The organism is Tardiphaga sp. 839_C3_N1_4, assembly GCF_051811045.1.
GTDB lineage: Bacteria > Pseudomonadota > Alphaproteobacteria > Rhizobiales > Xanthobacteraceae > Tardiphaga.
On sequence record NZ_JBPWQD010000001.1, the window covers coordinates 1,802,732 to 1,860,402 of the forward strand.

General features: G+C 61.3%; 39 protein-coding genes and 1 pseudogene (2 of these 40 running past the window's edge). 16 read left to right on the forward strand and 24 right to left on the reverse strand.

Features of this window, described 5'->3' with window-relative positions:
* From AB8A38_RS08895 to AB8A38_RS08930, 8 genes are all read right to left on the reverse strand, one after another.
* A protein-coding gene (locus AB8A38_RS08895) for a VCBS domain-containing protein (protein ID WP_439085736.1) crosses the window boundary here: on the reverse strand, positions 1–7,289 show its start. It extends 10,774 nt beyond the left edge of the window; only the first 7,289 of its 18,063 coding nucleotides appear in the window; its start codon is at positions 7,287–7,289; its stop codon lies beyond the left edge, outside the window.
* A gap of 637 nt (positions 7,290–7,926) precedes the next feature.
* Positions 7,927–8,304, reverse strand: coding sequence for a hypothetical protein (locus AB8A38_RS08900; RefSeq protein ID WP_439066368.1), 378 nt, complete (start codon positions 8,302–8,304; stop codon positions 7,927–7,929).
* Between the two features lie 91 nt (positions 8,305–8,395).
* Entirely contained in the window at positions 8,396–9,433 is a 1,038-nt protein-coding gene (locus AB8A38_RS08905; protein ID WP_439085737.1) for a transglutaminase-like cysteine peptidase, read from the reverse strand.
* Between the two features lie 224 nt (positions 9,434–9,657).
* A complete protein-coding gene (locus tag AB8A38_RS08910) occupies positions 9,658–10,992 on the reverse strand; it encodes an HlyD family type I secretion periplasmic adaptor subunit (RefSeq protein ID WP_315841487.1) in 1,335 nt (444 codons plus the stop codon).
* Positions 10,979–13,165 carry a type I secretion system permease/ATPase gene (locus AB8A38_RS08915; protein ID WP_439085738.1) on the reverse strand — a complete coding sequence of 729 codons (2,187 nt, stop codon included), beginning with the start codon at positions 13,163–13,165 and terminating at the stop codon, positions 10,979–10,981. Before AB8A38_RS08915 ends, AB8A38_RS08910 begins: the two co-directional genes overlap by 14 nt.
* Before the next feature lie 216 nt (positions 13,166–13,381).
* Positions 13,382–14,965: a TolC family outer membrane protein gene (locus AB8A38_RS08920; protein ID WP_315841485.1), complete on the reverse strand. Its 1,584-nt coding sequence runs from the start codon at positions 14,963–14,965 to the stop codon at positions 13,382–13,384.
* 392 nt (positions 14,966–15,357) lie between these two features.
* Positions 15,358–16,770 (reverse strand): mannose-1-phosphate guanylyltransferase/mannose-6-phosphate isomerase, encoded by a 1,413-nt coding sequence (locus tag AB8A38_RS08925; protein WP_315841484.1) that lies wholly within the window; start codon positions 16,768–16,770, stop codon positions 15,358–15,360.
* A gap of 9 nt (positions 16,771–16,779) precedes the next feature.
* A complete protein-coding gene (locus tag AB8A38_RS08930) occupies positions 16,780–17,778 on the reverse strand; it encodes an NAD-dependent epimerase (RefSeq protein ID WP_315841483.1) in 999 nt (332 codons plus the stop codon).
* Positions 17,779–18,034: 256 nt separating this feature from the next.
* Between AB8A38_RS08930 and AB8A38_RS08935 the strand changes: the two genes are divergently transcribed.
* Positions 18,035–19,048, forward strand: coding sequence for an MraY family glycosyltransferase (locus AB8A38_RS08935; RefSeq protein ID WP_439085739.1), 1,014 nt, complete (start codon positions 18,035–18,037; stop codon positions 19,046–19,048).
* A gap of 7 nt (positions 19,049–19,055) precedes the next feature.
* Here AB8A38_RS08935 and AB8A38_RS08940 read toward each other — a convergent pair whose 3' ends face one another.
* The 3 genes from AB8A38_RS08940 to rfaD are packed head-to-tail and all read right to left on the reverse strand — an operon-like array spanning position 19,056 to position 23,435.
* Entirely contained in the window at positions 19,056–20,966 is a 1,911-nt protein-coding gene (locus AB8A38_RS08940; RefSeq protein ID WP_439085740.1) for an SDR family NAD(P)-dependent oxidoreductase, read from the reverse strand.
* Positions 20,963–22,432, reverse strand: coding sequence for a D-glycero-beta-D-manno-heptose-7-phosphate kinase (gene rfaE1, locus AB8A38_RS08945; protein ID WP_439085741.1), 1,470 nt, complete (start codon positions 22,430–22,432; stop codon positions 20,963–20,965). The genes AB8A38_RS08940 and rfaE1 overlap by 4 nt, the downstream gene beginning before the upstream one ends.
* A gap of 22 nt (positions 22,433–22,454) precedes the next feature.
* Positions 22,455–23,435, reverse strand: a complete 981-nt coding sequence (gene rfaD, locus AB8A38_RS08950; RefSeq protein ID WP_439085742.1) for an ADP-glyceromanno-heptose 6-epimerase — start codon at positions 23,433–23,435, stop codon at positions 22,455–22,457.
* A 191-nt stretch (positions 23,436–23,626) separates the two neighbouring features.
* Between rfaD and waaF the strand changes: the two genes are divergently transcribed.
* Together waaF and AB8A38_RS08960 are read left to right on the forward strand one after the other, a co-directional pair.
* Complete coding sequence (gene waaF / locus AB8A38_RS08955) at positions 23,627–24,700, forward strand: lipopolysaccharide heptosyltransferase II (protein WP_439085743.1); 1,074 nt, start codon at positions 23,627–23,629, stop codon at positions 24,698–24,700.
* Entirely contained in the window at positions 24,697–25,227 is a 531-nt protein-coding gene (locus tag AB8A38_RS08960) for an HAD family hydrolase (protein WP_439085744.1), read from the forward strand. The genes waaF and AB8A38_RS08960 overlap by 4 nt, the downstream gene beginning before the upstream one ends.
* On the opposite strand, the gene AB8A38_RS08965 is transcribed toward AB8A38_RS08960, so the two are convergent.
* The gene (locus tag AB8A38_RS08965; RefSeq protein WP_439085745.1) at positions 25,209–26,267 is read right to left on the reverse strand and encodes a glycosyltransferase family 4 protein; all 1,059 of its coding nucleotides are present in this window, start codon (positions 26,265–26,267) and stop codon (positions 25,209–25,211) included. The genes AB8A38_RS08960 and AB8A38_RS08965 overlap by 19 nt on opposite strands.
* A gap of 115 nt (positions 26,268–26,382) precedes the next feature.
* Between AB8A38_RS08965 and galE the strand changes: the two genes are divergently transcribed.
* Positions 26,383–27,396, forward strand: a complete 1,014-nt coding sequence (gene galE / locus AB8A38_RS08970; RefSeq protein ID WP_175366707.1) for a UDP-glucose 4-epimerase GalE — start codon at positions 26,383–26,385, stop codon at positions 27,394–27,396.
* Positions 27,397–27,405: 9 nt separating this feature from the next.
* Here the strand turns inward: galE and AB8A38_RS08975 are convergent, their stop codons facing one another.
* Positions 27,406–28,371: an AraC family transcriptional regulator gene (locus AB8A38_RS08975; RefSeq protein WP_439085746.1), complete on the reverse strand. Its 966-nt coding sequence runs from the start codon at positions 28,369–28,371 to the stop codon at positions 27,406–27,408.
* 342 nt (positions 28,372–28,713) lie between these two features.
* Between AB8A38_RS08975 and AB8A38_RS08980 the strand changes: the two genes are divergently transcribed.
* The 5 genes and pseudogenes from AB8A38_RS08980 to AB8A38_RS09000 all read left to right on the forward strand — a co-directional run bounded on the left by AB8A38_RS08980 (position 28,714) and on the right by AB8A38_RS09000 (position 34,529).
* Positions 28,714–29,523: an outer membrane protein gene (locus tag AB8A38_RS08980; protein WP_315841473.1), complete on the forward strand. Its 810-nt coding sequence runs from the start codon at positions 28,714–28,716 to the stop codon at positions 29,521–29,523.
* 245 nt (positions 29,524–29,768) lie between these two features.
* Positions 29,769–31,571 carry an ABC transporter ATP-binding protein gene (locus AB8A38_RS08985; protein WP_315841472.1) on the forward strand — a complete coding sequence of 601 codons (1,803 nt, stop codon included), beginning with the start codon at positions 29,769–29,771 and terminating at the stop codon, positions 31,569–31,571.
* A 78-nt stretch (positions 31,572–31,649) separates the two neighbouring features.
* A complete protein-coding gene (locus AB8A38_RS08990; RefSeq protein ID WP_439085747.1) occupies positions 31,650–32,348 on the forward strand; it encodes a fumarylacetoacetate hydrolase family protein in 699 nt (232 codons plus the stop codon).
* A 78-nt stretch (positions 32,349–32,426) separates the two neighbouring features.
* Positions 32,427–33,450 (forward strand): annotated as a pseudogene (locus AB8A38_RS08995) (LLM class flavin-dependent oxidoreductase).
* Positions 33,451–33,632: 182 nt separating this feature from the next.
* Positions 33,633–34,529: a hypothetical protein gene (locus AB8A38_RS09000; protein ID WP_439085748.1), complete on the forward strand. Its 897-nt coding sequence runs from the start codon at positions 33,633–33,635 to the stop codon at positions 34,527–34,529.
* A gap of 66 nt (positions 34,530–34,595) precedes the next feature.
* On the opposite strand, the gene ahcY is transcribed toward AB8A38_RS09000, so the two are convergent.
* The 3 genes from ahcY to AB8A38_RS09015 all read right to left on the reverse strand — a co-directional run bounded on the left by ahcY (position 34,596) and on the right by AB8A38_RS09015 (position 38,831).
* Positions 34,596–36,017, reverse strand: coding sequence for an adenosylhomocysteinase (ahcY, locus tag AB8A38_RS09005; protein WP_315841468.1), 1,422 nt, complete (start codon positions 36,015–36,017; stop codon positions 34,596–34,598).
* A gap of 204 nt (positions 36,018–36,221) precedes the next feature.
* Positions 36,222–37,415: a methionine adenosyltransferase gene (gene metK / locus AB8A38_RS09010; protein ID WP_089268239.1), complete on the reverse strand. Its 1,194-nt coding sequence runs from the start codon at positions 37,413–37,415 to the stop codon at positions 36,222–36,224.
* Positions 37,416–37,475: 60 nt separating this feature from the next.
* On the reverse strand, positions 37,476–38,831 hold the full coding sequence (locus tag AB8A38_RS09015; protein WP_068738171.1) for a hypothetical protein: 1,356 nt from the start codon (positions 38,829–38,831) through the stop codon (positions 37,476–37,478).
* Positions 38,832–39,008: 177 nt separating this feature from the next.
* On the opposite strand from AB8A38_RS09015, the gene AB8A38_RS09020 reads away from it, so the two are divergent.
* Positions 39,009–40,319, forward strand: a complete 1,311-nt coding sequence (locus AB8A38_RS09020; protein ID WP_439085749.1) for a UDP-glucose dehydrogenase family protein — start codon at positions 39,009–39,011, stop codon at positions 40,317–40,319.
* An 87-nt stretch (positions 40,320–40,406) separates the two neighbouring features.
* Here the strand turns inward: AB8A38_RS09020 and AB8A38_RS09025 are convergent, their stop codons facing one another.
* The 6 genes from AB8A38_RS09025 to AB8A38_RS09050 all read right to left on the reverse strand — a co-directional run bounded on the left by AB8A38_RS09025 (position 40,407) and on the right by AB8A38_RS09050 (position 46,328).
* Positions 40,407–41,525, reverse strand: a complete 1,119-nt coding sequence (locus AB8A38_RS09025; protein WP_068738177.1) for a cobalamin-independent methionine synthase II family protein — start codon at positions 41,523–41,525, stop codon at positions 40,407–40,409.
* A gap of 31 nt (positions 41,526–41,556) precedes the next feature.
* Positions 41,557–42,303 carry an ABC transporter ATP-binding protein gene (locus AB8A38_RS09030; protein ID WP_439085750.1) on the reverse strand — a complete coding sequence of 249 codons (747 nt, stop codon included), beginning with the start codon at positions 42,301–42,303 and terminating at the stop codon, positions 41,557–41,559.
* The gene (locus tag AB8A38_RS09035) at positions 42,296–43,048 is read right to left on the reverse strand and encodes an ABC transporter ATP-binding protein (RefSeq protein WP_439085751.1); all 753 of its coding nucleotides are present in this window, start codon (positions 43,046–43,048) and stop codon (positions 42,296–42,298) included. Before AB8A38_RS09035 ends, AB8A38_RS09030 begins: the two co-directional genes overlap by 8 nt.
* Entirely contained in the window at positions 43,045–44,088 is a 1,044-nt protein-coding gene (locus tag AB8A38_RS09040) for a branched-chain amino acid ABC transporter permease (RefSeq protein WP_439085752.1), read from the reverse strand. The genes AB8A38_RS09035 and AB8A38_RS09040 overlap by 4 nt, the downstream gene beginning before the upstream one ends.
* A gap of 7 nt (positions 44,089–44,095) precedes the next feature.
* Complete coding sequence (locus tag AB8A38_RS09045) at positions 44,096–44,962, reverse strand: branched-chain amino acid ABC transporter permease (protein ID WP_068738185.1); 867 nt, start codon at positions 44,960–44,962, stop codon at positions 44,096–44,098.
* A 196-nt stretch (positions 44,963–45,158) separates the two neighbouring features.
* Positions 45,159–46,328: an ABC transporter substrate-binding protein gene (locus AB8A38_RS09050; protein WP_315841463.1), complete on the reverse strand. Its 1,170-nt coding sequence runs from the start codon at positions 46,326–46,328 to the stop codon at positions 45,159–45,161.
* A 248-nt stretch (positions 46,329–46,576) separates the two neighbouring features.
* On the opposite strand from AB8A38_RS09050, the gene AB8A38_RS09055 reads away from it, so the two are divergent.
* On the forward strand, positions 46,577–47,068 hold the full coding sequence (locus tag AB8A38_RS09055) for a MarR family winged helix-turn-helix transcriptional regulator (protein ID WP_068738189.1): 492 nt from the start codon (positions 46,577–46,579) through the stop codon (positions 47,066–47,068).
* Positions 47,069–47,609: 541 nt separating this feature from the next.
* Here AB8A38_RS09055 and AB8A38_RS09060 read toward each other — a convergent pair.
* Complete coding sequence (locus AB8A38_RS09060; RefSeq protein WP_439085753.1) at positions 47,610–50,735, reverse strand: autotransporter outer membrane beta-barrel domain-containing protein; 3,126 nt, start codon at positions 50,733–50,735, stop codon at positions 47,610–47,612.
* Between the two features lie 283 nt (positions 50,736–51,018).
* Here AB8A38_RS09060 and AB8A38_RS09065 point away from each other — a divergent pair, with 283 nt between their 5' ends.
* On the forward strand, positions 51,019–51,285 hold the full coding sequence (locus AB8A38_RS09065) for a hypothetical protein (protein WP_139212653.1): 267 nt from the start codon (positions 51,019–51,021) through the stop codon (positions 51,283–51,285).
* A 33-nt stretch (positions 51,286–51,318) separates the two neighbouring features.
* On the opposite strand, the gene purU is transcribed toward AB8A38_RS09065, so the two are convergent.
* On the reverse strand, positions 51,319–52,179 hold the full coding sequence (gene purU / locus AB8A38_RS09070) for a formyltetrahydrofolate deformylase (RefSeq protein WP_439068159.1): 861 nt from the start codon (positions 52,177–52,179) through the stop codon (positions 51,319–51,321).
* Between the two features lie 159 nt (positions 52,180–52,338).
* On the opposite strand from purU, the gene AB8A38_RS09075 reads away from it, so the two are divergent.
* From AB8A38_RS09075 to AB8A38_RS09090, 4 genes are all read left to right on the forward strand, one after another.
* Positions 52,339–53,175, forward strand: a complete 837-nt coding sequence (locus tag AB8A38_RS09075; protein WP_439085754.1) for a uroporphyrinogen-III synthase — start codon at positions 52,339–52,341, stop codon at positions 53,173–53,175.
* Between the two features lie 61 nt (positions 53,176–53,236).
* Positions 53,237–55,681 carry a CoA transferase gene (locus AB8A38_RS09080; RefSeq protein WP_439085755.1) on the forward strand — a complete coding sequence of 815 codons (2,445 nt, stop codon included), beginning with the start codon at positions 53,237–53,239 and terminating at the stop codon, positions 55,679–55,681.
* A 128-nt stretch (positions 55,682–55,809) separates the two neighbouring features.
* Positions 55,810–57,042 carry a branched-chain amino acid ABC transporter substrate-binding protein gene (locus AB8A38_RS09085; protein ID WP_439085756.1) on the forward strand — a complete coding sequence of 411 codons (1,233 nt, stop codon included), beginning with the start codon at positions 55,810–55,812 and terminating at the stop codon, positions 57,040–57,042.
* Between the two features lie 186 nt (positions 57,043–57,228).
* On the forward strand, positions 57,229–57,671 hold the start of the coding sequence (locus AB8A38_RS09090; RefSeq protein ID WP_068738207.1) for a branched-chain amino acid ABC transporter permease. It continues 505 nt past the right edge of the window; 443 of the gene's 948 nt are visible here — the first part of the coding sequence; its start codon is at positions 57,229–57,231; its stop codon lies off the right edge, out of view.

The window sequence follows — 57,671 nt, forward strand, 5'->3', positions numbered from 1 at the left end:
GTGCCTGTGACGGTTACATTGCCCGTGCCATTTCCGGTCACGGTGAGACCGCTCAGACCCGACAACGTCAGATTGCCGTGCAGCACCGACAGCGTGACGGTTTCGTTGCCACCGTTGTGATCGGCATCCGCGATCGAGATCGCGTTGTTATTGCCGGAGCTGAAAACGATCGCCGTGTCTTCATTCACAACGCGCGCGGTCGGAACGGTGTTGGTCGGCGCGTCGTTCACCGCGGTGACGCTGATGACCAGATTGGCGCCGGCGGTGTCCTTATCGCCATCGATCAATGTGTAGGAGAACGTTTCGGTCGTGTTGGTCACGAGCTGGGACGGCGCGTTGTAGCTCCAGGCGCCGGTCGAGAAGTTGAAGTTCAGGTGACCGTTGATGCCTGTGTCGATCGACAACGCATTGCCGGAGATCGTACCGGTTTCCCCCCCACTCTTGGTGATGGTCGACGAGCCGTTCCAGGTATAGGTGACGCTGCCGATCATGATGGACAGAATCCGCCCGCCATCGGCGCCGAAGTGGTCATTGCTGAGAATATTGCCGGCAACCGAGGTCGGCAGCGTCGGCGTGATGGTTCCGAGCAGCGCCGGATCGTTGGCCGTTGTGATGATCAGCGGTGAGCCGGGATAGGCGACATCGTTGAGGTCGGGATCGTTGGCGCCGATGCTGTTACCCACGCCGACGGCGTAGGACGTCATGCTCTTGCTTTGCAGGAAGCTTTCCCATGCAGCACGTTCCGTGCTGTTGAGACCGCCGCTACCTGTCGGCTGGCCATCGGTGAAGAAGTAGACCGAGGTACCGCCAGACGGAATCGTGGCGCCCTGGATTGCGGCCGTGGCGTTGTCGTAGTCCGTGCCACCGTTCGTTCCCGGGAACGAGTTGCTGTTGATATACGCGATCGCCTGCGCCTTGGTCATCCAGGACGAGGACGTGGCGTTGTCCGAGAATGTCACAATCAGAACCTGATCGGCATTACTCGTATTCAAGAGATTAATGGCTGCAGCCTTCGCCAGCGCAAGGCGCGACGAGAAACCACCCGAGCCATCCGGATCGTCACTCATGCTTCCCGAGCGATCGAAAGCCAGAATGATATTGCCGGTGCCCACAGCCGGCGACGCTTCCGCCACCGTGGCGGTTTCGCCAGCGGCAGTCGGAGCATCGTCGTTGACGGTGACCTTGAAGGATGACGTGGCCGTATCGCCATCGCTGTCCGTCGCGGTGAAATTGAAGGTCAGGTCGATATTGTCTTCGGTTGTCGTATCCGGATGGTCGAGCTTGCCCTTGAGCGTAAAGATGTACGAACCGTCGTTCTGGTCGGACAGCGTGACGCTGAACACTTCCGCCGTACCGGCCATGCCCTTCAGCACCGTGCCGTTGTTGCTGATGACATAGGTCAGCTCAACGCCGCCCTGAGAGAGATGCTGCGAGGTCAGCGCAGCCGTCGTCGCGCTATCGAAGGTGACGGCGCGATCGCCGTTCACCGACGCGCCGCTAACGCCGCCGTTGACGGAGCTGTTGCCGTCGTCGGCGCCCCACGAAATGCCGAGCTTGCCGCCCACGGTCAGTCGGCTGCTGTCGGTATCGACCGTCACATCAGTGATCGGCACAAGGCCATCATGATTTCCGGCGGAGAGATCGTCCTCATCGACTCGCGATGCAGCCGGGCTGCCGATGGTCGGAAGATCGTCGTTGACGGCGACCGCAAAGGTGGAGGTCGCCTTGTCGCCATCGCTGTCGGTGGCGATGAAACTGAAGGTCAGATTGAGATTATCTGCCGTGCCGTGGGTCGGATGATCGAAGCTGTCGACAAGCGTGAAGATGTATTTACCCGAACCGTCATCCGACAGCTGCACCGTGAACACGGTCGCGCCGTTGGCCTTCGCCGTCAGCAGCGAATTACCCGAGCTGTAGCTATAGACCAGAGACGTACCGTCATGGGTCAGATGAAGCGCGTTAAGTGCCGTATTGGTCGCGTTCACATCGAACGTCACGGCGCGATCGCCGTTGACCGAGGAAGCACCGGTAATGCCGACATTGCCGAGATTGTTGCCGTCGTCGGCACCCCAGGAGATATTGAGTTTGCCGCCGACCGTCTTGCTGTTGGTGTCGGTATCGACGCTCGAGTCCGTGATGATCGACAGACCTGACACATTGCCGAGCGCACTGTCATCGGCCTGGGTCGATGCCGGAGTGCCGATCACAGGGCTATCATCGTTGACGGCAACATCGAACGTCGCAGTCGTTGCATCGCCATCGGAATCCGTCGCGATGAACTTGAAGGTCAGGTTCAGATTGTCCTCACCCGAGTGGTCGGGATGGTCGAGGTTACGCGTCAGCGTGAAGATGTAGGAGCCGCTGTCGACGTCAAACAGCTTGACGTTGAAGATCTCTTCGCCATTCGCCTTCGCAGTCAGGGTCTGGCCGTCGGCACTGATCTGATAGCTCAGCGCCGCTCCGTTATGCGTCAGGTTCAGGCCAAGCAGCGTCGTGATATTCGACGCGTCGAATGTCACGGCGCGATCGCCGGCCACCGGAGCGCCGGTGATGCCGCCATTGACGACCGTATTGGAATCGTCGCTGCCCCAGGAAATGTTGAGCTTGCCGCCGACTGTGCGGTTGTTGTTATCGGTGTCGATGGCACTGTCCGTGATCAGGCTGAGCCCGGCCGGATTGCCGAATGCGTCCTCGTCCGCCTGAGCGGACGCAGGTGTCCCGATCGTCGCCTTGGTGTCTGCGACGGTGATCGTGAAGGTGCGATCAACCGTATCACCATCGCCATCGATCGCATGCGCCGTAAAGGTGAGCGTCAGGCTGTTGTCGTTACCAGCGCCTACATGGTCGAGATTCTGGAACAGCGTGGCAGCGAAGGCCGGATTGACCAGACCATTCAGCGCAACGATGAAGACCGGATGGTCCACAGTGTCGCCGACCTTGTAGGCGACGAGCTCTTCATCAACACCGTTGGCCGCGAGGCGCACAGTGTAGGCAAGCGCAACACCGTCCGAGGTCAGACCCTGCGGAACGATGGCCAGGCCATTGGAATCCTTTGCGAATTCAAGATGGGCCGAACCACGATCATCGGCATTCCAGTCGATGCCAAGGTTACCAAAGGTCGACGAGACTGTCGGCAGCCCCGCTTCCGTGAGCGCGCCGATGTCGGCATTACCGACCAGCAACGGCACGTTGTCGGTAACGACAATGTTGAAATTGGAAACCGGCGTGGTGTCGCCGTCGCTGTCGGTCGCGGTGAAACCGAACGAGAGATTGAGCGACGTCCCGTCGCCCGTCTTGTGATCGAGATTGTCGTAGAGCTTGAACGTGTAGCTGCCGTTGCCGAGATCCGACAGTTGCACGCTGAACACGCGTGCAGCATCCGATGGCGAGGTACCGAGATTGCCGCCACCGACTCCGATATAATTGGTGCCGTCGAAACGATAGGCCGTCAGCCCGGTGCCGTCAGCCGACAGCACATAGATCAAGGCAACGCCGTTCGAAGTCAGACCGCTCGGTGCCGTACCGGCGAGCGCGGCATCGAAGGCGACAGAGCGATTGAACGCGCCGGAATTGTTGTCGTCCGCGCCCCACGAGATATTCAACGAAACGTCAGACAGAGTCTGAGTCAGGAAGGTATTGGAGAACTCGGTGCTGGTGGTTTCTGCAATCGTCTGATCGCCGATCTTGCCGATCGACGGAGCGTCGTCGTTGACCAGAACCGCAAATGAAGTGGGAATGCTGTCACCATCGCTGTCAGTCGCACGAACCGCGAAGTTCAGCGTCACGTTGTCTTCGACCGAATGCAGCGGGTGATCGATGGTGCCGGTCAGCGTGAAAGTGTAGGAGCCGCTGTCCACGTCGGACAGCGCGACGTGGAAGATCTCTTGCTCTCCTGCCGAGGCGATCAGCTTGGTGCCGTCGGCAGAGATTTGATAGGTGATCACGGTGCCGTTGTGGGTCAGGCCCAAGGCCGACAGTGCGCTCACATTCGACGCATCGAAAGTAACGGCGCGGTCACCATTCACGGGCAAGCCCGTGATGCCGCCATCAACGACGCTGTTGCCGTTGTCTGAGCCCCACGAAATATTCAGCGCATGAGTGACCACGGTCGCCTGCCCGGCGACATCGCCGACACCGCCTGCCACGCCGTTGGCCAAACCGTCTTCATCGACGATGCCGACCGCCGCCGCCGTCAGGCTGACATTGGCGAGGAAGGTGCCGCTGTTATCGATGGCGCCCGTTTCCTTGAACGACAGCGTGTTGCTGGTGCCATCGGCAACGACAGTCAGATCAATGGTCTGCATCGCGCCGGTTTGTGGCGAATAACTGCCAACTAGGGTGCCGTTCCAATACACTTCCAGATGTGCACCATACGGCCCCGTCGCTTCGCCGATCGCGAAGGACAGATGATAGGTCTGGCCGGTGGTCATGTCGCCAATGGTCTGGGACAGAGTCAGGTCGCCGGGCGAGGCTTCCAGATCCACCATGTGACCGCCATTCGGCAAGGTCGCACCTAGATAGCCACTATTGACGCGCTCGAGACGGTCGCCGGTGATGGTCCAGCCGGTGACATTGGTGCTGTAGTTGCCCCAGCTCGCGACGCCCGACCAGTCGCCGGCGGAGAAGTCGCCATTGACAATCAGATTGACCGGCGTGGTGACTGGCACCACTGGCGCGTCGTCGTTGATCGTCACCGAAAAGCTCGAAGAGATCGCGTCGCCGTCGGCGTCGCGCGCCGTGAAATTGAATACCGGCGTCAGATCGTCTTCAACGCCCGAAATCGGGTGATCGAGATGACCCAGCATCGTGAAATTGTAGGAACCGTTGCCCTGATCGGACAGCGTGACGGTGAACACCTTGTCGCCATCGAGACGGCCTGAACCCTGATAGGCCGTCAGCGTCGTACCATCGGTCGACAGGATATACTGCAGCGCGACGCCATTCGACGTAAGGTTCTGCGCCTGAAGCGAACTGACGGCATTGCTCGCAAAGACCACCGAACGGTCGCCAGCACTACCAGTGAAGCCGCCATCGACCACGTTATTGGCGTCGTCCGCGCCCCACGCGATGTTCAGCGATGCAGTTGCGGTCTTGGCTTCGCCAGCGAGATCGCCGGACGCATAGGTGTCGCCGGCATTGCCCTCCTCATCGACAAACTGGGGCGCGACGCCTTCGGAGGTGAAGGACGGAGTTTCGTCGGTAATGTTGACCGTGAAATTCGCTGGGGCCGTCGAGTCACCATCGCTGTCGGTCGCAATGAAGCCAAATGTCAGCGCCTGGCTGCCTTCGGAGCTGCCCCGATGGTCCAGATTGTCCAGCAAGGCGAAGTCGTAGCTGCCATTTCCGCTGTCGGACAACTGCACGGTAAAGATGGTGCGCGCGCTATGGCCTTCGGTAGCAGCAGTCGTTGCCGTCAGCAAAGTGCCATCCGCGGAGATCGTGTAGATGATCGTCGCGCCGTCGGAAGTCAGGCCGAGGTTCTCGAGAGCGGTTTGCGTCGCAGCGGTGAATGTGACCGAGCGATCATGCGTAGCACCCGGGGTGTTCGGATTTTGATTATCCGAACGCCAATCGATGTGCAGTGATACGGCGCCGGTGTCCTTCGGCGTAAACGAACCGCCGACCACCAGCAAAGAGGGCATGTCCTCGCCACCTTCGCTCGGCGGCGTTTCGCCGTTGCCTTCGCTCAGTGTGCTTGCGTCGGCCGGACCGGTCACAACCGGCACCGTATCCGCGATCACCGCATGCAGCGTGCCGTTGACCGTATCGCCATCGCTGTCCGTCACGGTGAAGTTGAAGGCTAGATCGATGTTCTGGAACGTGGCTGAACCATTGTCGTGATCCAGCGAACGATACTGGGTGACGACATAGCTGCCGCTATTGCTGGCGTCGGACAGGGTCACGACGAAGACGACGTTGTTGGCAATCCCGCCTTCGCCACCCTCGCCTTCACCGCTCGGCGTGCCGCTCTGCTGCAGGCTGGCAAGACTCGTCGGTGCCGTGTCGCCGGTATAGGCGACCAGCACAGTCCCGTTTTCGAGCAGCACGTAGTGCACCGTCTCGCCATGCGACGTCAGCGTGCCGATCGCCGTCGTGCCGTCGCCAGCGGCCGTCACCTGCGTGTTGGCAAACACGACCGAGCGATCGCCCGTTGCGCCGGTGGTCGCGGATACGCCGCCATCGACATGATCGTTATAGCGGTCGGCGCCCCATGAGATGCCGAGTGAGCCCGTCTGCGTCGCTGGATTGCCGGACAGCGGATCCGTCAGCGCGGCATCGGCAGGCGTGCCGATCACCGGCGTATCGTCGTTGATGCCGATCGGAATCGCGACGGCCACAGTGTCGCCACTACCATCCGTCGCGATCACGTTGATCGAGAGATTGATCGTGTCTTCGGTGCCATGGATCGGATGATCGAGCGGACGCAACAGCGTGAAGGTGTAGCTGCCCTGCAGCGATGAAGCATCGAGGGATACCGTGAAGACCTGATTGGCAGCGACATTGAAATCGCCACCGACATAGCCGATCAGCACGGGCTGGCCGTTCACGGTGGTGAAAGCGAGCTGAACGGTCTGACCATCCGAGGTCAGGCCGGCCAGCGTCGGCTGATTGAGCGAGAACGCGAAGCTGCGATTCGAACCATCGGTACCGAAATCGACATTGAGCGAACCGGTCACGGACGTCGCGGTGCCGCCCGTGTCACCGGTGCCGCCGAGATTGCCTTCCGCAAAGCCGTCTTCATTCAGCGTCACAGCCGTCACGCCGCCCGGAATCGGCGACGGATTGGGCGTTCCATCTTCCAGCGGATCGAAGCCGCCGCCAGTGTCTTCGCCCGTCAACAGCGCGAGACGCGCGCCCGAGGCACCGAGCGCACCAACGGTCGCATCACCGAAATTCGCGCCGCCCGTCGGGCCCGTTGCACCGCCGGCTGCGGGCAGAACGGACTGATCAGTGGTGATCGGAAATGTTTGCGCGAACTGCTCGCCTGTCAGCGTGCGATCGGAGCCCATGTCGAATGCGAGATCGGTGAGCGGCTTGCCCATCGAGTCGAACACTGGATCGACAGTCACCGTCGACTGATTGTCGAAGAGGATGATGAGCTTTTCACCGACCCTGACGAAGGTCAGCTTCTCGCTCGCGATATCAGCAAAATCGAGCTTGGTGTTCCCGTCTAGATGAACCGAAATCGCCTGCCCATTTTGCGGCTTCTCGAGCTTCAGGTTCTTCGGAGACTGCGGGGTCTGCGTGGTGGAACCGGCGAGCTGCGCGAGCAATACGGGAGCGTTCATGACTACAACCTCAAGCTGATCGGACCGAAAAACGTCCAAGTCCTGCGAGGGTTAAAATATTCTTAAGAACGCAGAGACGTCAATGAATACCTGTAAAATTTGAAGCGTTTTCGTTGCATTGGTTAAGTTCAAAAATGAAACAGCGAATTAATAAAGATGAACCGCTCGACAGTAATACTTCTTCTAGACAGTCTATTTTTGGGAATGTCCGGAAAAATCCACAAATCACGGCGTATCTATTGTAAAAATAAGAAAGTATTCGAAAAAACGACTTATTTTATACTTTGCAAGATGACTTCTCATTTCGCACTGAACAACGAAATCAGCTCACAACCACAGGCACCTCCGCCAATATTGGACGGGCGGCTGAATTTGCTTTCGCGAGCCGATATCGACAGCCGCGCGAACCGTCGCGTAGTGGTCGCCCTTCGCGAGCAAATTTCGAAATGGGACAGTTGCTTAAAGCGCATTCGCATCACAGCCAGATGGCAAGGTCGCCATTTGCAGTGCGCATTCCGCGAATCTCTGGGATCGCGGACTTCTTCTCCGGGCACAGACGTGAATCAGCAAGCTGCGCAGATACGCAACTCGCTATCGCAGGACTGCTATCGCAGGAGATAATTGATAGGATAAAAGTCTAGATGCGGGTAACGACGCACGCGACCGGGCTATACTTGGCCCGATACAACAGCGCGTGCTCGCGAATGCCATCCAGCCATACGCCACGGCCTGCATAGCGATATCCTTCACCCATCGGGATCAGGCGAACAGGCATTGCACGGTGCGGTGTCAGGTACAGATGGCCGGTGACGATATCACCGGGAAAGGTCACACGGCCGGAGGTCAGCTTGTAGACCGCCCCATTCTGACAATCGACGGAGAAGGCAGCGCCTGGAAGCAGGCCTTCGGCATGCGAGACAGTTGCACCGGAAGCCATTCCAGCCGCCACCAACAAACCCAACAGCGTGTGCTTGAAGCGCATCTCAATCCCCTCGTCGACCTCACCCTGGCGCATTAAGAGCCCAAGATGCACGGAAGTACAAGATCGCGAAGCGCATAAAACGTCGATATCAGGCCGATTGTCGACGTTGTGTTGTCGAACTATCTCAGAGCGCCAGCGGCAAGGAAGAGCCGCCGCCGAAGCCGTCCACCTCGGCCGCGGGCAACATGTCGGTCTCGCTCTCATGATGCGGACGCGCGGCATAGGGCGCGGCGAACAGGCTGACGCCTTTGTGGTCGATAGCGAAAAGCGGCATGAAATGCGGCAGATCACGTGTTTCCGACAGTCGGGAGTAGCGATTGTCGAGAACCAGCCAGCGGCCATCGACACGGACGGTGAGCACCGCATGGTCCTGGCGCACCGCCATGTCACGCACCAGCATCATCTTGATATCGGCCTCCGGCACGCCCGTTGCGGCGAGCATGGCGAATTTGGCGATCGCATAGTCTTCGCAGTCGCCGATACCCGCGGACAGCGTCTCCAGCGGCGAACTCCACAGATCGGCGACGCCGTGCTGCTGATAGTCCCCGACATAGCGGATCGCATAGTTGACGTCGCGATTGATCGCCTCGACGCGTGTGCGCAGATCCAATTCGGCAGCGGAACGCGTGACGGCGACAAACTTGCGCGCACCGGCGACGCAGTTCTCGCTATCAGCCTTGCAATCCTCGATCGATTTCAAGTCGGCGCGCATACGCGCTTCCGCACCGCGCCATTTCGTCCATAGCAGCCCTTCAGGCGCGCGGAACGTGAACAGGCCGAACGGCTCCTCGCTCGTGGCAGGCAGGATCGCGGCCGGAGACGGCGCATCACTGATCACCTTGGCATCTGATCCCTGCGGCGCGTCCAAGGATGCGAGTTCGATATTGCCGGGCTTTGCACGGTTCTCGCTGTCCCGCTTGGCCAGCACCTGGTTGATCGTGAAGAACCGGACCGGCGGCGCGGTCATGCCCGCGATCGGCGTGTCCATCACGGAGCGCTCAAGCACCGTCTTCTTCGCGCGTGATTTTGCAAATGCTCCATCGCAAGCGCTGACGCTTACGACACCGGCGAGCACAAACCCCAGCGCACGCGGGAATGCCCGCGCCTGATCGATACGCAACATGACTGACGCCCCGTTGTCCGGAGCATCGGCCGACGTCATTGCGTCGATCCCCGTCCGGATCTTGTGGCATCAGGGATAAATCGGGGGCTGCTTCAGGCCGGTTAAAACACGTCAACCTGTGCGGGTATGTCGTTGAACGCGCTCAATCGGCTACCAACGCATTCGCTCGAATTTTAGCGAAACCTGCGTTTTAAGAGTTCGTTGACTCTGACGGGCTGGGAGCAAGGTAACATACGGAGCAGCGGAAATGCTCCGTAGCGCTATCAGCGTTCGCGAAACGCCTCATCACGCAGCATACGCGCAGGCTTCACGAGATAATCCAGCACCGACTTCTTGCCGGTCAGGACTTCCACTGTCGCCACCATGCCGGGAATGATCGGCAGCGGCTGCTCGGCAGTGCCGAGGTGGTTCTTTTCGGTGCGCACCATGACGCGGTAGAACGTCTCGCCGCGCTCGTTCTTGTCACCCTTCTCGTCGGTGATGGTATCGGCGCTGATACGTTCGACCCGGCCGTGAAGCGATCCATAGACCGAAGAGTCGTAGGCGCTGAGCTTCACCACCGCCTCATGGTCCGGACGGATGAAGGCGATGTCCTGCGGACGAATGCGCCCCTCGACCAGCAGCGTATCCTCAAGTGGCACGATCTCCATCACGCTGGCGCCAGGTGCAACGACCGCACCAATGGTGGTGACGTTAAGTCTGTTAACGATGCCGTAGACCGGCGACCGCAGTTCGGTGCGCCGAACGCGATCCTGCGCGGACTTGATGTTTTCGTCGAGGACCGCGAGATCACCGCGCGATTTCGCGAGATCATCTTCCGCCGTGGAACGAAATGCCGTGGTGATATTCAAAAGCCGCGACTGCGCTTCCTTCACGGCGGCCTCGGTCTTGACCATGGTTGCCTGCACCACCGCGAGCTGACCGCGCATGTCGGTGGCCTGCCGGTCGGACCGCAGCATCTCGATCTCGGGAACGACCTTCTGCTCATAGAGCCGGCGCGTCAGCAAGGTTTCGCGGGTCAGCAGCGTCAGCGTCTCGGAGAAGCGGGTTTCCGACGCACGGAGCTCGTCGATTTCCTTTTTCTTCTGCCATTCCTGCTGGGCAATCACGTCGATGTCCTGCGCAAGCTTGCGCATATGGGCGTCGAATACGCTGCGTTCGGTCTGAACCGCACGCGGTGCAAGCTTCGTGAGTTCTTCCGGAAACTCGACGTTGGTCTTGCCGAAGGTCTCTGCTTCCAGTCGGATCACGCGGGCAGCCATGGCACCGCGCCGCTCGCGGATTTCGCCGAACTGCGCCGCGAAGTTGGTATCTTCGATGCGCGCCAGCGGCTGATCTTTCCCGACGATGGCGCCTTCCTGAATCAGCAATTCGCTGATGATGCCGCCTTCGAGCGATTGCACCACCTGGGTCTGGCGCGACGGCACCACCTTGCCATTACCGCGCTTCACTTCATCCAGCACGGCGAAGTGTGCCCACAGCAGGAACACGACGAGCAGACCGGTGACGGTCATCAACAACATCCGCGCCGTACGCGGCGTACGCATTTCCATGGCCGCACGAACGTCGTTCGAAAATGCGAAATCAGACTGCGACATTGACCGGCCTCCCCGCGGCTTGAGGAGCCTGCGGCTGCGGGCGCAAGCGCGTCAGGATCTGATCGGCGGGACCGTCGGCGACGATCTTGCCGTTGTCGAACACGAGAATGCGATCGACTAGCGACAGGAGCGACGGGCGATGCGTCGAGACGATAATGGACATCTCACCCTTGGCGAGCGTCTTAAGGCGATCGAGGAATTCACCTTCACTGCGCACGTCGAAATGCGCAGTGGGTTCGTCGAGAAACAACACGCGCGGCTTGCGGATCAGCACACGCGCGAGGCCGATCGCCTGTTTCTGGCCGCCCGACAGGCTACGGCCGCCTTCGGCAACCATCATGTCGTAGCCCTGCGGATGACCGGCGATGAAGGTCTCGACGCCGGACAGCCGTGCAGCCGCGAGCACTTCCTCATCGGTCGCATCGGGACGGCCCAGCGTGATGTTGTCGCGCAGCTTGCCATAGAACAGATCGGTATCCTGCAGCACAAAACCGATGCCGGCGCGCAGGTCCGCCGGGTCGTATTGCCGGATATCGATGCCATCGATCAGGATGCTGCCTTCGCTCGGCGGATAGAACGCCGTCGCCAGACGGCCGACCGTGGTCTTGCCTGAGCCGACTCGGCCGATGATGCCGATCTTCTCGCCAGGCTTCACGTGGAAAGAGATGCCGTCGAGGGCTTTCGCCGGGCTGTCCGGATAGGAAAAGCTGACATTGCGGAATTCGATGCTGCCCTTCGTGATCTCGCGGGCCACGAAGATCTTTTCCGGCGGCCGCTCGCGCTCCGTCGCCATCAGGCGATCGATTGACCGCAGGGCCGACATGGTCTGTGTCGCGCGCGTCATCACGGCCGCGATGCCGGCGATGGGACCGAGAATGCGGCCCGACAACATATTGGCCGCAACCAGCGCACCGACCGACAGTTTGCCGTCGAGGATGAGGAACACACCGACCACGACCAGCAACAGGCTGCAGAGCTGCGTCGCCACGCTCGCACTGGTCATCGCCAGCGAGGACCAGAACTGCACGCCTTCGCTGGAACGTGCCGTCGCTGCGACGGAACGTTCCCACACTGTCTGGACCCGGCTCTCGCCAGCAACTGCGCGAACGGTCTCGATGCCATTCAGCGACTCGATGAGAATGCCGTGACGCGCAGCCGACTCTGCCTGCAGGCGCTTCATCGCACGATCGAGCGGCCGCTGGATCAAGAGACCGACGAGGATCATCACAGGCAGCATCGCGAGCGGGATCCAGGCCAGCGGGCCGGCAATCACGAACAGCACTGCGATGAAGATGATCGCGAATATCATATCGGTCGCCGACACAACCGTGCCTGACGTGAAGAATTCGCGGACCGAGTCGAAGTCGCGCATCTGATTGGCGAGAATGCCGACCGAGGGCGGACGCTTGTCCATCTTCAGCGCCATCACATGTTCAAAGATGTTCGACGCCAGCACCACGTCGATCTTCTTGCCGGTCATGTCGATGATGCGGCTGCGGACCACCTTGAGCAGGAAATCGAAAGCGATCGCCAGCGACAGGCCGATACCAAGCGCGACCAGCGACGGGATTGCGCCATTCGGGATGACGCGGTCATACACGCTCATGGTGAACAGCGGCGCGGCGAGCGCCAGCATGTTCACGATGAAAGCTGCAATGGCGACATGGCTGTAGTTCGAGCCGAACCGGCTGACGACAGACCAGAACCAGTGCGCCTTCGGCAGATCGCCGGCGGCGATCGCGCGCGGATCGCTGACGGACGCCGGACGGACGAAATAGACGAAGCCGGCATATTTCTCTTCGACGGCTTCGATCCGCTCCATGGCGATCGCACCGTCACCGACGGGGGTTGCCAGTGTCAGACGGCCACTCGCCAGATCGATGCCGCGCAGAATCCGCGTCGAACCATCGTGAAACAGAAGCACAGCAGGCAGGACCAGCGCAGGGATATCCTTGAGCGGTCGCTCGTTCAGTTCGGCCTCGAGGCCCGCCCGCTGCGCCGCGCGCTCATACAGAGCCGTTGTCAGCACGCCGCGCTCGACCGGGAGACCGGCAAGCAGCGCACTGCGGCTGACAGCTCTGCCGTGGTGAGCGGCGAGATAAAGCAGGCTGTCCGTTAACGGATCGGCATGCTGATGCTCGACCTCCGCTACGGGCGCAGCCGGCAGGTCCATTGCAATATCGAACTGGGGTGAGCGAATGTTCAATGCAGCCTCGGAAATTCCAGGCGCCTTGTATGACCCGTGCGCGGATCTACTGGCCTTACAAAATATGACTTGCCAGCTTTACAGGCGATCCTTGCGGAGCGCCTGTACTATTTCGCGGTTCAGACGAATTGCTGAACTTACGGTAAACCCGACCGCGGATTATGAATCTGCGTACTTAACTGGTTAACGGCGCCCCGCAGAAGCATCGGCCGACACGCTGCCCTGCCCGACCTGGCCCGATGTCACGAACAATGCGTTGGCGTTCGACAGATCTTGCGAGGCCCAGCGATCACCGAACAGCACGGCTTTCGGTTCCAGCGCCGGTGCGAAAGGCGAATTCCAGGTCTGGAAGGGCAGAACCGTATTAAGCGGTTCGGATCCCGGCTCCGGCGCCGTCAGCAGGATCGGCGGCAGGCGATACGGGATAAGACCGGATGCACGGCTCTCGATCGGCTCAGACTCCGGCGGCTTGCCGGTCTTCAGATAGGACAGCAGCTGTCCCATGGCCGCCAGCAACTGATAGTCGGCGAACACGGTGACGCCGCGTGCAGACACCAGCGAGACGTTGGCGTTGAAGTACTGGTTCTGCGAGTTCAGCAGATCGATCAGCGTGCGCTGGCCGAGCTCGTATTCCTTGTTGTAGGCTACGAAAGTACGGCGGGCAGCTTCAACTTCACGCACCAGCGCTGCTGCACGCTCCGTCGTGATCGTGCGCGCAGCCCATGCCTTGTCGAGCGACTCCAGCGCATCACGCTGCAAGCGTGCATGGCGCTGCTGCTGCTCGATCATGCGTTCGCCAGCTTCGGCGCGCTTCCACGCATCCTGACCGCCGCGGAAGATATCCCAGCTCACAACAACCTTGCCGCTGACTTCGTCGCGATTACCCGGATAGGTGATCGAGTCCTTGCCGCGCAGCGCGCGGCCTTCCAGGGCGACGTTCGGAACGAATGCGCCGGCGGTCGAGTCGAAAGCACGCTTGGCCGCATCGACATCTGCACCAGCGGCGCGGATCGTCGGATTGTACTTGAAGGCGACGTCGAGCGACTCGTTCTTGGTTGCCGGCATATCCGGCAAGCGACCGGGGAAACGCACATTGAACGGTTCAAGACCAACGGTCTTGCGATACTTGGCGCGTGCATAATCGAGGCTGAGGCGGAAATCCGACAGCACGGCTTCCGCTGCGGCTACACGCTCTTCCGCCTGCTGGGTATCGCCCTCACCGGCGCGACCACCAGCGAAACGCGCACGGACATTGGCGCGCAGTTCGAGATGAACCTTGAGATTTTGTTCGGCAAGCGCAACCAGTCGCAGATAGCGCGTCACATCGACATAGGCTTCAGCCGCATCGAGCGCGATCAGTTCGGTCCGTTCAAGCACCCGGAACGCCGCAGCATCCACGCGCGCAGCCTGACGCCAGATGTCGTTGATCGACGCAAAGCCGTCGAACACCAGCTGGCGCACCGTTACCGACGCTTCGCTGCCGTTGACATAGGAGCCATTGCCGGCCGGCGCAGGAACGATCGCCCGGTTCAACATCTCGGGGCCGGTATTCGCCTGCAGCCTGATCTGAGGCAGCAAAGTACCTTGGCTCTGGCGAAGTTCGGCTTCGGTGGCACGGCGATTGGCAGACGCCTCGCCGACACCTGGGTTCGTCTTTACCGCCTGATTGATGGCGTCAAGAATGAAAAATGGCTCGGCTGCATGAGCGAACTGGCCGCTCGATCCTAGCAATACAACTACAAGGAAAATCTTTGCGATCTGCTTCATGGATTGAGCGCTAACAAGAAACGGAACTTGCCGCAATCCGAAAGCCACATTTTGGATCGAAAACTGACTCATTGTTGCAAGAATGCATTACCTCGTCCGGAGGCGGCACGGTCCGCTTATCCGTCACGGCACTGTCATTTTCGTCCCTGATTTCAGGCGTTTATCAATGCCTAACAACAGGTTAACACGATTTCGTGAGTGGCAGAACCGCCCCCAGGACGATGAATGCGCGCTGGGCGGGCCAGAGCGCGCCCAATTGTGGCAATCATCGCTATTTCGTAAAATGGAAAAAGATACGACATGAAGGGATCGTGGTAACCCCTCACCGGCACCAATTCAGGCGAATGCACGCTGTGGGTGCATTGATTCGGGCGAGTATCGCCCGGCGGCCGCTAGTTCCGCTTATAGTCATCCTCGATGCGAACGATGTCGTCCTCGCCAAGGTAGCTGCCCGTCTGCACCTCGATCAGCTCGAGCGGGATTTTACCAGGGTTTTCCAGACGGTGCGTGGCACCGAGCGGGATGTAGATCGACTCGTTCTCGTGGACGGTCTTGATCTGATCGTTGATCGTCACCTTCGCGGTACCACGCACAACGATCCAGTGCTCGGAGCGATGGTGGTGCATCTGGAGTGACAGCCGCTCGCCGGCTTTCACCACGAGGCGTTTCACCTGATAGCGCTCGCCATCCTCAAGGGCCTGCACAGATCCCCACGGGCGATGCACCTTGAGATGATCCTCGGTGACCTGCGGCGCCGTGACCTTCAGCTTCGCCACAAGCCGTTTCAAGCCGTTGGCATCCTTCTGACGGGAAACCAGCACGGCGTCGTGCGTCGCCACCACCACGAGATCGTCAACACCCTCCAGCGCCACCACCGGACCATCGCTGGCCACATTACAGTTGCGCGAGTCCTCGAACACCGCCACGCCCTGCGCGGCATTGCCCTGCGCATCCTTGTCGGACAGCTCCCACACTGCGAGCCACGAGCCGACATCCGACCAGCCGCAGGACACCGGCACCACAGCCGCCTTCGTCGTCTTCTCCATCACGGCATAGTCGACAGAGATCGATTTTGCCTTCCCGAAAGCGTCCGCATCGAGCGTAAAGAAGCCGAGATCGCGGCCGGCCTTCGCCACAGCGCTGGTGATGGTCTCGACACTATCGGCGTCGACACCACGATATTCATCGAGCAGCATCCCCGCCCGAAACATAAAGTTGCCGCTGTTCCAGAGATAGCCGGCCTCAATATAACCGGTTGCCGTCTGCAGGTCCGGCTTCTCGACGAATTTGGCGACGCTCTTCACCTTGTCAGAAAGCGATTGGCCTGGTGAAATATAGCCGTATTCGGTGGCCGCACGCTCCGGCTGCACGCCGAACGTCACGATATGCCCGGCATCGGCAACCACCAGACCTGCGCGGCACGCCGCCACGAAAGCCGGGACATCACGCACCACATGATCGGCGGCAAGCGCAAGCACGACCGCGTCCTCATCGCGGGTCTGAGCGAACGCGGCACCGGCGGCAATGGCCGGACCTGAATCGCGCCGAGCCGGCTCGAGCAGGATGTCTGCATCGAGCCCGATCTCGGCGAGTTGTTCGCGCACCATGAACCGATAGGCGGCGCTGGTGATGACAATGGGACGATCGAACAAGCCAGCATCGGATACGCGAATCACCGTGTCCTGAAAGGTCGAGCGCGGTCCGAACAATGGCAGAAATTGCTTCGGGCGCCCCTCACGCGACGACGGCCACAGGCGCGTACCGGCACCGCCACACATGATCAGGGGAATAATGCGCTTGCTCATCAGTCGCTCTCAACCCTTCGCGTTCAGATTACCGTAGTGGCTGCGGTACCACGTCACGAATTGCCGAATCCCCTCCTCGATCGAGGTATCCGGCTTGAAGCCGACGTCACGCATCAGATCGTCCACATCGGCAAAAGTCTCAGGCACATCGCCCGGCTGCATCGGCAGCATCGTCTTGATCGCCTCAAGCCCCAGTTCCTTCTCAAGAACCGAGACCACATGCAAAAGGTCCTCTGGCTTGTGGTTACCGACATTGTAGATTCGCGCTGGCGCCTCGTCCTCACTACCGGTCGGCACATGATCAATCAGCCGCCCGATAGCACCGACAACGTCGTCGACATAGGTAAAGTCGCGTCGCATGTTACCGTGATTGAAAAGCTTGATCGGCTGCTTGTCGAGGATCGCCTTGGTAAACAGGAAGATCGCCATATCCGGCCGGCCCCATGGACCGTAGACGGTGAAGAAGCGCAGCCCGGTGGTCGGCAGGCGATAGAGATGGCTGTAGGAATGCGCCATCAACTCGTTGGCCTTCTTCGTCGCAGCATAGAGACTGACCGGATTGTCGACCCTGTCGCTGACGGAGAACGGTTTCTTCTTGTTGGCGCCATAGACCGAGGATGACGACGCATAGAGCAGATGCGCGCAGCCATTGTGCCGGCATCCTTCGAGGATATTGAGAAAGCCCTCGAGATTGGCATCGGCATAGGCGTGTGGCTGCTCGATGGAATAGCGCACACCCGCCTGCGCAGCGAGATGAATGACAACAGGGAATTTGTATTCGCTGAACAACGCCGAGATCGCGGGACGATCTGCCAGATTCGCCCTCACAAAGGTAAAGCGGGGCTGGCCCTCCAGCAGCTTCAACCGCGCCTCCTTCAGCGCCGGATCGTAATAGCTGTTGACGCTATCGAGGCCAACGACCGTGCGGCCTTCGGCCAGCAGTTGCCGCACCACATGGAAACCGATGAAGCCCGCAGCACCGGTGACAAGAATGGGTTGTTCAGACATCGTGTCCCCAGACATTCGCCAGGAATCGCCACATTGCATGACGATCCGTGTCGCATTCCATTAGCCATCCATACGATGATGCTGAAATACCTTGGTATCGCAACACCCGATTGCGTCAGAAGCGCGGCCTTCGCCGCTAGCTATGCCGCAAAAACAGGATAAGAAGAGCCCTCGTGCATAACTCCGAACTATTTGTCTCATTGCGACCCAAATCTTCCCTGCAACGCATATCATTCCTGCGACCAATGTCATCCCGATGTCGTCATTCGAACTGATTACGTCCTTCGTCGCTCTGGTTGTGGCCGCGGTTCTGTCCGCGGTTTGCATCAAGGCCATTCATCCGCTGCTTATCCGCTATGCAATGGCGCGACCGAATGCCCGATCGTCCCATAAGGTGCCGACACCGCAAGGCGCCGGCATCGCGGTGATATCAGTCACTCTGCTGGTTGCCGGGCTCTCCATTGCAGTTCTTCCCGTCTCAGCGACACCGGCACTGTGGGTACTGTTCGGTGCAACGATCCTGATCGCGACCATCGGCGCGATCGATGATCTGCGTCCGATTTCGGTGACGCCGCGACTGCTGCTGCAAGCCGTCAGTATTGCCGCGATCCTGTTTGCCCTGCCCCCCCCACTGCAGATCACACCGGACCTGCCTCTCTGGATCGAACGCGGCTTGCTGCTGCTGGCCGCACTCTGGTTCGTCAATCTCGTGAATTTCATGGATGGGCTCGACTGGATCACAGTGGCCGAAGTGATTCCGATCACCACGGCGCTGGTGCTGATCGGCTTCTCCGGGCAACTGCCGTTATCGACGGCGCTCATTGCCGCTGCGCTTTGCGGCGCCACACTCGGCTTCGCGCCCTTCAATCGCCCAGTGGCGAAGATGTTTCTGGGCGACGTCGGCAGCCTTCCCATCGGGCTCTTGCTCGCCTGGTGCTTCCTGCAACTGGCCTATGCGCATCATCTGGCTGCCGCCATCCTGCTGCCGCTGTATTACCTCGCCGACGCGACCATCACCCTGCTCCGGCGGCTGGCAAAACGCGAGCCGGTATGGCTGGCGCATCGCTCGCACTTCTATCAGCGCGCGACGGACAATGGCTTCGCCGTGATCGAGGTTGTGCGAACGGTGTTCGTTCTCAATATCGGCCTGGCGGCACTGGCCGTGCTGTCGATCTATCTCCGCTCAGGCGTCGCCGACGCAGCTTTGCTTGTACTTGGCAGCGTCGCCGTCGCCACCGCATTGCGGGCATTCTCGACGCCGCGCCGCTGACGCAGACTTACTGTGCCGCCGCCCGATATTCCGGCACCGCATCCTTAAGCGTCGCCACAGCGACCTCGTGTTGATCCGCGTCAATGGCTTTCCGCAAGATCGCAAGCCAGCTGTTCAGCGTCTCCAGCGGCAGCTCGTTCGGGCGGGCAGCGACGATGCCGGCGATGCCGATCTCGCTGGTTGGCTCCTGCTCGGCGAACAATATCTCGTTGAGCCGCTCGCCCGGTCGAACACCGGTGAACACGATATCGATATCGTAGCCGGGCTGAAGACCGGACAGCCGGATCATGCGGTCGGCGAGATCGACGATCTTCACCGGTTGCCCCATGCTGAGCACATAGACCGACGCATCGGCATGCTGCGCGTTCATCGCATGGGTTGCAGCAGTGACGACCAGATCGCAGGCCTCGCGGATGGTCATGAAGTAGCGCACCATATCAGGGTGCGTCACCGTCACCGGCCCACCGGCTTCGATCTGCGCCTTGAACTTCGGCACGACGGACCCATTCGACGCCAGAACATTACCAAACCGCACCGAGATCAGCCGCATGGGCGATTTGGCAGCACTGCCGCTAATGGCGTCGCCATCCAGCGCCTGGCAATACATCTCGGCAAAACGCTTGGTGAGGCCGAGCATCGACACCGGCTCGATCGCCTTGTCAGTCGAGATCATCACCATCGCATCAGCGCCCGATGCGAGCGCCGCATCGGCGACATTCACAGAACCGAAGATGTTGGTCTTGACGCCCTCGCCCCAGTCGCGCTCCAGGATCGGCACATGTTTCAGCGCGGCTGCGTGAAACACCGCATCCGGCTTGAAGGCGATCATCAGTTGATAAATGCGCTCGCGGTCCCTGACATCGGCGATGCGGCCCTCGATCGCTGCGCTGGTGACTTTGGCCGCCAGCTTTTCCATGGCCGCATGAAGCGCCGGCTCCGAATTCTCGATAATGAGCAGCCGTGCAGCGCCGAAAGTGATGACGCGGTCGCAGATCTCGTAGCCGATCGAGCCGCCACCGCCGGTCACGACGATCGCCTTGCCGCGCACGAAATTCTCCAGCCGGGCATAGTCGATCTTGACGCTCGGTCGCAGCAACAGATCCTCGACTGCCACCGGCGCCAGTTGCGGCGTATCGCGGCTTTCCTCGAGCGACGGAATCCGGCTGACTGTCAGCCCGAGCTTGCGCGCACGCATCAATACCGACTCGGGCAACGCCTCTGCTTCAAACGCCGACGGCGTCATCACGATCCGTTCGATCGGGCGTTGCCGCGTGCTGAAGTCATCAACGACATTACCGAGATCGTCGATGCCGCCGAGGACCGGCACGCCTCGGATCGCCTGTCCGCGATCGGACATCGCCGGCGACAAGATACCAACCGGCCACATGCGCTTGACGGCACCGCTCTCAATGCCGCGCAAGAACACCTCGGCATCGGCCGCACGACCAATCAGCAGTGCCGGTGACGCATCCATCGCGCGCGCCTGATTGCGCGTACGCGTATAACGGAAATAGCGATAGGCCAGTCGCGATCCGCTCAGAAAGAAGATCTGGATGAACCAGTAGATGATGATCGTTGTCTTGCCGAGGAAGAACGTGCCGTACACGTTCGGCGCCAGGAAGATATAGTCGAGCACCAGAAGCGCGCCCGTCAGCACCGTGGATGCCTTGATGATATTCAGCAGGTCGGGCAGCGAGATGAAGCGCCACTTCGTTGTCGTCAAATTGAACAGATAGCAGACGAAAAAGCTGAAGACGACGAAGTACGGCAGAATCTTCAGGAGCAGCGGCAGCCGATCCCACAGGTTCTCGCCGTCGAAACGCAGCACGAAGCTGAGGACGACCGCAGCCGCCGTGACGATGGCGTCATGCGTCGCAATCATCCAGTTGCGAGCGGAAAACTGTGTAATTCGTGTCATGACTGTCCGCTGCGCGCGCGCTCGACCAGCGACGTCGTACTGTGGCCTTGCAGGATATCGATCAGGATCACCTCTCCGCCGTTGGCGGCGACAACCTCATGGCCAACCACCTGCTCCCGCGTGTAATCGCCGCCTTTGACCAGCGTCGCCGGCGCGATCTGCGTAATCAGGTTCAGTGGGGTATCCTCTTCGAAAATCACCACCAGATCGACGGCCTCTAGCGCCGCAAGCACTTCTGCACGGGCGCGTTCGTCCTGCACCGGGCGCCCCTCGCCCTTCAGCCGCTTCACGGACGCGTCGCTGTTAAGACCGACGATCAGGCGATCGCAAGTCGCGCGCGCTGCCGTCAGAACCTTTACATGACCGGGATGCAGGATGTCGAAACAGCCATTGGTGAAACCAATCCGCAATTGCTGCTTGCGCCAGTCGGCCAGTTGCGCATTGAGCTCAGTCGATGCCACGATTTTCTCTTCAGCAGCCAGAAACGCATGCGGCAAAATCCGGCGGCGCAATTCGGACGGTGTGACCACCGCCGTCCCCTTCTTGCTGACGGCGACCGCTGCCGCGGCGGTTGCCGCCCGCAATGCCGCTTCCCAGTCGGCCCCGGCGGCCAGCGCCACAGCCAGCATCGCCGCCACAGTGTCGCCGGCGCCCGAGACGTCGCGCACCTTGACCGGCAACGCCGGCACATGGATGGGCTCGCCATCGCGCGGCACCAGCGTCATACCATGCTCGCTCTGGGTCACCAGCATCGCGGCGCAGTCCGCCAGAATCATCGCCTCCTGCGCGGCAGTCGCGATATTGATGTCGCTGTCAGCGCGGCTGCGCGTTGCCTCGGCGAATTCCTTGCGGTTAGGCGTCAGCAGCGTCGCGCCGCGATAGATCGCAAAATTTGCGCTCTTGGGGTCGACGATGACGCGTTTGCCGAGCTTCTTCGCCGCATCGATGACGTTGCGGATCACCCGCGCGGTCAGCACGCCCTTGGCGTAGTCGGATAGCAGTACGATGTCGACGCGCGCGAGTTGCGGCAAAATCGTATCAATCAATTGCTTCTCGATGACCGCAGATGCCGGTGCAGCCAGTTCCCAGTCGGCGCGCAGCATATGTGTTGAGAAATGCTCGGACACGAAGCGCACCTTGCGCGTCGTCGGACGCGATGAATCCGTAACCAGCAATGCTTCGATCAGAGGCTCCTGCGCGAGCGCATTCTCGAGCGTTGCGCCGGCATCGTCCTCACCGACCAGGCCGACAAAGATGCATTTCGCTCCGAGGGCTGCAATATTGCGTGCGACATTACCGGCACCGCCGATATTGATCTCGCTGCGCTGAACCGCGATGACCGGCGCAGGCGCTTCCGGCGAAATGCGCGACACCTCGCCATAGACGAATTCGTCGAGCATCAGATCGCCGACACAGAGCACCGTCTGATCGGCAATCGCGTGCGACAGGGCGTCGAAATCAAACATCACACCGGTACCTGTTGCGCGTTCAGCGGAAGCGATCGGGCTGATCGAGAAAGCCCTTCACATAGTGGGAGACGGCATCTTCCAATGTTGTAAAACCGCCGTTGTAGCCGGCGCCGCGCAACCGATCGACTTCGCTCTGCGTGAAGTACTGATAGCTGCCGCGAATCTGCTCGGGCATGTCGATATAGTCGATGTTCGGCCTGGTGCCGAGTGCAGTGTAGGCAGCCAGCATCAGGTCCTTGAAGCTGCGCGCGGTTCCCGTCCCGACATTGAAGATGCCGCTGACACAAGGCGACGCCAGCAGCCACATCATCACGCGAACGACGTCCTCGACATAGATGAAGTCGCGGCGCTGATCGCCGTCCGCAATGCCCTCGCGATGCGACTTGAACAGCTGAATACCGCGGCCGGCCTTGATGTCGTCGAAGCGCCGCGCCAGCACGCTCATCATCGAGCCCTTGTGATACTCGTTCGGCCCGAACACGTTGAAGAACTTCAGACCGGCCCATTGCGGCGGCATCTTCTCGCCCTTGGCGACGCGCTCGGCGACGGCGAGGTCGAACAGGTGCTTGCTCCATCCGTAGAGATTCATCGGCCGCAGTTTCTTGAGTTCCGGAACGGTCTGCTCGTCGCGAAAACCGTGCGCGCCGTCGCCATAGGTCGAAGCGGACGATGCATAAATCAGCGGCGTCGCAGTGGCCGTGCACCAGTCCAACAAGCGCATCGACAGCCGGAAGTTCGTCTCGATGACCAGATCACCGTCGGTCGCGGTGGTTTCCGAAATCGCGCCGAGATGAATGACCGCATCGAGCTTGCGGCCCTTCAGCCAGTCCATCAGTTCGGTTGGCGGCACCACATCCGCAAGTTGCCGCTTGGCGAGATTACGCCATTTTCCATCATGGCCGAGCACATCGGAGACGGCCACGTCCGCGCGGCCGGCGTCGTTCAACGCGGCCACGACATTCGATCCGATAAAACCGGCCCCTCCGGTCACAAGCAGCATGAAGTCCCCGATCTCATGATTGACCCACCTTTGCCTCAACCCTGCCCCACAGGCAACTTGGGCGCAGGGATGTCATAAAGACCGTGGGGACATATTTGGAAGCAACCCAAATGGCTTTACCTGCCGGAACGGAGCGGGTACCGACTTGAGCCGGATGTTGCCCGCGGTAGAACAGCGAAGTCCTTGAAAGAATGAACGTAAATTCCCCATACCAGGGCGTGACGGTCGATCCGGACGATACCCGGCCGATCCTGATCGTGCCCTATATGTGGATCGGCGATTTCGTCCGGGGTCATACGGTCGTCCGGGTCCTGAAAGAGCGCTGGCCGAACCGGCCGGTCGATTTGCTGGTGACCAGACTGGTCGCCCCGCTGGTCGACTACATGCCGGGCGTGCGCTCAGGCATCGTCTGGGACCTGCCCCGCAGCCAGCTTGCGCTCGCCAAACAATGGGAACTGGCCGCCACCCTGCGCGCTCGGAACTACGGCACCGTGCTGGTGATGCCGCGGACCTGGAAATCGGCTCTGGCACCCGCTCTGGCCGGCATCCCGGAGCGCATCGGCTTTGTCGGCGAGGCGCGCTTCGGCCTGATCAATCAGTGGCGCTGGGGCGAAAAGAAGCTGCCGCGCATGATCGACAAGAAATGCGCGCTGGCGCTGCCAGATGGCACGCCGCTCCCGCCGGAATGGCCGGTGCCCCAGTTCCGCGTGCCCGCTGATGAGATCGCGCGCTGGCGGCAGGCCAACGGGCTGGGAACCGGTCCGGCAGTGGCGCTCGGACCCGGCTCGGTCGGTTCCTCCAAGCGCTGGACCTATTACGCCGAGGCAGCAAAACTGCTGGTCGCGCGCGGGCTGGACGTCTGGGTCATCGGCGGCCCCGGCGAGAAGGATCTCGCCAATGAGATTATAGCTGCCGCTGGTCCTCGCGCTCGCGACCTCACTACGGGCGACCTGCGCAATGGCGTGATCGGCATGGCCGCCGCCAATGTCGCCGTGGCTAACGACTCCGGCCTGATGCATATTGCTGCGGCTGTCGGGACGCCGACCATCGGCATTTTCGGACCGACCAGCCCGCAGCTCTGGGGACCGCTCAATCCGCTGGCCGCGACCGTGCAGACCAAGACCATCGTTCCGTGCCAGCCGTGTCACAGGCCGGTCTGCACCATGAACAACCATGCCTGCATGCGCGACATTCCGGCCAACGACGTTGCCGCGATCGTTCAGGACGTGATGGCCGAGGCATCCAACAGAAGCGCGCAGATATGACGACCCCGCAAACAAAACCCGCAGCGTTTCTCGATCGCGACGGCGTCATTAATTACGACGACGGCTATATGGGCACGGCCGATCGCATCCGCTGGATGCCGAACGCGGCCAAGGCCATTCGCCGGCTCAACGATGCCGGCTATTTCGTCTTCCTGTTTTCGAACCAGTCGGGCGTCGCACGCGGCTATTTCACCGAAGACGAACTCAATACGCTGTTTAAGTGGATGCGTTCCGAACTCGCCGCACAAGGCGCCCGCATCGATGACGTCCGTTATTGCCCGCACCATCCGGCCGGATCAGTTGCGGGCTATCTGGAAGATCATCACTGGCGCAAGCCGAGCCCCGGGATGATCCTCGATCTAATGCACCACTGGCCTGTGCAACGCAAAGGCAGTTTTGCCATCGGCGACCGCGATACGGATATCGAAGCGGCCAAGGCCGCGCATCTACCCGGCTTCCTGTTTGCCGGCGGTGACTTGGACGCGTTCGTTGCGGATATCCTGCAGGGTCAGAGCAGCCTGCGATAAACTTCCGCAATTCCCCGCGCTTCCGCATCGAGGCTGAACTTGTCGAGCACACGCTGGCGCGCATGTACGCCCATGGCTGCAGCGGCACCGGGTTCGCGCATCAGCGGCTCCAATGCCAGCGTGAGTGCCGCCGCATCGCCGGTCGGCACAAGCTTCCCGGTCACGCCCTCCTCGACCACAATCTCCGCGGCGCCCGCACGCGTTGCGACCAGTGCTGCTCCTGCAGACATCGCCTCGATTAATGTCAGACCGAAGCCTTCATTGCGCGAGGTAAATGCGTAGATCGTCAGGCGTTGATACCATCGCTCGACCTCTTCGATCGGCAACTCACCGGTGATGACGATGCGCGCCTGCAGACCGGCGTCGGCGATTTTCTTCTTGAGCTCATTGGCAAAGCCGATCTGGTCCGGCGTGATTGCCCCGACAATGACGGCGGTGAAATCCGGATAGCGCGGCAACAACTCGCACATCGCATTGACGAAAAGATCGGTTCCCTTCTGCGCACGCACCCGGCCGAAGCAGCCGATCGCATAACGCCCCGGCAGGCTCGCTTCTGCAAACGCAGCCGTGCGATCAACGGGGGGCGCATAGCGATCAGTATCGACACCATGCGTCACCACCGTCGCAGACCGTTTCAGATATGACGCGGAAATGTCGCTGGTCGCGATGATGGCATCCATCCGGCTGATCAGCCAGCGTGTGATCCAGGTATGATGGCGCTGCGCTGCCGAGGTGAAGAGCAGTTTCATCGGCCACCCGAGCGCCTTGAGCAGAACGCCGGCAATCATCTCGTTGTTGCGCCGCGCGTGCCAAATCACAGGCTTGCGGCGCAGCCACAATTTCACGAGATCGCCGATATCCATGCGCGCAATGCCGGCGGGCGCGTCGGATCCAAGCCAAGCCGCGTCAAACATGTCTGCGAGTTTCGGCGCCACCATGCGATTGGTCGCCGTCACACCGGAGTAGCGCCAGTGCAGATTCGTGACGATCAGCTGCAGTTTATCGGCCGTTTTGCCCGCAATCGGCACAGGTGACTCCATTTCGCCCGATTTCCTATACGCAACATTAAGCATAGTGGCCAGTTGCCGGCCGTCGAAACCCACTCTTCATCCCGGGCGCGATAGCGTTCCCAAAACGGGAGAGTGAGTAAATCCAATGACCGTCCTTGTCACCGGCGGCGCCGGTTATATCGGAAGTCACATGGTCCATGCGCTGGTGGAAGCCGGCGAGAGCGTGGTCGTGATCGACAATTTGTCGACGGGCTTCTCAACATATCTCCCCGAGGGCGTTCCGCTGTTTATCGGCGATGTCGCTGATGAGAACCTTGTCGAGGGCGTCATTGCTGCCCATGGCATCGACGCCATCATCCATTTTGCGGGCTCTGTCGTCGTGCCGGAATCGATGCGCGACCCGCTTGCCTACTATCGCAACAACACGATGACGACACGCAACCTGCTCAGCGCGGCAGTGAAATGCGGCGTCAAAAAATTTATCTTCTCATCGACCGCTGCTGTCTACGGCAATCCCGATTTCACGCCGGTGGCAGAAGATGCCCCAACGCGTCCGCTGTCGCCTTACGGATCATCGAAGCTGATGACCGAGATCATGCTGCACGACATCGCGCCGGCCTATGGCATGGAGTTTGTCGCGCTGCGTTACTTCAACGTCGCCGGCGCCGATCCGCAGGGCCGCACCGGTCTGGCCACCATGGGCGCGACGCATCTGCTCAAGATCGCCGTCGAGGCCGCCACCGGCCAGCGCAGCAAGATCGACGTGTTCGGAACCGATTACCCGACGCCCGACGGAAGCTGCATCCGCGACTTCATCCATGTAAGCGACCTCGTTCAGGCCCACCGCGCCGCATTGAGCTACCTGCGCGAAGGCGGCGCATCCACGACCCTGAATTGCGGCTATGGCCGCGGCTATTCGGTGCTGGAAACCATCGAAGCCGTGCGCCGTGCATCCGGCCGAAATTTCGCGGTTCAATACGCCCCGCGCCGCGACGGCGACATCATGACCATGATCGCCGATACCACCCGAATCCGCGCGACGCTCGACTGGACGCCCCAATACGACGATCTCGAAACCATCGCCCGCCACGCGCTGGCCTGGGAAGAGAAGCTCGCCCGCGAGCGCCATGGCATCGAATTGATGGCGAAATCGGCCTGAGTAGTTAGATCAGCGCCGGCACTGCGTCGGCGTCTCGCCGAAACGCCGACGAAATCGCTGATTGAAGTATGAGATCTCGTTGAAGCCACTGGCTAGCGCGATTTCACTGATCTTCAGCCGATCACCCTGCTCGTTCGTCAGCAAACGCATTGCATGTTGCAGACGGCGCTCCAGAAGGCGTTCGGTGAAACTCGATCCGGTATCTTGCAGAAGGTCCTGGAGATAGCGCGGCGACACATCCAGTCGGCGCGCGACCTGCCCCACCGAGAAACCCGGCTCCGCGAAATGGCGATCGATCTCGGCGATGATTTCCTGCGTTCGCGACGCGCGCAGACCGCGCATCGACGCAAGTTGTGCAGCGTCGCCGCGGGCACCTAGCGCGAGCGCCGTCAGATCCAGCAATGTCGTGCTGATATGGCTGTCGAGCTCCGCATCATGCGGATCGCGCAGCAGATCGACCGAGATGTCGATGTAGCGTCGCAGATGAGCCACGGCTGCGCGCCGTTCGTCGAGCGGCTGGATCAGGAGATCGTCGACATTTCCAATGAGAGGCAACAGGCGCTCCCTACTGACGGTCAACGTCGTCGACGAGAAATCCGCATCTGATCGCAAATCTGCCGGACGTCCGTTCGTGCCGAGAAAAGCGCAGTCTGACGACAAGGCCGTTTCGCGCCCCACCTGATCGACGACCAGCGTCCCCTCGCCTCGATGAAACATCAAACAGAAATCATCGTCCGGCCCGCGCGAGATTGCCGTTCTGGATCGTCGGATTCGACTGAACGTGCCGCCGAACCGGGTGACCCGCACATTCGAATAATCTGCCCAGTGCACGAAAGCCGAGAATGGCCGATCTTCAGCACGTGTGATGTCCACGCAGCAGGTGAGCGCTTCCATGTTCTCGCACCACAGCGCGAATTTCTGGTGATCCAGCAATTCCGGATCAAATCCATCTGAGACGAAACTGGCCTGATGCATATGTCCAACTCATGTCCGACGAATAGTGTAGCAACACAGAACAAACTCATCACGAAAAATCTCGGCAGAGCGGCGTTCTGTAACCGTAGTTGTATAGTGCGCATATGTGCTGTTGCGACAACGCCACATCGACGCGAAGTTTGGTGACGGTGCGCGAGAACTAAAATCTGCTACGCGCGTGAACAAGACCTCTCCGCCAGCCCTGTCATTGTGCACGTGGAAGCCGCGAGTCCCGGCATCATTCGCAGATGCCTTGGCTCGACGACACTTCACATGCGATCGCCGATGACGGCGAAGCATCGGAAATCACTTGCCGTGCGCAAGAAACTGAGGGGCCTGATCATGAAGAGATTATTCGCTGGCGCAGCACTGCTTGTCGGTGCAGCCGTTCCTGCCGTTGCGGCCGACATGCCTTATCCGGTGAAGGCGCCAGTCGCGCCCGTCCAGGTGTTCTCCTGGACTGGCTTCTATGTCGGCGCCAATGTCGGTTTTGGCGGTGACAAGTTCGACTATCCATTCCAGGCTACCCAACGGCAGTTGCAGGCCGAGGCAGCCGCGCGCGTTGCCAGCACAAGCGGCAATTTCAGCCTGACCTCAAGCGGCTTCTTTGGCGGCGGACAGGCTGGCTACAACTATCAATACAATGGTGGCTTCGTCATCGGCATCGAGACGGACTTCCAGTGGTCCGGCATCAAGGGTCGCTTCGAGGGCAATCAGACGCTGAACAATAACGGCGTGACCACGTCCGCGGCATTCGGCACCGGCTCCGAAGTCGAATGGTTCGGCACGATTCGCGGACGGCTCGGCTATGCATGGGACCGCGTGTTCCTGTACGGCACCGGCGGCGGCGCCTATGGCCGGGTCAACACCAACGGGAACTTCACTCTGACCGGCCCGAATGGTGTGCTCGGCCAGGTTGTGGCGGTATCGGCCGGCCAGACACAGTGGGGCTGGACCGCCGGCGCGGGCCTCGAATACGCATTCGCCCCGCAGTGGTCGTTCAAGACCGAATATCTCTATGTGGACCTCGGCCGGAGCACGCTGTTCTCCACTGCCGTCAACGACGTCGCCAATGGTTTCTCCTCCAACTCCAGCATCTCGGTCGATACCAGGTTCCACACCATGAAAGCGGGTGTGAATTACCGGTTCTGATCGGGTTACACCCCGCCAACCGGAAGCACGGCGCGTACCCGTCGCGTGCCGTGCTTCCGAGAGATTCTGGGACCAAAACGGCCCGAATCCGGCGGGGGACGCCATTGAGCCAACGGGTTAACAAAGTCTTGGCAAGCCCGATTTTGACTTGAAAAACCGCGATTTAACGGGCAATCAGGCGGCTGTTTCGCAAGCTGACCGGGCTCCCTGGCAAATCCCTGCCCGGCGCCGTCGCTGGACCGCGGATGGCCAAGATTACTCGCAAAGTCACTGACGATCCTTACGGCGCCTGGGCGCTGATCCGCCGTCTGATCGCCGAACAGGCGGTCACCTATTGGCGGCGCTACCTCTTAGCCTTCCTGCTGATGGCCGTCTCCGCCGCGACCACCGCGGGCGCCGCCTATATGCTCGGTGAGGTGATCAACCAAGCCTATGTGGACAAGAGCATCGAGCGCATCGCGCTGTTCTCGGGTTTCGTGGTGGTGATCTTCCTGATCAAGGGCGCCTCAACCTACGGCCACACCGTGATTCTCTCGAAGATCTCCAACGCGATCGTCGCGAACAATCAGCGCCGGCTGTTCGCCAAGCTGATGAACGAGAGCATCGGCTTTTTCTCGGAGCGGCATTCGTCGGAATTCCTGCAGCGGCTCACTGCCGGCGCCAATTCGGTGACGCAGGTGCTCAGCCTGCTGATCAACGCCGTCGGCCGTGACCTGCTGTCGCTGATCGCGCTGGTCGGCGTGATGGTGATGCAGGACCCCTATATGGCGCTGTTCGGCTTCCTCGTCGCGCCGCCCGCGATGCTGGTGCTGCGCAAGCTGGTCCGCCGCATCAAGGGCCTCGCGCGCAACCAGTTCACCGGTACCACCGAAATTCTGGAAGTGATGCAGGAATCGCTGCAGGGCATCCGCACGGTGAAGGCCTTCACGCTCGAAAAGACCATGCAGCAACGCATGGAAGCGAGCATCACGGCTGTCGAGCAGAACGCCAACAAGATGGCGCGCGTCTCCAGCCGCTCCAGCCCTCTGATGGAAACCCTCGGCGGCTTCGCCATCGCCGCATCGCTGATGTATGGCGGCTATCGCGTGGTCGCGATGGGCGCAACGCCCGGGCAATTCTTTTCCTTCGTCACCGCCTTCCTGCTGGCCTATGAGCCGGCGAAGCGGCTGGCACGGCTGAACATCGACCTCAACAGTCAGATCATCGGCGCGCATACGCTGCTGGAAATCGTCGACAGCCCGGCTTCCGAACCGAATGACGACCACAAGCCGGCGCTCAAACTAACCGATGCGCGCGTCGAGCTGCATGACGTGACGTTCCGCTATCGCCCCAACGAGGTCGTGCTCAACCGCATGAGCTTCGTCGCCGAGCCCGGCAAGGTCACCGCGCTGGTCGGTCCGTCCGGTGGTGGCAAGTCCACGGTGCTGGCACTGCTGCTGCGGCTCTACGAGGTCAGCGAAGGCGACATCACAATCGACGGCCAGTCGATCGGCCAGGTCTCGCGGCGCTCACTGCGCGGCCAGACCGCCTATGTCGGACAGGATGTCTATCTGTTCCGCGGCACGATCCGCGAGAACATCGCCTTCGGCAAACCCGGCGCCACGGAAGACGAGATCGTCGCGGCAGCCAAGGCCGCCTGCGCCCATGATTTCATCATGGGCTTCCCGCTCGGATACGAGACCCCGGTCGGCGAGCATGGCGCACAACTCTCAGGCGGCCAGCGCCAACGCATCGCCATTGCGCGCGCGCTGGTGAAGAACGCGCCGGTCATCCTGCTGGACGAGGCGACAGCGGCGCTGGATTCCGAATCCGAAAAATCGGTGCAGGAAGCCATCGAGCATCTCTGCCAGAATCGTACCACGATCGTCATTGCGCATCGCCTGCACACCATCATGCATGCTGATGCCATTCTGGTGGTCGAGGGTGGCGAGATTGTCGAGCGCGGCCGCCACGACGACCTGTTGCGCCGTGGCGGGCGCTACGCCTCGTTCTTCCGCTTGCAACATCGTGATGCTTCGCCGCTGGCACCGCTTGATGCGTCGGCGTAAGACTTGCTTCTGTTTTCTGCCGCGCAAGCGCGGCATCCGTTTTGATCCCCGCCTTCACAACCAGCCCGAGAGCCGTCCATGACCGCATCGTTCGTTATCGCTCCTCCGCCGCAGGCCGCCATCGCCGTTCAGGGCGAGACTACGAAATTCCCGGTGCGCCGTGTCTGGTGCGTGGGCCGCAACTATCTCGAGCACATCCGCGAACTCGGCAATGACGAGCGCAACCCTCCCTTCTTCTTCGCCAAGCACGCCGACATGATCGTGCCGGATGGCAGCGAGATCCCTTACCCGACGCTGACCAAGGACATGCAGCACGAGGTCGAACTCGTCGTCGCGCTGAAGAGCGGCGGCCTCAACATCTCGCCGGAAAAGGCGCTCGATCACGTCTGGGGCTATGGCGTCAGCGTCGACCTCACCCGCCGCGACTTGCAGACAATTTCGCGCAAGAAGGAGCAGCCCTGGGAGATCGGCAAGTCGTTCGACATGTCGGCACCCACCGGCGCGCTCGTCCCCGCTTCGAAGGTCGGCCATCCCTCCAAGGGCAAGATCTGGCTCTCGGTGAACGGTACCGAGCGTCAGAAGGGCGACCTGTCCGAGATGATCTGGAACATCGCCGAGATCATTTCCAAGCTGTCGCTGCAGGTCGAACTCGGTGCCGGCGACGTGATTCTGACCGGTACCCCGGCTGGCGTGGCCGCGCTGCAGCCCGGCGACAAGGTCGAATGCGGCGTCGATGGCATCGGCACCTTGAAGTTCGAAATCACCAAACCCAAGTAAGGCACGCACGCCTTCATTACGAAAGGCCGCGCATGATGCGCGGCCTTTTTCGTTTCGGCTCCATCAGGGAAGCTATCCATGCCGCTCGAACTAGGTCTCGACACGTTCGGTGACGTCACACGTGGCGCAGACGGCGAAATGCTGTCACATGCACAAGTCATCCGGAATGTCATCGACGAGGCCGTCCTCGCCGATCAGCTCGGCGTCGACTTCTTTGGTGTCGGCGAGCATCACCGTGCAGACTTTGCCGTATCGGCGCCCGAAGTCGTGCTCGCGGCCATCGCCGCGCACCAAACGCATTCGCCTCGGTTCCGCTGTGACCGTGCTGAGCTCCGACGATCCGATCCGCGTCTTCCAGCGTTTTGCCACCGTGGATGCTGCCTCGAACGGTCGCGCCGAAGTCATTCTCGGCCGCGGCTCGTTCACCGAATCCTTCCCGCTGTTCGGCTTCAAGCTCGACCAGTACGAGACGCTGTTCGAGGACAAGCTCGATCTGTTCGCAGCGCTGGCGTCCGAGCCGGAAGTAACCTGGAGCGGCACGACCCGCCCGCCACTCACCAATCAGCGCGTCTATCCGCCGATCGAGACCGGCAGGCTGATGACCTGGATTGGCGTCGGCGGCAGTCCTGAGTCAGTCGTTCGCGCGGTGCGCTATGACCTGCCTCTGATGCTGGCGATCATCGGCGGTGAGCCCGAGCGCTTCAAACCCTATGTCGATCTCTATCATCGCGCCTATGCCGAGATTAAGCGACCCGTGAAGCCGATCGGCGTGCATTCGCCGGGCTATGTCGCTGCCAGCGACGAGCAGGCGCGTGAGGAACTGTGGTCTGATTACAAAGCAATGCGCGATCGCATCGGCAAGGAGCGCGGCTGGCCACCGATGCAGCGCCGCGAATTTGATCAGGAAGTCGAACACGGATCGCTCTATGTGGGATCGCCAGAGACCGTGGCGAAGAAGATCGCGAAAACCGCGAAGGCGCTCGGCATTTCGCGCTTCGATCTGAAATACAGCGCCGGGACCCTACCGCATGAGAATCTGATGAGCTGCATCGAGCTGTATGGGCGCGAGGTTATTCCGATGGTGCGCGAAATGCTGGCTTGAGGCTGCCGCTCCGCCGTCTGTCGGCGCGCGCGCATCCGTCTTGCATCGTCGTGCCATTCAGGCGCGTCGATGCGGAGCGATATCAGGAACGGTAAGTCCTGATGTGTTGCCAAAGCGCAATGCGCGCATTAGATATATGAACAACTTTAGGTTTATTGCGTTTGCGGGTCAGGAGGCGTCCGATGGGCACCAAGTTGAGCTTTGCCTTTTGGTGCGCAGCGCTGACCATGATCGGCGGCAACGCCTCCGCTGCTGACATGCTGGTCAGGACCCCTCTTGATGCGCGCGCGTGGATCAATCCCATCCTCATCGCGAATACGCAGGTCGGCCTTGGCGTTGTCGGGCATCGCGTCGACTACAACGAGACGACATCGCAAGCTCCGCGCTTCAGCAGCGAAAAAGGCTGGCTGCCGGGCCTGCAACTTGGCGTATCGGCCATGGCTCCCATCGGCGCGGTGACCAACATCTACTTCATGGGCGTGTTCACATGGATCGCGGGAAAAACGGAATACGGCGCGTCAGGCGGTCCCGTAACCAAGGATTTCAGCGGCGCCGATATCAGAAACCTGGATCTTCGGTTCGGCAAAGGTTTCGATGTCGCTGCTGACTGGATGATTACGCCCTATCTCGGCGCCGGCTATCGCGGATGGGAACGCAATCTAGGCAACGGCAACAGTCCTTCCGGATATCGCGAACTCTATGAGCACGGTTATGCCGGTGGCGGGTTGCTGGTTCAATGGGCCGCGAGCGACAGGATCGTTTTATCCGCCTCCGGCTTGATCGGAACAACGCTTGCCCCGAAAATGACGACGTCGTTCAACGGCGGCGTGCCTATCAATCCACTGACCTACGATCTGGGCAGTTCAACCATGTATATGGCTGGACTCTCGGCAGATTACGCCATTACGCGGGAATGGCACGCAAATGTGGGTATCGACTTTCTCAACTTCCGATATGGCGCATCCGCCGTGGCATTTGACGGCTCGCTGGAACCGGACAGCCGGACCTCGAATTGGACCATCAAGGCGGGCTTTGGCTACAGCCTCTTCAAACCAGCCGTGATCACGGCAAACAACTGACGATCGAACCAGCAAAAAGCCCCGGATCGCTCCGGGGCTTTTCTTATTCAATACGGCAAACCAAACTCAGTAGCGGTAGTGATCCGACTTGAACGGACCTTCCTGCTTCACGCCGATATAGTCGGCCTGGTCCTTGCGCAGCTTGGTCAGATTCACGCCGATCTTGGCGAGATGCAGCATCGCGACCTTCTCGTCGAGCGACTTCGGCAGCACGTACACTTCCTTCTTGTACTTGCCGTCGTTGTTGTTGGCATAGAGCTCGATCTGCGCCAGCGTCTGGTTGGTGAACGACGCCGACATCACGAAGGACGGATGACCCATGGCATTGCCGAGGTTCACCAGGCGGCCTTCCGACAGCATGATGATGCGGTGACCGTCAGGGAACGTGATTTCGTCGACTTGCGGCTTGATGTTGTCCCACTTCAGGTTCTTCAGCGACGCGATCTGGATCTCGTTGTCGAAGTGACCGATGTTGCAGACGATGGCACGATCTTTCATCGCGCGCATGTGCTCGATGGTGATGATGTCCTTGTTGCCGGTCGCGGTGACGAAAATGTCGGCCTGGGGCGCGGCGTCTTCCATCGTGACGACCTGATAGCCTTCCATCGCCGCCTGCAGCGCGCAGATCGGATCGACTTCGGAGACCATCACGCGGCAGCCGGCCTGGCGCAGCGAAGCAGCCGAGCCCTTGCCGACATCGCCGAAGCCAGCGACCATCGCGACCTTGCCCGACATCATCACGTCGGTGCCGCGGCGGATGCCGTCGACCAGCGATTCACGGCAGCCATAGAGATTGTCGAACTTCGACTTGGTGACGGAGTCATTGACGTTGATCGCGGGCCACAGCAGCGTGCCGGCCTTCTGCATGTCGTACAGGCGATGCACGCCCGTTGTGGTTTCTTCCGAGACGCCCTTGATGCTCTCGGCAATCGCCTTAAAATAGCCCTTCGGCTTTTCCTTGAGCTGCTTCTTGAGCAGCGCGAAGAAAACTTCCTCTTCTTCCGAAGCGGGCTTGTCGAGGAACGCCGTGTCGCCGTTCTCTGCCTTGAGGCCGAGATGGACATACATGGTGGCGTCGCCACCGTCATCGAGGATCATGTTGGGGTGACCGCCGCCATGCCAGTCGAACAGCTTTGCGGTGTAGTCCCAGTATTCGGTCAGTGTTTCACCCTTGATGGCGAACACCGGAATGCCGGCAGCGGCGATCGCGGCTGCGGCGTGATCCTGAGTCGAATAGATATTGCACGAGACCCAGCGGATGTCGGCGCCGAGTGCCTTCAGCGTCTCGATCAGCACGCCAGTCTGAATGGTCATATGCAGCGAGCCGGCGATGCGGGCGCCCTTTAGCACCTGCTTCGGGCCGTATTCCTCGCGGGTGGCCATCAGGCCTGGCATCTCGGTCTCGGCGATCGAGAGCTCCTTGCGGCCGAAGGCGGCGAGGTTGATGTCTTTGACGATGTAGTCGGTGAAGCCGTTGGGGGCGGTCATATTTGAATCCTTGTTCCTATAGTGCGAGAGGTTCTCGCGGACGCTCATAACTGCGCCCTCTCCCCTCGCGGGAGAGGGCTGCACAGACGGTCACGACATACTCGGTTCGGAGAGGGGCTGGTCGTAGGCCCTCTCCCGCCTTCGCTTCGCGACGGCACCCTCTCCCGCTGCGAAAAGCTTCGCTGGGGTAGAGGGAAAGTAAGATCAGACGTTACGTTTCAGCGCATCGACGAGGTCGGTCTTCTCCCAGGAGAAGCCGCCGTCGGCATCCGGCGTGCGACCGAAATGACCGTAGGCCGACGTGCGGGCGTAGATCGGCTTGTTGAGGTCGAGATGCTTGCGGATGCCGCGCGGCGTCAGATCCATCGCGGCAGCAACGGCCTTCTCAATGGCATCGTCAGCGACCTTGCCGGTGCCATGGGTGTCGACATAGATCGACAGTGGACGCGCCACGCCGATAGCGTAAGCGAGCTGCAGCGTCGCCTTGTCGGCGAGGCCTGCGGCAACGATGTTCTTGGCGACGTAACGCGCAGCGTAAGCAGCCGAACGGTCCACCTTGGTGGAGTCCTTGCCCGAGAATGCACCGCCACCATGCGGGGCTGCGCCGCCGTAGGTGTCGACGATGATCTTGCGGCCGGTGAGACCTGCGTCGCCATCGGGACCGCCGATGAAGAACTTCCCGGTCGGATTGATGTGCCAGATCGTCTTGTCGCTGATCCAGCCATCCGGCAGCGCCTTGCGGACGTAGGGCTCGACGCGTTCACGCACCTGGTTCGAGGTCATGTCCTCAACGAGATGCTGATGCGAGACGACGATTTCGCGCACGCCGACCGGCTTGCCGTTTTCGTACTGCACGGTGACCTGGCTCTTGGAGTCCGGACCGAGCACCTTTTCGGTACCGGCATGACGGGCTTCCGAGATCAGGCGCAGGATCTTGTGCGCGTAGAAGATCGGCGCCGGCATCAGCTCGGGCGTTTCGTTGGTGGCATAACCGAACATGATGCCCTGGTCGCCAGCGCCTTCTTCGGCATTGGTCGGCTGCTTGGCATCAACGCCCTGTGCGATATCGGCCGACTGCGGATGCAGCAGAATCTCGACGTCGGCGGTCTTCCAGTGGAAACCGTCCTGCTCGTAGCCGATGTCCTTGATGGCGGCGCGAACGACGGCTTCGATGTGGTCGTTGGTGACGGTCGACGGACCCCGGGTCTCGCCGGCGATCACAACTTTGTTGGTGGTAGCGAGGGTTTCGCAGGCAGCGCGAATATCCCAGGGATCGATGCCCGCCTTCGGGCCTTCGCGGAAGAACAGATCGACGATCTCGTCGGAGATACGGTCGCAGACCTTGTCGGGATGGCCTTCGGAAACCGATTCACTGGTGAAGAGATAAGACGCGCGCATCAACTGGTCCTCTTTATTTGCGCCGGGTACGGCAGCCTTCGTCACATTGTTCCGGAAATGTCAGTCGCGACGCCGCGAGATGACGTAGGATTCGTCGTAGAACCAGAGACCGTTGTGCTTGCGCAGAACCTCTCGGGTGGCATCCAGGTAACGGCCGCTCTGGGTTACTTCCGTCAAACGGTCATCCTCGATTTGAGCCACGTAGACCGCCGCGTTCCACGCTGCAAAAGCCGTCGAAGTTCCGATCGATCCGGTCACCTCGTTCGGCAGCGCCTCCATGGCGTAGCGAAAGATCGACCGCTGGTCGGAATAGGCATTGAAGTTCAGATCGCGGCCGGCTGAGCCCAGCTCATATTTCACCGCCCGCAATAGCTCATGCCGGCTCACGGCGAAAGGATTTTCTTTGGGCCAGACGGCTTGAACGATCTCCATACCGGGGTCCTGCCCATGCGAATGGATACCGATCAGCCGCCCACCGGCCCGCAGTGCCCGAGCCAGCGGCGCCATGATCCGTTTGGCCCGAAATTGCACCGAAGACTTCGCCCGATAGGGCTGGGAGGCGATAATCAGGTCGAAATTGGCCTCCGTGCGCCCTGCCCGCGGGATAATCGAATCCAGCAGGAACCTGTGATCCTCGCGATAGACCACCAGCGCCACGGGCCGTTCATAGGTCGGCATGCCCGATCTGGGGTTGATGCTGGCCCGCCAGTTGTCCTCAAGAAAAGCTCCAAGTCCGGCGATCTGGTCGGCGAATTCGCCGGACGAAGCGCCCCGCAGCGGAACCTCGTGCCAGATCATGGCGGCGGCAGCGGCCGGCGATGCCGGGGTCAGTGTGGGCGCCTCGGCATAGTGCATGTTGGTCAGGACGAAGACCGTGGCGGGATGTTCGAACAGCCGATCCGGCACCTTGTCCAGCGTCAGCCGGACGTCCTCAAGGCTGAGCTCCTTGCCGGCGATATAGAACGGCATATGCGGAAAACGACCGTGCATCGAGCGCATCACCCGCGCCAGCACCGTGCCGTCGCCAACGCCCGCATCGAACACCCGCAGCGCTGGCGGGCGCGGATGGATGCTCGCCAGTTCAAGCCCGACGCGATCGGCAATCACCCGCTTTTCTGAGCAGGTATGGACGAACAGCAGGTATTTCTGCCGGTTCTCGAAGAAGCGGAAATTGCTGCGCGGATCGCGCCGTTCGATCGGCGGCTCCAGCCCGCGTGGCGGCGGCACGCCCTCTGGCATCGACTGGGCGATGAAGGCCTGGATCCGCTCCAGCGTGTCGATGGTGATGCGTTTGCCCTCGCGCAGGCGGTTGACCAGCTTGCCGTCGTTGACGGCCCGTCGACCGAAGGTCGACTCCGCCATTTCCGCCTGTCGGCAGAAATCCGAGATGATTCCGAGGATCTGATCGTTCTTCATGTGCGGGGATGTGACCGGAAGTGGGCAGAATTATGCTTGGCCCACTCTATAGCACAGCCTGCCCACAGATGAAATGCCCGTTCGATCCACCTGCCGTCGTGTGAAAGTAGCGTGCTTCTGCTAGGATGTGGCAAGTTCAAATTCTCGCCTTCCGACTACTCAAAACGGGCTTTCCCCATGCGCATTGCGATGATTGGCACCGGTTACGTCGGCCTTGTGTCCGGCGCCTGCTTCGCCGATTTCGGCCATAACGTGATCTGCGTGGACAAGGACAGCAGCAAGATCGATGCCCTGCTCCGTGGCGAGATCCCGATCTTCGAGCCCGGCCTCGACGCGCTGGTGGCCAGCAATGTGAAAAGCGGCCGGCTCGGCTTCAGTCTCGACCTCAGTGAGGCCGTGAAGACGGCGGATGCCGTGTTCATCGCGGTCGGAACCCCGTCCCGCCGCGGCGATGGCCACGCCGATCTCAGCTACGTGCATGCCGCCGCGCGCGAGATAGCCGCCAACCTGCGCGACTTTACCGTTGTGATCACCAAATCGACCGTGCCGGTCGGCACCGGCGACGATGTGGAACGCATCATCAGGGAAGCCAATCCCGACGCCGACGTCGCCGTCGCGTCAAACCCGGAGTTCCTGCGCGAGGGCGCCGCGATCCGCGACTTCAAGCATCCCGACCGCATCGTTGTCGGCACCGACGACGAGCGCGCACGCACGGTGATCTCGGAGATCTATCGTCCGCTTTATCTCAATCAGGCGCCGATCATGTATACGGGCCGACGCACGGCCGAGCTGATCAAATACGCCGCGAATGCGTTTCTTGCGACCAAGATCACCTTCATCAATGAAATCGCCGATCTGGCCGAGCGAACCGGCGCGGATGTCCAGGACGTCGCGCGTGGCATCGGCCTCGATAACCGCATCGGCGCGAAGTTCCTGCATGCTGGTCCCGGCTTCGGTGGCTCGTGTTTTCCGAAGGATACTCGCGCACTGGTCAAGACCGGTCAGGACTACGACGCGCCGTTGCGGATCGTCGAGGCCGTCCTCACCGTCAACGATAACCGCAAGCGCGCCATGGCCCGCAAGGTCTCTGCCGCGCTTGGCGGCAATCTGCGCGGCAAGACCGTCGGCGTGCTCGGACTGACGTTCAAGCCCAACACCGACGACATGCGCGAGGCGCCGTCGATCCCCTTGATCACCGCGCTTCAGGATCTCGGCGCAACCGTGCAGGCCTACGATCCCGTCGGTATGGAACAGGCCAAGCACGAACTGCCGGATATCACCTATTGCGACGATGCCTATGCATGCGCGACTGGCGCCGACGCGCTCGTGATCGTGACCGAATGGGAGCAGTTCCGCGCACTCGACCTCGCGCAAGTGAAGCAGAAGATGAAGCAGCCGGTCATCGTGGATCTGCGCAACATCTACCGCCCCGAGGAGATGGAGAAGGCCGGTTTCACCTATGAAAGCGTGGGCCGCGGCAAGTCCTGAGAGCTCATCGTCAGGAGACTGAAATGCAAATGCCCGGCAAAAGCCGGGCATTTGTGTTGGCGAGCCGCCGGTCAGGCGACAGCGGGCTTACTTGCCCCAGAGCTCGTTCGCGACATCGACAGCGAGCTTGAGCTTGGCCCACTGCTCTTCCTCGCTGAGGATATTGCCTTCCTCGGTGGAGGCGAAACCGCATTGCGGCGACACGGCCAGCTGCTCGAGCGGTGCGAACTTCGAAGCCTCTTGCAGACGCGCCTTGATGTCTTCCTTCTTCTCGAGCTCGCCGAACTTCGAGGTGATGACACCGACCACGACGACCTTGTTGCCCTTCGGCAGGAAGCGCAGCGGTTCGAAACCGCCGGCACGATCCGAATCGTATTCGAGGAAGTAGCCGTCATAGTTGGTACCGGCGAGCAGCGTTTCAGCCACTGGCTCGTAGCCGCCCGACGAAATCCAGGTGGAGCGGAAGTTGCCGCGGCAGACATGCGTGGTGATCACCATATCCGCAGGACGCTCGGCGATCGCGTAATTGATGATGCGCGAATAGATCTGCTGCAGATTGTCGGCATCCTCGCCGCGCGCACGGACCTTGTTCAACTCATCTTCCGAGCAGAGATAGGCCCAGACCGTGTCGTCGAACTGCAGGTAGCGGCAGCCGGCGTCGTAGAACGCCTTCACCGCCTTGCGGTAGGCTTTGGCGAGATCCTCGAAGAACACTTCGATATCCGGATAGACTTCCTTGGAGATCGCCTTGCGACCGCCGCGGAAATGCAGAACTGCCGGCGACGGGATGGTCATCTTGGCGGTGACGCCGGCGGTGTCGCAATGCTTCTTCAGGAACTTGAAGTGCGCAAGCATCGGATGATCGTCGGGGAAATCCACCTTGCCGATCACACGCACCGAGTCGTGACGGGTCTCGACGCCGGTGAACTGGATGCCGGTGTCGGGGTGATAGAGTTCGCAGCCGGTCAGTTTGGCGAGGAAGTCGAAGTGCCACCACGAACGACGGAACTCGCCGTCGGTGGCGAGTTTGAGGCCGGTCGAGGCCTGGCGATGCACAACCTTCTCGATCTCGATGTCTTCGACCTTGCGCAGATCGTCAGCCGAAATCTCCCCCTTCTCCAGCTTGGCGCGTGCTTCCTTGATCGATGCTGGCCGCAACAGGCTGCCGACTTCGTCGGCACGGAACGGGGCTTTGGTTCTCTGCATAGTCGTTACTCCAGAATGCTCGGTTTGCAGATCAGCCGGGTGTACCGGCCGTGTGTTTATTCTTGCTGCCGGCCGCGCCGGCGACGCCGAGGAAATGCTCCAGCACGGCGGGATCGGATTTCAACGCTGCACTCGTTGCATCATGCACGATGGTGCCGCGTTCCAATATCACGACACGATCGGCGAGCCCGAGTATTTTTTGGGCATTCTGTTCCACGATGATGGAACAGATGCCGCCGGCGCGTGTGATCTTGCCCAGCGCTGCCAGCAATTCATCGACGATGATCGGCGCAAGGCCTTCGGTCGGCTCATCCAGCAGCAGAACCTGCGGATTGAGCGTCAGTGCACGACCGATGGCCAGCATCTGCTGTTCGCCGCCGGAGAGCTGGTTGCCGAAATTGTTCTTGCGCTCTTCGAGCCGCGGAAACATCTCGTAGATCTTCTTGACCGTCCACGGGCCGGGCTGCGCCACGGCGGTCATGTTTTCTTCCACGGTGAGCGAGCGGAAGATATTGCGCTCCTGCGGCACCCAGCCAATGCCGGCGCGGGCGCGCTGGTCCGGCCGCAGCGACGTGATGTCCTTCCCGCCGAGCTTCAACGTCCCGCTGAAGCGGCGGGTGACGCCGACGATGGAATTGATCAGCGTGGTCTTGCCGGTGCCGTTGCGGCCGAGCAGTGCCAGCACCTGGCTTTCGCCGAGTTGCAGCGTCATCTTCGGAATGACCACGGCTTCGCCGTAGCCCGCGCGCAGGTCACCGATGTCGAGAAGGTCAGACATCGGCGCCCTCGCCCAGATACACGGCCTTGACGCGCGGATCGCGCGCCACTTCGTCCGGTGGGCCTTCCACGAGCATGGCGCCCGCGACCAACACAGAGATGCGATCGGCAAAGGAGAAGACCAGATCCATGTCGTGCTCGATCAGCAACACGGTGACGTCGCGCGGCAGGCTGGCGACGGCCGAGAGAATATCGTGACGCTCGCTTTCCGGCACACCTGCAGCCGGCTCGTCGAGCAGCAGCACACGCGGCTTGGTGGCGATGGCGACGGCGATCTCAAGAAGGCGTTGCTTGCCATAGGGCAATGTCGCCGTCGGCTCATTCATGACGTCGAGCAGGTGAAAGCGCGCGAGGTTTTCCGCGATCGCGTCATTGACGTCACTGCGGGTGCCCATGCGACGCCACCAGTCGCTGCCATGACCGAGATGTTCGGACGCAGCGAGACCGACGGTCTCCAGCGGCGTCATGTCGGGATAGAGCTGGTTGATCTGGAAGGTCCGCGACAGCCCGCGCAACACGCGCTTGTGCACCGGCAGTCCGGTGATGTCGTCGCCTTCGAGCAGGATACGGCCGGAATTGGGCTTGAGCACACCGGTCAGAAGATTGATCACGGTTGTCTTGCCGGCGCCGTTCGGACCGATCAGCGCATGGCGCGCGCCGGCCTCGATCTTGAGCGACAGATCGCGGGTGACCCGGAGCCCGCCGAAGGACTTTTCGAGATTGACGGTTTCCAGCGCGATGGTCATGGCGCCTCACCTTCCGGCGCAACGACCGGCGTCTTGGCACGGACGAACTTGCTCGCGATCAGCCGCGGCAGAAACAGCGCCCAGCGATGCATCCGGTCGCGGCCGATCAGCACGATGACCACCAGCACGGCGCCGATCCAGAACTGCCAGTATTGCGGCGTGATCGTTGAAAACAGTTCCTGCAGCAATTTGAAGATCACCGCACCGATCAACCCGCCATAGAGATAGCCGGTCCCGCCAATGATCAGCACCAGCATCAAGTCGGCCGAGCGATCGAAGGCAAAACCATCGAGCGAGGCGAGCGCAGTCGTTTGCGTCGAGAGTGCACCGGCGACGCCCGCATAGAAGGCGGCGATGGTGTAGATCGCGATCAGCCGGCGATTGACGGGAATGCCGATCGCCGAGGCGCGCAGTGGATTGTTGCGAATCGCTCGTAGCGACAGGCCGAACGGCGAATGCACGATGCGGCGCGCCAGCAGGAACAAGACGAACAGCACGCAGAGGCAATAGATGAAGCCGACCTTGCCGAAGATGTCGAAGGAGAACTGGCCGAGTATCGGCGCCATCTCGATACCCTGAAGGCCATCGGAACCGCCGGTGATGTTTGAAAAGCGGTTGGCGAGTTCACGCAGCAACAACGCGATTCCGAGCGTCACCATCAGCCGCGTCAGATCCGAACCGCGCATGACGAGGAAGCTTGTCACAAAGCCGAGCGCCATCGCGGCAAGACCAGCCACGACCAATGCAATCACCGGTTCGGTGACGATGCCGTGCAATGCGAGCAGTCCCGCCGCATAGCCGCCGAAGCCGAAGAATGCGGCGTGGCCGAGCGAAACGATGCCAGCATAGCCGAGGATGAGATCGAGCGAGAGCGCGAACAGCGCGAGCCAGGCGATCTCGGTGAGGATCAGGTAGCGGTTCGGAAACAGCAGGATGCAGCCTGCGGCGGCGAGCCAGAACACGACTTCGGGCCAGCGCCATTGCGCGCGTGCCATGGCGAAGGTGCCGACTTCCGGATGGGTGGTGCTGTTGGCTGTCATGACGCCCTCACCGCGCTGCCGTACGGCCAAACAGGCCGTTCGGGCGCCAGATCAGGATCACGATCATCATGGTGTAGATCACGAAGGCGCCGAGTTTCGGCACGTAATATTTGCCGGCGACATCGCCGATGCCCAGCAGCAGCGAGGCCAGGAACGGCCCGGTGATGCTGGACGAACCGCCGACCGTCACCACGATCAGGAAGTAGATCATGAACTTCAGCGGGAAGTACGGATCGAGGCCAAGGATCTCGGCGCCAAGTGCGCCGCCCATGCCGGCCAATCCGCAACCGAAGGCAAAGGTCAGGGCGAAAACCTGCGGGACGTTGATACCCAAACCCGACGCGGCGCGCGGATCGTCGACCGCGGCGCGCAGCCGGCTGCCGAAGCGCGTTTTCGACAGGATCATCTGCAATGCAATGGTGAGCAATCCGCAGATCACGATGATCATCAGGCGATAACGGCCGACGCCAAGGCCGAACAGATTGATCTGACCCTGCAGATAGTCCGGGAGATGGATGAAGGTCTGCGCTGAGCCCATGAAGTAGTCCATCGCCGTCACGGACATGAAGACGAGACCGATGGTGAACAGCACCTGATCCAGATGGCTGCGCGTATAGAGATGGCGATAGAGAGATCGCTCAAGCACGGCACCGATCGCCGCGCTCACCACGAAAGCAATCGGCAATGCCGCGAAGAATGGCAGGCCGGCGCGATTGACCAGAATCGCGCAGGCATAACCGCCTGCCATGGCGAAGGCGCCGTGCGCGAGATTGACGAAGTTCATCAGGCCCAGCGTCACCGCCAGCCCGCACGCCAGCACGAACAGCAACATGCCGTAGGCGACGCCGTCGAACAGGATGGTGAGAAGGGTCATGGGACGGTGCGAACTTTCTTTCTTTTCCCTCCCCCTTGCGGGGAGGGTGGCCGGCCATCAGGCCGGTCGGGTGGGTGGTGCCGCATAAAGAGCGGCGCGTGGGGCGCCCCCACCCTCCCCCTCCCCCTCCCCGGGCAAGTGCGGGGGAGGGGAATTATCGATGACGGAGCTTACTACACTTCGGAAAAAGTGTCGCTTACTTCTTCGTCTTGCCGGGATCCTTCACCGCCTCGAACGTCGCGAATTCGATGTTGTAGAGTTCGCCGTCCACCTTCTTGACCTCACGGATATAGATGTTCTGCACGATGTCGCGGGTCTCCGGATCGATCGAGATCGGGCCGCGCGGGCTTTCCCACTTCATACCCTTCATCGCCGCGATCAGGCTGTCGCCGTCGGCCTTGCCGCCGGTCTTCTTCAGCGCCTCATAGACGAGATGGATGCCATCCCAGCCACCGACCGCCATGAAGCCCGGGCGGGTGTTGTAGGCCTTCTTGTAGGCCGCAACGAACTCCTTGTTCATCGCCGAGGGATGCGCTGCCGAATACAGATGCGCGGTGACGGCGCCAAGCGCTGCATCGCCCATGTTGTTGAGCAGGTCGTCGTCCATCACGTCGCCGGGTCCGATCACCTTGATGCCGGACTTGTCGAGGCCACGCTCGGCATACTGCTTCATGAAGTTACCGCCCTGTCCGGCCGGCACGAACACGAACACCGCGTCGGGCTTTGAGTCCTTCATGCGCTGCAGGAACGGCGCGAAATCGGGATTGGCGAGTGGCACCTTGACTTCTTCGACGATCTCTCCACCGCCGGCCGTGAAGTGTTCCTTGAAGAATTGCAGTGCGTCGTTGCCCGGTGCGTAGTCGGAGGTCAGCGTCGCGACCTTCTTGATGCCGTTCTTGGCGGCCCAGTCACCGATGATGGTGGAGGACTGCGCCAGTGTGAACGAGGTGCGCACAATATAGGGCGAGCGCTCGGTGATGATCGAGGTGCCAGCGGCCATCACGATCTCGGGCACCTTCGCCTGGGTCGCGAGCGGCGCAGCGGCGAGCGCAGCCGGCGTGACGCCGAAGCCGGCGATGATGTTGACCTTCTCGTTGACGATCAGTTCCTGCGCGAGGCGCTTGGTGTTGTCAGGCAGCGCCGCGTCATCCTTGAGGATGATTTCGACCTTCTTGCCGGCAACGGTGTCGCCGTTCTTCTGCTGATAGAGCTTGATCGCGTTATTGATCTGCTGGCCGGTCGAAGCCTGACCGCCGGTCATCGGCACGATCAGACCGATCTTGACGGTCTCCTGCGCCTGCGCAAAAGCGCCGATGGACAGCACGCCGACAGCAGCCACGGTCGCGGAAATGAAATTCCTCAGCATTAATTCCTCCTCTGTAGGTGATGCCGGCTCTTCAAGGCCGTGAAGTCATAGTCCCCATACGCTGTCGCCCGCGATGATGATCGCCCGCGATAACGGAGCCATGTTGACCTGTCAACGGCTGGGTTGACAACACAACGCGGTCTGTTGAACTGCGTAATTCCGACGCATCGTGGCATGCTGCTAAAGTCTAGCCAAGCATTCACGGGCCGCTCGATTTCCGTTCATTTCAGATTGCAGATCGTATCCAGATGACAAAGCCGGTGATCAACCATGGACGATATGTACCGGCGCTCATCAATTTCCTGGGCAACAAGCTCGCCGCGGGTGCTTCGAGTGCCTATCGGCGCGAATTCGGCGTCGGCGTCACGGAATGGCGGATCCTCTCGAAACTCGCCAGCGAAGACGCGTGCACCGCACAACAGATTTGCCAGTATTTCGACCTCGACAAGGGTCTCGTTAGTCGCACCCTTAAATCTCTGGTCGATAACGGCAGCGTGACAGTGACCGATCTGGCCGGCGACAACAGGCGCGTCGTCATCCTGACCAAATCCGGCCGCGCGCTGCATGACCGGATCATAGAACTGGCGCTGGACCGTGAACGGGTCCTGCTGGATTGCCTCGATGAGAAGGAAGTCGAAAAGTTGATCGACATGCTGGGCCGCCTGCTGGCACAGGCACCGGCGGTCAACGCGGTGCAGGTTCGCAAACCCGCTGCATCGAAGCGCAAGACCACGGCGTGAGACGACAGGGCTGAGTGCGGCCACGCGCCGTCCTTGCCCGCGCCTGAGCACGTGAGTGGCAGTCCCGGTGGTCTCCCTCGACAATGAGGGAGATGAAGCGCCGAAAGGCGCGACTTGGGTACAGTGCCGCAGCGTAGTGTCCGGATCGCCGGACAGCAGAGGCCGCGGAAACGCCTTTCGACGCTCCATCGTGGCGATTTCTGTCCCCGGGACCGTTCTTCCGGGCAATGGCGCAGACCTCCGCAGTCCGCTTATCCCGACGGTTTCCCGCCGTTCACCAATGCCACGTCCAGCCAGCATGAGTGGCAGACCCCCGTAGTGGGGCCGGACGGTGACCCAAGGCCTCCCGAGTGCGAAAGGGAACGTCTCCCTCCCGCCCGCAGGCGCCACATCCCGCCCCGCGCTAACAAGCGTCCCTGGCAACGCCCCTCAAAGTGGGACGGGATGCAGGGGAATATAATCTGAATTGAAGCGACGTCAAGGATTATTTTCAGATTTCTGCCGAACGAATGCGCGCAGCGCACCGCGCCCTCGGCACCTGCTACCACGTATAACGCGCAACACCCTTGCCGGCATAGCTGCGCGTCACCTCCGAGAACTCGCCCTCGAACGTCGCCGCGAGCGACAGGCCGTTGCTCCATGCCAGTTCGGCCGAGGCCGTGGTCAGCGCCGCATCGCGTGCCGGCGCTGCGCCTGACACCGTGAACGATGCGCCGGGCAGCGACTGGAACGTGGCCGCCACGCTGCGATCGCTGTTGAAATCATGCGCCCATGCCGCGCGGCCACGCAGCGTCAGGATCGCATCGTTGACGGCGAAGGACTTGTCGGTGCGCAGGCCGAGTTCGCTGCGGGTCGATGTCACTGTCTTGCCGGCGTAGTTCAGCGCAAAGGTGCTGGCGCCGCCATTGACGGTTTCCGTATAGGACGGCAGGTCGAATGCGATCACCTGCGCAGCTGCGTAAGGCGTCACGCCGACGCCGCCGAGCCATGAACTCACAGTGCGGTTGCCGCCTTCGATACGCGCCGAATAGGAATTCGCACTGAATTGCGCATGCAGGCGATCAATGCCGGCGACGGTCACGATGCGATCGGTGGTGATGTCCTGCCAGCCATAGGCGGCCGCGGCGGTGATATAGGCGGACGACACGCTGTGGCGCACGAAGGCGCCGGCCTGGAACAGGTCCGAATGGCCGCTGCCGCCATTGGCCACCGAGAAATTGGTGCCGCCGCCCGCAAGCGAGAAGCCGGCGATGGTGGTCGGCGACAACAGCACATCGGCGCCGACAGCGGTGCCGCCGATGCTGCTGCGCGCGGTGTTCGATCCCGTCGCCGCATTGCCGTCGGTGGTCTGCGATCCGCCGAAACCCGACGCCCAGACGCTCCAGCGCGTCTCGAAGGACGGCGCGCGCGGCGGCGCCTTGGTCAACATCGCGAAGGCATCACGCGGCTTGCGCGCATCCGCGTAGCCCATCGCGCCCGGCGTATCAAAGCCCCTGCCCGCCGTGAACGGATCGGTCATCATGCCCATGAACTGCGTCATGGCGTTGAATGTCGTCTGCTGCGATCCCGTCGCGGTTTCCCCCGAGGTCTGCGTCAGCGCGTTGCGCAGTGCATCGCCGGTGAGCGCAAACAGCGCGTTGAACTGGCTCGGCATCGTGCCGCCGCCCGTCAGCGCATTGTCGATGGCAGTTGCGACGGCCTTCTGATTGCGGCCGGCACTGTCCGGCAGGTTCGGGCTGAGCAGGCCGGGATCGACGGTCAGCAACACGTCGTTGCCCACATAGCTCAGCCGCGCATTGCGCGCGAAGCTGTTGACCACGGTTGTCGTGTCGAAACTGCCGCTGATCGTGCCGGCAGTCAGGATCGTATAGGTCGTCGTCGCGGCGATGCGCGCAAGCGGATCGACCGCAACCTTGCCGGCAAGCGTCGCGGTGCCGGTCACGATGGTCTTGTCGGATGATGCTCCGGAGATCTGCACCAGATAGGTCGATGCCGCCGTCATCGTCAGGCTGCCGCTGACGGTGAGCGTGCCGATCGAGTTGCCGGGCGCCAGCGTGCCGCCATTGATCAGCGTGTCACCGACAAAACCGTTGCCGCCGAGCGTGCCGCCTGGATTCACCGTGGTCAGCGACGACGACGCGATCGAACCGTTGACGCTGAGCGTGCCGGCGTCGACCGTCGTCGTGCCGGTATAGGCGTTGATCCCGCTCAGCACGGTGTCGCCCGCACCGGTCTTCACCAGTTTGCCCTGGTCGGCGCCGCTGTCGGAAATGACTCCGTCGAAGCTGTAGAAGTTCGAGCGATTGAAGATCAGCGTGCCGCCGTTGGTGACATCGCCGACAATCGAACCGGTGGTGCCGCCATTGCCGATCTGCAGCGTCGAACAGAAGCAGATCGCGGTGCCGCCGGTATAGGTGTTGGCGCCGGTCAGTGTCGTGACGCCGGTGCCGTCGATCCACAGCGACATCTTCGCCGCCGCGCCATCCTTGATCACGCCGGCAAAGGTCGTGCTGCTGTTGTTGAGGCCGACGACCAGAACCGCATCGGCGGCGTTGGCATTGGTCACGCTGCCGGCGCCGGCCAGCGAGCCGATGAACTGGAACGGGCTGTCGAGGGCCAGCGTGGCGCCGGCCGCGATCGTATAGGCGCTGTCCGGGCTGAGCGAGCCGCTCGCGAGCAGCGTGCCGGCAAGAATATTGGTGGCGCCGGAATAAATGCTGTTGCCGGTGAGCGACAGTGTGCCGGCGCCGGTCTTGTTCAATGCGCCAGGCGTCCCGCCGCTGTCCGCGATATTGCCGGACAGTTCGAGAGTTCCGGTATCGACCTGCTGGGTGCCGCCGCCAGTGCCCAAAGCAATGCTGCGCGCCGATGAAAAGCCGGCAGTCGTCTGCAGCGTGCCGCCGGTGAAGGTCAGCGCCCCCGCTGCGCCGCCGAGATTGGCATCCTGCGCGACGCTAATCGTGCCGCCGGCAAAGGTCGTGCCGCCGGTGTAGGTGTTGATCCCGGACAGGATCATCGTGCCGGTGCCGGTCTTCACCAGCGAGCCGCCGGTGCCGCCGTCGGCGATGACGCCGGTGACGTTGGTGGAGAAGTTGTTGCCACCGACCGTCAACTCGTTTTGGCCCAGTCTGAAAGTGCCGCCGCCGTTGATCGAGCCGGCGCTGAGCTTGTTGTCGCCAAGGGGGCCCGTCGATCCGCCGAAATCCGTGGTGCCCACCGCGCCATTGGTGATTGCCGCGTTGCCGGCCGTGCTGGTGTTGATGAATTGCAGTTGGAAGTTGTTGGCGATGGTGGCACTGCCGGCCGTGCTGGAGTTGGCGAAAGTCATTACGCTGTTGTTGGTGATGTCGACCGAGCCGCCGTTGACGACGATGCCGGCACCGACGAAAAAGAGACTGCTGCCGACGGTGAAGCTGTAAGACGAAGCACCGGCATTGAAGGTCCAGCCGCCGAGGGTCGTAGAGGCCGAAAATGACAGCGCGGCGACGCCGGACGTGCCGAAGAACGCGGTGCCGGTCGGCACCACGGCCGGGCCCCAGTTCGCTGCCGTGTTGAAGTCGCCCGAGCCAGGCACGCTCAGCCAGGTTGCGTCCTGCGCCGCCACCGGCAGCGTCGTCAGGACCAGCGCCGTTGCGGTGACAAGGTGGGCGAGCCAGCAGCGCGCCACTCGTTGATTCAAAACCCGCATCGCTACCCGCCACCCGTTGCAATTTAACGCAGAGAGCGCGGTGAGTTCATGCACTCGAATCCAATATGGCATGATGCTACCGCGTCGTCGCCTCATTATTTCTCACCGCAAGCGACTGGAGGAGCTGGTCGGCTTTTGCTGGCGCACTGAGGCCGCCCGGCCACGCTCGGTAATATTTGACCATTGATTTGCCTTCAATTCTCGGCAAAACCCGTCGCAGATCTGCTATATTCCGCAGACCACCTCAAACCACGTTGCCATCATGCCAGTAGCCCGCCGCGTCCCCGCTTTTGTCTGTCTTGTACTGCTGTCCTGCAGCCTTGGCGGTTGTGGCTCGATCAGTTCATTCATGGCCGGCGGCATGGCCGACCTGATCCCGGCATGGGCTGGCGGCCTGCCAGCGGACGCGCCGCCGCGTCCGGGCTCTCCCGAATACGAAGCCTATGCGAAGCGGCACGAGCAGCAGCAATCCGGCGCCATGACGGGGCCGGACCCCGCCACATCGCCCTCTGCAGAGGCTGTTCGCTGATCGCGCTATCGTCCGACGCCGCGACGGCGTCGCTCAGTTCATGAAAACGACGGTCTTCTTGCCGTTGAGGATCACGCGATCCTCGAGGTGATACCGCACGGCGCGCGCCAGCACGCGGCGCTCGATGTCGCGGCCCTTGGCCACGAGTTCTTCCGGCGTGTCGCGATGGCTGATGCGCTCGACATCCTGATCGATGATCGGACCTTCATCGAGATCGCTGGTCACGTAATGCGCCGTGGCGCCGATCAGCTTGACGCCGCGCGCGTGGGCCTGGTGATAGGGCCGCGCGCCCTTGAAGCCCGGCAGGAACGAGTGATGGATGTTGATGCACTTGCCGGACAGTTTCGCCGACATCTCGTCCGACAGGATCTGCATGTAACGCGCCAGCACCACGAGCTCGGTTTCGGTCGTGCCGACCAGATCCCAGATCGCCTGCTCCTGCTCGCGCTTGGTCTCCTTGGTGATCGGCATGTGGTGGAACGGGATGTCGCCGAAATCGAGATCCTTGAAGGCGTCGCGCGGATGGTTCGAGACGATCGCGGTCGGGATCATGTCGAGATCGCCGGTGCGCCAGCGATACAGGATATCGACGAGGCAGTGATCGGACTTCGACACCAGCAGCATGACCCGGCGACGGGTCGCTCGGTCCCGCATCTGCCAGTCCATCTTGAAGCGCTCTGCAATGGCCCCGAAGCCGGTCTTCAGCGCCGCCAGCTCGACGTTCACATCCGCGGCGTTGAATACCACGCGCATGAAGAAGTGGCCGGTCTCGACATCGTTGAATTGCTGGGCATCGAGAATGTTCTGGCCATTTTGGGCTAGGAAGGTCGATACCGCGGAAACGATGCCAGGGCGGTCTGGGCAGGACAGGGTCAGGACGAATTGATGGGACATGGCTTATAAGAACCTGGGGCGAGCTGATCTGCTTCAAGTGAAGCGGAAATTGGAGCCCTGCTCTATCATCCGCGACGGCCTTGCGCCAATCCAATTGCGCGCTGCAATATGGACGTCATTGCCAGCGAATTAACGTGCGAAAACAGGCAGAAAACAGAGATGGCTGACAAGCTCAACGGTTACCGCATCCTGATCCTGGAGACCCGCGAGGAAGCGCAGTTCTCCCGCCTGCTGACCGAACAGGGCGCCAATGTGCTGCAATGTCCGATGTTCACCATCGAGGACGCGCCGGATCCTGCCCCGGTCGAGGCCTGGATCGGCCGGTTCATCGCTAACCCGTTCGACGACCTCGTTTTAATGACCGGCGAAGGGCTTCGCCGGATGATGAAAATCGTGCGTCAACGCGGCATCGAAAAAGAGTTCGTCGCCGCGGTCGGCAAATCACGCAAATTCGCACGCGGACCGAAACCCGGTCGCGCCTTGCGCGAAATCGGACTCGAGGCTGACGTCACGACCGAGAAGCCGACCTCCGAAGGCGTCGCCGAGATGCTGTCGCGGCTCGATCTCAAAGGCCATCGCCTCGGCCTGCAGCTCTATCCCGAGAAGGATCACAGCGTTCTGATATCAGCGATCACCGCGTGCGGCGCCGAGGTCGATACGGTGCTGCCTTACGTCTACGACTCCAAGGCTGCTGAAACGAATATTCTCTCGGCCATCGACGAAATGGAAGCGGGCCGCGTCGATGCCATCGCGCTGACGAGTTCGGGTCAGGTGCGTCGCCTCGTCGATGCTGCGAAGGCGCATGCCCGCGAGGATCAATTGCGCAGTGCACTTGCGAAAACACCGATCGCATCGGTCGGTCCCGTCGTGTCGGACGAGTTGAAATCGTACGGCCTCGAAGCCGACATCTATCCGGCCAATGATGCGTTCTTCATGAAGCCACTGATCTCGGCAATGTCGATCGCGCTCGACAAGGCTGCAGCGCGCGCCGAATGACTTGACGCCCGCACACATCTCGACATGATGCCCCGACACATAAAAAAATGATCGGGCGGAAATGCCAAACTTGCCATTATCGGATTTGCGTGTCGCGGAAATCGGATCCGGCGACACGCTGGATTACTGCGGCAAACTGTTTTCCGATTTCGGCGCCGAGGTCATCAAGATCGAACCATCGGGCGGCGATCCTGCGCGGCAATATCCGCCACTCGTCGATGCCGGCGACGGCCGCCGCGAGAGCGGATATTTCGCCTGGCTGAATACCAACAAGCGCAGCGTCATCGCCGATCTCGACAAGCCCGATGATGTGGCGCGTGTTCGCGCATTGCTTGCGACATGCGACCTGCTGCTCGATGCACGCGCGCCTTCGGAGATTCCGAACTCACTCCTGACGCATGATGATCTGCGCAAGGAACAACCCGGCCTCGCGATCACCGCGATCTCGTGGTTTGGCGAACACGGGCTCTACAGCACCTATCAGGCAACGGACTCCGTCTGTCGCAGTCTCGCGGGCAGCGTGAAACTGGTCGGGGCGCAGGAAGGCCCGCCGGTGCTGCCGCGCGACGGCCAGATCGCCGTCATGGCCGGCCTCACCGCTTTCATTCCGACGCTGGCCGGCATGTATGATCGCAACACCGGCGCGCGGCGCTTTGCCGTCAGCGCACATGAGGCGATGCTGCAGATCAGCGAGTTCGATACAGGACTCGCGCTGGAAGTCGGCTTCACGCGGCCACGCATGGCCATCAACCGGTTCGGCCGCGGCTATCCCGTCGGCAATTTCCCGACCAAGGACGGCTGGCTCGGCATCACCGTCGTGACGCCGGCGCAATGGGCTGCGTTCTGCGTGATGCTCGGCCTTCCCGAACTGGAGACAGAGCCGCAATTCAACGACGGTCTCGCGCGCACCAATAATTCGAAGGCGCTGTTCGATATCTTCCAACCCATCCTGATGCACAAGAGCGCAAACGAATGGTTCGAGATGGGCATCGAACTCCGTCTTCCGCTCGCGGTCGTGCCCGACATGGAGACGCTGCTGAAGCAGCAATACTACCGCGATCGCGGCGCCTTCGCGAAAGTCGAGATTGGAACGGCATCCTTCGATGCGCCGGTGCTGCCGCAGACGCTAACCGGCTCGCGCCCCAAACCGAATGGCCGCGCGCCATTTGCCGGCGATGACACGATCGACGCCCTCCCTACGCATCAGCGCGTGGCGACACGGCAGGCAACGCCGGACGATCCGCAGCCGTTGAAAGGTCTGCGCATCATCGATCTCACCATGGGCTGGGCCGGTCCATCGGCAACACGGCAGATGGGCGATCTCGGCGCCGACGTGATCAAGGTCGAGTCCTGCCAGTATCCGGACTGGTTTCGCGGCACCGATCCGCGCGGGCCGTATTTTCCGGAACGCACCTACGAGAAGATCTACTGGTTTCAGCAGATGAACCGCAACAAACGCGGCATCACACTGGATCTCACCAATCCGCGCGGCAAGGAGCTGCTGAAACAACTGCTCGCCGGCGCCGATGCGGTGATCGACAACTATGCCGCCGACGTGCTGCCGCGCATGGGTCTCGATGCGGCGGCGATGCACAAGATCAATCCGCGTCTCGTCGTCGTGACCATGCCGGCCTTCGGCATGACCGGTCCATGGAGCGGCGTGCGGGCCTATGGCTCGACGCTTGAACAGGCCTCAGGCCTTCCCTCTGTCACCGGCCGCGAAGGCGATCCGCCGACGATGCTGCATGCCGCGCTCGGTGATCCCTTCGGTGGCGTCAGTGCTGCGGCAGCCCTGATGCTCGGCTTCATGCATCAGAAGAATACCGGCCTCGGCCAGCACATCGATCTCAGTGCGACAGAAGCCCTGCTACCTCTTGTCGCGCCCTCTGTCATCGAGCAATCCGCCACCGGAAAATCCGGCCCTCGCATCGGCAACCGGCATCCGCGCTTCGTGCCGAATGGTTGCTTTCCCTGTCTCGGCGAAGATCAGTGGATCACCATTGCCGTGCGCAGTGACGACGAATGGCGAGCGCTATGCAAGGTCATGCATCGCACTGACCTGGCCGATGACACCGCACTTGCCACTGCGGAAGGACGCCGCGCCGAAGAGGACCGTATCGAGGTCGCGGTCCGGCACTGGACGACGACCGTGCGGCCTGACCTCGCGATGGTGACACTGCAGGACGCCGGTGTGCCTGCCGGTACCGCGCGGCTGCCGCTAGACTTGGCCGGCGATCCGCACCTGCTCGCAGTCGGACATTGGCAGCCCGTTACCAAGGTATTTATGGGCCCGCATCTGCTGCCCTCCGTTGCCTATCGCGAAGGCAGTGCGAAACTGCCCTACCCGATTGAGCGCCTGGCGCCGACGCTCGGCCAGCACAATGAGGAAGTCCTGCGCGACGTCCTGGGCCTCAGCGCCACCGAAATCGACGAATTGCGCGCCGCGGAAATCATTGGCGACACAGCGATATCCAAGAAAGCGAAGGCTGCGCCTACGACCAAGTGAGGCTGCAAGTGAGGCTTGCAGCTTCTACCGCCTTGGCTCACACTCTCGACCTAAGGCCAGCGACGGATGGATCAAAAGATTCGGCGTCGCGACAACGGCCAGCACAAATGCTTCCAGGGAGAAACACCATGCGCAAACTAGCCCTCATTGCGTCCATTGCGCTGCCGATGCTCGGTGGCACGGCGATGGCGCAGGAGACCGTGAAGATCGGTTATATCGATCCACTCTCCGGCGGCGGCGCCAGCGTCGGCGAAGTCGGCCTCAAGACCTTCCAGTTTCTCGCCGATGAGCTGAACGCCAAGGGCGGCATTCTCGGCAAGAAGGTCGAGATTGTCCCACTCGACAACAAGACCAATCCGCAAGAGAGCCTGATCCAGGCGCAGAAGGCGATCGATGGCGGCATTCGCTACATCACCCAGGGCAACGGCTCGTCGGTCGCCGGTGCGCTGTCGGATTTCGTCACCAAGTTCAACGACCGCAATCCCGGCAAGGAAGTCCTGTACTTCAACTATGCCGCCGTCGATCCGGTGCTGACCAACGAGAAATGCAGCTTCTGGCATTTCCGCTGGGATGCCAATTCAGACATCAAGATGGAAGCGCTCACCAACTACATCAAGACCGTGCCTGCGGTGAAAAACGTCTATCTGATCAATCAGGACTACTCGTTCGGTCAGTCGGTGCGCAGCCAGGCGCGCGCCATGCTCGGCGCCAAGCGGCCCGACGTGAAGATCGTCGGCGACGAACTGCATCCGCTGCTCAAGATCACCGACTTCGCGCCCTATATTGCGAAGATCAAGGCCTCCGGCGCCGACAGCGTCATCACCGGCAACTGGGGTCAGGATTTTGCCCTCTTGCTGAAGGCTGCGGCTGACGCGGGCCTCAAGGTGAGCTGGTTCACCTATTACGCCGGCGGCACCGGTGGCCCGACCGCTATCAAGCAGGCCGGCCTGAACCATCAGGTGTTCCAGATCGCCGAAGGCATCCCGAATCTCGGCCATGCCTCGGCCGACGTGTTCGAAAAGGCACTGCGCGCCAAGTATGACTTCAGCCTGTTCTATCCGCGCGCTGTGAACGAGATGCGCATGTTCGCCGCGGCCGCCGAAAAGGCCAAGTCGCTCGAGCCGGTGAAGGTGGCCGCAGCCCTCGAAGGCATGGAGTTCGAGGTGTTCGACGGCGGCAAGGGCAACATGCGCAAGGACGACCATCAGTTCTTCCAGCCAATGTACATCGCCTCGTTCGGCGAACGCACCGACAAGGAGCCGTTCGACGAGGAAAAGACCGGCTGGGGCTGGAAGTTGGCCGCCAAGATCGACACGCCGCAGACGGTGCTGCCGACCACCTGCAAGATGGAACGGCCGTAAGCGCGCAAGCGGACGCGATGCGGATGGCCAGGGCGCCAACCACAAACGCCGTCATGCCCGGGCTTGTCCCGGGCATCCACGCCTTAAAGTCACGACCGCAGGAAGACGTGGATGGCCGGGACGGGCCCGGCCATGACGGCGTTTTTTCTATTCTCATTCGCGGCCAGTTAGACACCGAGGTCCTTCGTGCTTGAACTGATCGTCATCTCCACGCTCAACGGCGTTCTGTACGGCATGCTGCTGTTCCTGATGGCCTCGGGCCTGACGGTGATCTTCAGCATGCTCGGCGTGCTGAACTTCGCCCATGCCAGTTTCTATATGCTCGGCGCATTCTTCGGCTTCCAGATCAGCCGCTGGTTCGGCTTCTGGCCGGCGCTGATCCTTGCACCGCTGCTGGCCGGCGCGCTCGGCGCCGCAGTCGAACGCTATGGCCTGCGTCACGTCCACAAGAACGGCCACGTCGCCGAGCTGCTGTTCACCTTCGGGCTTGCTTTCGCCATCGAGGAGATCGTGCAGATCATTTGGGGCAAGAGCCCGGTCGATTTCCGCGTACCGCCGCTGCTCGACTTCCCGGCCTTCACGCTGTTCTCCACCAACTATCCGGCCTTCAAGATCTTCATGCTGGTCGT

What these genes read in the sequence shown, in the direction of transcription:
- AB8A38_RS08900 (WP_439066368.1), bottom strand. Translation starts at nt 8,304, where the DNA reads ATGCGCCAGGGTGAGGTCGACGAGGGGATTGAGATGCGCTTCAAGCAC.
- AB8A38_RS08905 (WP_439085737.1), bottom strand. Translation starts at nt 9,433, where the DNA reads ATGACGTCGGCCGATGCTCCGGACAACGGGGCGTCAGTCATGTTGCGT.
- AB8A38_RS08910 (WP_315841487.1), bottom strand. Translation starts at nt 10,992, where the DNA reads ATGTCGCAGTCTGATTTCGCATTTTCGAACGACGTTCGTGCGGCCATG.
- AB8A38_RS08915 (WP_439085738.1), bottom strand. Translation starts at nt 13,165, where the DNA reads ATGGACCTGCCGGCTGCGCCCGTAGCGGAGGTCGAGCATCAGCATGCC.
- AB8A38_RS08920 (WP_315841485.1), bottom strand. Translation starts at nt 14,965, where the DNA reads ATGAAGCAGATCGCAAAGATTTTCCTTGTAGTTGTATTGCTAGGATCG.
- AB8A38_RS08925 (WP_315841484.1), bottom strand. Translation starts at nt 16,770, where the DNA reads ATGAGCAAGCGCATTATTCCCCTGATCATGTGTGGCGGTGCCGGTACG.
- AB8A38_RS08930 (WP_315841483.1), bottom strand. Translation starts at nt 17,778, where the DNA reads ATGTCTGAACAACCCATTCTTGTCACCGGTGCTGCGGGCTTCATCGGT.
- AB8A38_RS08935 (WP_439085739.1), top strand. Translation starts at nt 18,035, where the DNA reads ATGTCGTCATTCGAACTGATTACGTCCTTCGTCGCTCTGGTTGTGGCC.
- AB8A38_RS08940 (WP_439085740.1), bottom strand. Translation starts at nt 20,966, where the DNA reads ATGACACGAATTACACAGTTTTCCGCTCGCAACTGGATGATTGCGACG.
- rfaE1 (WP_439085741.1), bottom strand. Translation starts at nt 22,432, where the DNA reads ATGTTTGATTTCGACGCCCTGTCGCACGCGATTGCCGATCAGACGGTG.
- rfaD (WP_439085742.1), bottom strand. Translation starts at nt 23,435, where the DNA reads ATGCTGCTTGTGACCGGAGGGGCCGGTTTTATCGGATCGAATGTCGTG.
- waaF (WP_439085743.1), top strand. Translation starts at nt 23,627, where the DNA reads ATGAACGTAAATTCCCCATACCAGGGCGTGACGGTCGATCCGGACGAT.
- AB8A38_RS08960 (WP_439085744.1), top strand. Translation starts at nt 24,697, where the DNA reads ATGACGACCCCGCAAACAAAACCCGCAGCGTTTCTCGATCGCGACGGC.
- AB8A38_RS08965 (WP_439085745.1), bottom strand. Translation starts at nt 26,267, where the DNA reads ATGGAGTCACCTGTGCCGATTGCGGGCAAAACGGCCGATAAACTGCAG.
- galE (WP_175366707.1), top strand. Translation starts at nt 26,383, where the DNA reads ATGACCGTCCTTGTCACCGGCGGCGCCGGTTATATCGGAAGTCACATG.
- AB8A38_RS08975 (WP_439085746.1), bottom strand. Translation starts at nt 28,371, where the DNA reads ATGCATCAGGCCAGTTTCGTCTCAGATGGATTTGATCCGGAATTGCTG.
- AB8A38_RS08980 (WP_315841473.1), top strand. Translation starts at nt 28,714, where the DNA reads ATGAAGAGATTATTCGCTGGCGCAGCACTGCTTGTCGGTGCAGCCGTT.
- AB8A38_RS08985 (WP_315841472.1), top strand. Translation starts at nt 29,769, where the DNA reads ATGGCCAAGATTACTCGCAAAGTCACTGACGATCCTTACGGCGCCTGG.
- AB8A38_RS08990 (WP_439085747.1), top strand. Translation starts at nt 31,650, where the DNA reads ATGACCGCATCGTTCGTTATCGCTCCTCCGCCGCAGGCCGCCATCGCC.
- AB8A38_RS09000 (WP_439085748.1), top strand. Translation starts at nt 33,633, where the DNA reads ATGGGCACCAAGTTGAGCTTTGCCTTTTGGTGCGCAGCGCTGACCATG.
- ahcY (WP_315841468.1), bottom strand. Translation starts at nt 36,017, where the DNA reads ATGACCGCCCCCAACGGCTTCACCGACTACATCGTCAAAGACATCAAC.
- metK (WP_089268239.1), bottom strand. Translation starts at nt 37,415, where the DNA reads ATGCGCGCGTCTTATCTCTTCACCAGTGAATCGGTTTCCGAAGGCCAT.
- AB8A38_RS09015 (WP_068738171.1), bottom strand. Translation starts at nt 38,831, where the DNA reads ATGAAGAACGATCAGATCCTCGGAATCATCTCGGATTTCTGCCGACAG.
- AB8A38_RS09020 (WP_439085749.1), top strand. Translation starts at nt 39,009, where the DNA reads ATGCGCATTGCGATGATTGGCACCGGTTACGTCGGCCTTGTGTCCGGC.
- AB8A38_RS09025 (WP_068738177.1), bottom strand. Translation starts at nt 41,525, where the DNA reads ATGCAGAGAACCAAAGCCCCGTTCCGTGCCGACGAAGTCGGCAGCCTG.
- AB8A38_RS09030 (WP_439085750.1), bottom strand. Translation starts at nt 42,303, where the DNA reads ATGTCTGACCTTCTCGACATCGGTGACCTGCGCGCGGGCTACGGCGAA.
- AB8A38_RS09035 (WP_439085751.1), bottom strand. Translation starts at nt 43,048, where the DNA reads ATGACCATCGCGCTGGAAACCGTCAATCTCGAAAAGTCCTTCGGCGGG.
- AB8A38_RS09040 (WP_439085752.1), bottom strand. Translation starts at nt 44,088, where the DNA reads ATGACAGCCAACAGCACCACCCATCCGGAAGTCGGCACCTTCGCCATG.
- AB8A38_RS09045 (WP_068738185.1), bottom strand. Translation starts at nt 44,962, where the DNA reads ATGACCCTTCTCACCATCCTGTTCGACGGCGTCGCCTACGGCATGTTG.
- AB8A38_RS09050 (WP_315841463.1), bottom strand. Translation starts at nt 46,328, where the DNA reads ATGCTGAGGAATTTCATTTCCGCGACCGTGGCTGCTGTCGGCGTGCTG.
- AB8A38_RS09055 (WP_068738189.1), top strand. Translation starts at nt 46,577, where the DNA reads ATGACAAAGCCGGTGATCAACCATGGACGATATGTACCGGCGCTCATC.
- AB8A38_RS09065 (WP_139212653.1), top strand. Translation starts at nt 51,019, where the DNA reads ATGCCAGTAGCCCGCCGCGTCCCCGCTTTTGTCTGTCTTGTACTGCTG.
- purU (WP_439068159.1), bottom strand. Translation starts at nt 52,179, where the DNA reads ATGTCCCATCAATTCGTCCTGACCCTGTCCTGCCCAGACCGCCCTGGC.
- AB8A38_RS09075 (WP_439085754.1), top strand. Translation starts at nt 52,339, where the DNA reads ATGGCTGACAAGCTCAACGGTTACCGCATCCTGATCCTGGAGACCCGC.
- AB8A38_RS09080 (WP_439085755.1), top strand. Translation starts at nt 53,237, where the DNA reads ATGCCAAACTTGCCATTATCGGATTTGCGTGTCGCGGAAATCGGATCC.
- AB8A38_RS09085 (WP_439085756.1), top strand. Translation starts at nt 55,810, where the DNA reads ATGCGCAAACTAGCCCTCATTGCGTCCATTGCGCTGCCGATGCTCGGT.